Annotated in this window: 52 protein-coding genes and 5 tRNA genes (1 of these 57 only partly in view); 12 read left to right on the top strand and 45 right to left on the bottom strand. The window is 38.6% G+C overall.

Annotated elements, in window-relative coordinates; translation table 11 throughout:
- Positions 1 to 102 precede the first annotated feature (102 nt).
- From csn2 to BUB93_RS09470, 9 genes are all read right to left on the bottom strand, one after another.
- On the bottom strand, positions 103 to 768 hold the full coding sequence (gene csn2, locus BUB93_RS09430) for a type II-A CRISPR-associated protein Csn2 (protein ID WP_073271410.1): 666 nt from the start codon (positions 766 to 768) through the stop codon (positions 103 to 105).
- 2 nt (positions 769 to 770) lie between these two features.
- On the bottom strand, positions 771 to 1,076 hold the full coding sequence (cas2, locus tag BUB93_RS09435; RefSeq protein WP_073271411.1) for a CRISPR-associated endonuclease Cas2: 306 nt from the start codon (positions 1,074 to 1,076) through the stop codon (positions 771 to 773).
- A 4-nt stretch (positions 1,077 to 1,080) separates the two neighbouring features.
- A complete protein-coding gene (gene cas1 / locus BUB93_RS09440; protein ID WP_073271413.1) occupies positions 1,081 to 1,953 on the bottom strand; it encodes a type II CRISPR-associated endonuclease Cas1 in 873 nt (290 codons plus the stop codon).
- Positions 1,950 to 6,017: a type II CRISPR RNA-guided endonuclease Cas9 gene (gene cas9, locus BUB93_RS09445; protein ID WP_073271415.1), complete on the bottom strand. Its 4,068-nt coding sequence runs from the start codon at positions 6,015 to 6,017 to the stop codon at positions 1,950 to 1,952. Before cas9 ends, cas1 begins: the two co-directional genes overlap by 4 nt.
- Before the next feature lie 747 nt (positions 6,018 to 6,764).
- Entirely contained in the window at positions 6,765 to 8,204 is a 1,440-nt protein-coding gene (locus tag BUB93_RS09450; protein WP_073271417.1) for a PTS mannitol transporter subunit IIBC, read from the bottom strand.
- Between the two features lie 18 nt (positions 8,205 to 8,222).
- The gene (locus tag BUB93_RS09455; protein ID WP_073271419.1) at positions 8,223 to 8,663 is read right to left on the bottom strand and encodes a PTS sugar transporter subunit IIA; all 441 of its coding nucleotides are present in this window, start codon (positions 8,661 to 8,663) and stop codon (positions 8,223 to 8,225) included.
- A gap of 25 nt (positions 8,664 to 8,688) precedes the next feature.
- Complete coding sequence (locus BUB93_RS09460) at positions 8,689 to 9,867, bottom strand: mannitol dehydrogenase family protein (RefSeq protein WP_159432077.1); 1,179 nt, start codon at positions 9,865 to 9,867, stop codon at positions 8,689 to 8,691.
- Between the two features lie 15 nt (positions 9,868 to 9,882).
- The gene (gene hxlB, locus BUB93_RS09465) at positions 9,883 to 10,440 is read right to left on the bottom strand and encodes a 6-phospho-3-hexuloisomerase (protein WP_073271421.1); all 558 of its coding nucleotides are present in this window, start codon (positions 10,438 to 10,440) and stop codon (positions 9,883 to 9,885) included.
- Positions 10,441 to 10,454: 14 nt separating this feature from the next.
- Entirely contained in the window at positions 10,455 to 11,150 is a 696-nt protein-coding gene (locus BUB93_RS09470) for a ribulose-phosphate 3-epimerase (protein ID WP_073271422.1), read from the bottom strand.
- A 289-nt stretch (positions 11,151 to 11,439) separates the two neighbouring features.
- Between BUB93_RS09470 and BUB93_RS09475 the strand changes: the two genes are divergently transcribed.
- Positions 11,440 to 12,198, top strand: coding sequence for a DeoR/GlpR family DNA-binding transcription regulator (locus BUB93_RS09475; protein ID WP_073271424.1), 759 nt, complete (start codon positions 11,440 to 11,442; stop codon positions 12,196 to 12,198).
- 68 nt (positions 12,199 to 12,266) lie between these two features.
- Here the strand turns inward: BUB93_RS09475 and BUB93_RS09480 are convergent, their stop codons facing one another.
- Both BUB93_RS09480 and BUB93_RS09485 read right to left on the bottom strand, forming a co-directional pair.
- Complete coding sequence (locus tag BUB93_RS09480; protein WP_073271426.1) at positions 12,267 to 14,939, bottom strand: HD domain-containing phosphohydrolase; 2,673 nt, start codon at positions 14,937 to 14,939, stop codon at positions 12,267 to 12,269.
- Between the two features lie 740 nt (positions 14,940 to 15,679).
- Complete coding sequence (locus BUB93_RS09485) at positions 15,680 to 16,312, bottom strand: fasciclin domain-containing protein (RefSeq protein ID WP_073271429.1); 633 nt, start codon at positions 16,310 to 16,312, stop codon at positions 15,680 to 15,682.
- A 175-nt stretch (positions 16,313 to 16,487) separates the two neighbouring features.
- Here BUB93_RS09485 and srtB point away from each other — a divergent pair, with 175 nt between their 5' ends.
- Positions 16,488 to 17,240, top strand: coding sequence for a class B sortase (srtB, locus tag BUB93_RS09490; RefSeq protein ID WP_084117207.1), 753 nt, complete (start codon positions 16,488 to 16,490; stop codon positions 17,238 to 17,240).
- Between the two features lie 38 nt (positions 17,241 to 17,278).
- On the opposite strand, the gene BUB93_RS09495 is transcribed toward srtB, so the two are convergent.
- A complete protein-coding gene (locus BUB93_RS09495) occupies positions 17,279 to 19,846 on the bottom strand; it encodes a PAS domain S-box protein (protein ID WP_073271430.1) in 2,568 nt (855 codons plus the stop codon).
- 240 nt (positions 19,847 to 20,086) lie between these two features.
- On the opposite strand from BUB93_RS09495, the gene BUB93_RS09500 reads away from it, so the two are divergent.
- The gene (locus tag BUB93_RS09500) at positions 20,087 to 20,374 is read left to right on the top strand and encodes a DUF427 domain-containing protein (RefSeq protein ID WP_073271432.1); all 288 of its coding nucleotides are present in this window, start codon (positions 20,087 to 20,089) and stop codon (positions 20,372 to 20,374) included.
- A 251-nt stretch (positions 20,375 to 20,625) separates the two neighbouring features.
- Here BUB93_RS09500 and BUB93_RS09505 read toward each other — a convergent pair whose 3' ends face one another.
- From BUB93_RS09505 to BUB93_RS09560, 12 genes are all read right to left on the bottom strand, one after another.
- Complete coding sequence (locus BUB93_RS09505; protein WP_073271434.1) at positions 20,626 to 21,249, bottom strand: NUDIX hydrolase; 624 nt, start codon at positions 21,247 to 21,249, stop codon at positions 20,626 to 20,628.
- A complete protein-coding gene (locus tag BUB93_RS09510; RefSeq protein ID WP_073271437.1) occupies positions 21,218 to 21,658 on the bottom strand; it encodes a DUF6508 domain-containing protein in 441 nt (146 codons plus the stop codon). The genes BUB93_RS09505 and BUB93_RS09510 overlap by 32 nt, the downstream gene beginning before the upstream one ends.
- 128 nt (positions 21,659 to 21,786) lie before the next feature.
- Positions 21,787 to 22,527 (bottom strand): zinc ribbon domain-containing protein, encoded by a 741-nt coding sequence (locus BUB93_RS09515; RefSeq protein ID WP_073271439.1) that lies wholly within the window; start codon positions 22,525 to 22,527, stop codon positions 21,787 to 21,789.
- Between the two features lie 50 nt (positions 22,528 to 22,577).
- Complete coding sequence (locus BUB93_RS09520) at positions 22,578 to 23,693, bottom strand: Nif3-like dinuclear metal center hexameric protein (RefSeq protein ID WP_073271441.1); 1,116 nt, start codon at positions 23,691 to 23,693, stop codon at positions 22,578 to 22,580.
- Positions 23,684 to 24,379 carry a tRNA (adenine(22)-N(1))-methyltransferase gene (locus tag BUB93_RS09525; RefSeq protein WP_073271444.1) on the bottom strand — a complete coding sequence of 232 codons (696 nt, stop codon included), beginning with the start codon at positions 24,377 to 24,379 and terminating at the stop codon, positions 23,684 to 23,686. The genes BUB93_RS09520 and BUB93_RS09525 overlap by 10 nt, the downstream gene beginning before the upstream one ends.
- 226 nt (positions 24,380 to 24,605) lie before the next feature.
- Positions 24,606 to 24,680 (bottom strand) — tRNA-Asn (locus BUB93_RS09530).
- A gap of 113 nt (positions 24,681 to 24,793) precedes the next feature.
- Positions 24,794 to 25,870 carry an RNA polymerase sigma factor RpoD gene (gene rpoD / locus BUB93_RS09535; RefSeq protein ID WP_073271446.1) on the bottom strand — a complete coding sequence of 359 codons (1,077 nt, stop codon included), beginning with the start codon at positions 25,868 to 25,870 and terminating at the stop codon, positions 24,794 to 24,796.
- A complete protein-coding gene (gene dnaG / locus BUB93_RS09540) occupies positions 25,870 to 27,666 on the bottom strand; it encodes a DNA primase (protein WP_084117209.1) in 1,797 nt (598 codons plus the stop codon). Before dnaG ends, rpoD begins: the two co-directional genes overlap by 1 nt.
- A 62-nt stretch (positions 27,667 to 27,728) precedes the next feature.
- The gene (locus BUB93_RS09545) at positions 27,729 to 28,730 is read right to left on the bottom strand and encodes a deoxyguanosinetriphosphate triphosphohydrolase (protein ID WP_073271449.1); all 1,002 of its coding nucleotides are present in this window, start codon (positions 28,728 to 28,730) and stop codon (positions 27,729 to 27,731) included.
- 94 nt (positions 28,731 to 28,824) lie between these two features.
- On the bottom strand, positions 28,825 to 29,136 hold the full coding sequence (locus BUB93_RS09550) for an AzlD domain-containing protein (RefSeq protein WP_073271451.1): 312 nt from the start codon (positions 29,134 to 29,136) through the stop codon (positions 28,825 to 28,827).
- Entirely contained in the window at positions 29,123 to 29,827 is a 705-nt protein-coding gene (locus BUB93_RS09555; protein WP_073271453.1) for an AzlC family ABC transporter permease, read from the bottom strand. The genes BUB93_RS09550 and BUB93_RS09555 overlap by 14 nt, the downstream gene beginning before the upstream one ends.
- Positions 29,828 to 29,839: 12 nt before the next feature.
- Entirely contained in the window at positions 29,840 to 30,505 is a 666-nt protein-coding gene (locus BUB93_RS09560; RefSeq protein WP_084117211.1) for a rhomboid family intramembrane serine protease, read from the bottom strand.
- A 203-nt stretch (positions 30,506 to 30,708) separates the two neighbouring features.
- Between BUB93_RS09560 and BUB93_RS09565 the strand changes: the two genes are divergently transcribed.
- Positions 30,709 to 31,020, top strand: coding sequence for an SHOCT domain-containing protein (locus BUB93_RS09565; RefSeq protein WP_143159090.1), 312 nt, complete (start codon positions 30,709 to 30,711; stop codon positions 31,018 to 31,020).
- A gap of 48 nt (positions 31,021 to 31,068) precedes the next feature.
- Here the strand turns inward: BUB93_RS09565 and BUB93_RS09570 are convergent, their stop codons facing one another.
- The 4 genes from BUB93_RS09570 to BUB93_RS09585 all read right to left on the bottom strand — a co-directional run bounded on the left by BUB93_RS09570 (position 31,069) and on the right by BUB93_RS09585 (position 35,035).
- A complete protein-coding gene (locus BUB93_RS09570) occupies positions 31,069 to 32,238 on the bottom strand; it encodes an NAD(P)-dependent malic enzyme (protein ID WP_073271457.1) in 1,170 nt (389 codons plus the stop codon).
- Positions 32,239 to 32,259: 21 nt separating this feature from the next.
- Positions 32,260 to 33,084 (bottom strand): Cof-type HAD-IIB family hydrolase, encoded by an 825-nt coding sequence (locus BUB93_RS09575; protein ID WP_073271459.1) that lies wholly within the window; start codon positions 33,082 to 33,084, stop codon positions 32,260 to 32,262.
- Positions 33,085 to 33,366: a cysteine-rich small domain-containing protein gene (locus tag BUB93_RS09580; RefSeq protein ID WP_073271460.1), complete on the bottom strand. Its 282-nt coding sequence runs from the start codon at positions 33,364 to 33,366 to the stop codon at positions 33,085 to 33,087.
- 94 nt (positions 33,367 to 33,460) lie between these two features.
- The gene (locus BUB93_RS09585) at positions 33,461 to 35,035 is read right to left on the bottom strand and encodes a M23 family metallopeptidase (RefSeq protein WP_073271461.1); all 1,575 of its coding nucleotides are present in this window, start codon (positions 35,033 to 35,035) and stop codon (positions 33,461 to 33,463) included.
- Between the two features lie 502 nt (positions 35,036 to 35,537).
- Here BUB93_RS09585 and BUB93_RS09590 point away from each other — a divergent pair.
- Positions 35,538 to 36,065: an HdeD family acid-resistance protein gene (locus BUB93_RS09590; protein WP_073271463.1), complete on the top strand. Its 528-nt coding sequence runs from the start codon at positions 35,538 to 35,540 to the stop codon at positions 36,063 to 36,065.
- Positions 36,066 to 36,299: 234 nt separating this feature from the next.
- Here the strand turns inward: BUB93_RS09590 and BUB93_RS09595 are convergent, their stop codons facing one another.
- From BUB93_RS09595 to epsC, 4 genes are all read right to left on the bottom strand, one after another.
- Positions 36,300 to 36,800, bottom strand: a complete 501-nt coding sequence (locus BUB93_RS09595; RefSeq protein ID WP_143159091.1) for a hypothetical protein — start codon at positions 36,798 to 36,800, stop codon at positions 36,300 to 36,302.
- Positions 36,801 to 37,020: 220 nt separating this feature from the next.
- Complete coding sequence (locus tag BUB93_RS09600; protein ID WP_073271467.1) at positions 37,021 to 37,341, bottom strand: rhodanese-like domain-containing protein; 321 nt, start codon at positions 37,339 to 37,341, stop codon at positions 37,021 to 37,023.
- An 85-nt stretch (positions 37,342 to 37,426) separates the two neighbouring features.
- The gene (locus tag BUB93_RS09605) at positions 37,427 to 37,708 is read right to left on the bottom strand and encodes an ArsR/SmtB family transcription factor (protein WP_073271469.1); all 282 of its coding nucleotides are present in this window, start codon (positions 37,706 to 37,708) and stop codon (positions 37,427 to 37,429) included.
- Between the two features lie 48 nt (positions 37,709 to 37,756).
- Entirely contained in the window at positions 37,757 to 38,716 is a 960-nt protein-coding gene (gene epsC, locus BUB93_RS09610) for a serine O-acetyltransferase EpsC (RefSeq protein WP_073271471.1), read from the bottom strand.
- A 149-nt stretch (positions 38,717 to 38,865) separates the two neighbouring features.
- Here epsC and selD point away from each other — a divergent pair, with 149 nt between their 5' ends.
- Positions 38,866 to 39,897, top strand: coding sequence for a selenide, water dikinase SelD (gene selD / locus BUB93_RS09615; RefSeq protein ID WP_073271473.1), 1,032 nt, complete (start codon positions 38,866 to 38,868; stop codon positions 39,895 to 39,897).
- Positions 39,898 to 39,900: 3 nt separating this feature from the next.
- Positions 39,901 to 41,007 carry a tRNA 2-selenouridine(34) synthase MnmH gene (gene mnmH / locus BUB93_RS09620; protein WP_073271475.1) on the top strand — a complete coding sequence of 369 codons (1,107 nt, stop codon included), beginning with the start codon at positions 39,901 to 39,903 and terminating at the stop codon, positions 41,005 to 41,007.
- 42 nt (positions 41,008 to 41,049) lie between these two features.
- Here the strand turns inward: mnmH and BUB93_RS09625 are convergent, their stop codons facing one another.
- On the bottom strand, positions 41,050 to 41,499 hold the full coding sequence (locus tag BUB93_RS09625; RefSeq protein ID WP_073271477.1) for a universal stress protein: 450 nt from the start codon (positions 41,497 to 41,499) through the stop codon (positions 41,050 to 41,052).
- An 87-nt stretch (positions 41,500 to 41,586) separates the two neighbouring features.
- Positions 41,587 to 41,892 (bottom strand): LysM peptidoglycan-binding domain-containing protein, encoded by a 306-nt coding sequence (locus tag BUB93_RS09630; RefSeq protein WP_073271479.1) that lies wholly within the window; start codon positions 41,890 to 41,892, stop codon positions 41,587 to 41,589.
- 134 nt (positions 41,893 to 42,026) lie between these two features.
- Between BUB93_RS09630 and lexA the strand changes: the two genes are divergently transcribed.
- Positions 42,027 to 42,650, top strand: coding sequence for a transcriptional repressor LexA (gene lexA, locus BUB93_RS09635; protein ID WP_073271481.1), 624 nt, complete (start codon positions 42,027 to 42,029; stop codon positions 42,648 to 42,650).
- Positions 42,651 to 42,704: 54 nt separating this feature from the next.
- Here lexA and BUB93_RS09640 read toward each other — a convergent pair whose 3' ends face one another.
- The 6 genes from BUB93_RS09640 to BUB93_RS09665 form a co-directional block, all read right to left on the bottom strand.
- Positions 42,705 to 43,988 (bottom strand): methionine gamma-lyase family protein, encoded by a 1,284-nt coding sequence (locus BUB93_RS09640; protein ID WP_073271483.1) that lies wholly within the window; start codon positions 43,986 to 43,988, stop codon positions 42,705 to 42,707.
- Positions 43,989 to 44,930, bottom strand: coding sequence for a tRNA (adenosine(37)-N6)-dimethylallyltransferase MiaA (miaA, locus tag BUB93_RS09645; RefSeq protein ID WP_073271485.1), 942 nt, complete (start codon positions 44,928 to 44,930; stop codon positions 43,989 to 43,991).
- An 8-nt stretch (positions 44,931 to 44,938) separates the two neighbouring features.
- On the bottom strand, positions 44,939 to 46,762 hold the full coding sequence (gene mutL, locus BUB93_RS09650; protein WP_073271486.1) for a DNA mismatch repair endonuclease MutL: 1,824 nt from the start codon (positions 46,760 to 46,762) through the stop codon (positions 44,939 to 44,941).
- 4 nt (positions 46,763 to 46,766) lie between these two features.
- The gene (mutS, locus tag BUB93_RS09655) at positions 46,767 to 49,385 is read right to left on the bottom strand and encodes a DNA mismatch repair protein MutS (protein WP_073271488.1); all 2,619 of its coding nucleotides are present in this window, start codon (positions 49,383 to 49,385) and stop codon (positions 46,767 to 46,769) included.
- Between the two features lie 12 nt (positions 49,386 to 49,397).
- Complete coding sequence (gene miaB, locus BUB93_RS09660; protein WP_073271490.1) at positions 49,398 to 50,714, bottom strand: tRNA (N6-isopentenyl adenosine(37)-C2)-methylthiotransferase MiaB; 1,317 nt, start codon at positions 50,712 to 50,714, stop codon at positions 49,398 to 49,400.
- Between the two features lie 103 nt (positions 50,715 to 50,817).
- The gene (locus BUB93_RS09665) at positions 50,818 to 52,395 is read right to left on the bottom strand and encodes an MBL fold metallo-hydrolase RNA specificity domain-containing protein (protein ID WP_073271492.1); all 1,578 of its coding nucleotides are present in this window, start codon (positions 52,393 to 52,395) and stop codon (positions 50,818 to 50,820) included.
- Between the two features lie 75 nt (positions 52,396 to 52,470).
- On the opposite strand from BUB93_RS09665, the gene BUB93_RS09670 reads away from it, so the two are divergent.
- The 4 genes from BUB93_RS09670 (at position 52,471) to BUB93_RS09685 (ending at position 52,833) form a co-directional block, all read left to right on the top strand.
- Positions 52,471 to 52,547: transfer RNA gene (locus BUB93_RS09670), tRNA-Pro, on the top strand.
- Positions 52,548 to 52,562: 15 nt separating this feature from the next.
- A tRNA-Ile gene (locus BUB93_RS09675) sits at positions 52,563 to 52,639 on the top strand.
- A gap of 11 nt (positions 52,640 to 52,650) precedes the next feature.
- Positions 52,651 to 52,726: transfer RNA gene (locus BUB93_RS09680), tRNA-Phe, on the top strand.
- 32 nt (positions 52,727 to 52,758) lie between these two features.
- A tRNA-Thr gene (locus tag BUB93_RS09685) sits at positions 52,759 to 52,833 on the top strand.
- 95 nt (positions 52,834 to 52,928) lie between these two features.
- Here the strand turns inward: BUB93_RS09685 and BUB93_RS09690 are convergent.
- The 5 genes from BUB93_RS09690 to mnmM all read right to left on the bottom strand — a co-directional run.
- Complete coding sequence (locus BUB93_RS09690; protein WP_073271495.1) at positions 52,929 to 54,950, bottom strand: bifunctional 4-hydroxy-3-methylbut-2-enyl diphosphate reductase/30S ribosomal protein S1; 2,022 nt, start codon at positions 54,948 to 54,950, stop codon at positions 52,929 to 52,931.
- Between the two features lie 10 nt (positions 54,951 to 54,960).
- Entirely contained in the window at positions 54,961 to 55,551 is a 591-nt protein-coding gene (locus BUB93_RS09695; protein ID WP_084117213.1) for a lysophospholipid acyltransferase family protein, read from the bottom strand.
- Complete coding sequence (gene cmk / locus BUB93_RS09700; protein ID WP_073271498.1) at positions 55,548 to 56,192, bottom strand: (d)CMP kinase; 645 nt, start codon at positions 56,190 to 56,192, stop codon at positions 55,548 to 55,550. Before cmk ends, BUB93_RS09695 begins: the two co-directional genes overlap by 4 nt.
- A complete protein-coding gene (locus BUB93_RS09705; RefSeq protein ID WP_073271500.1) occupies positions 56,189 to 57,424 on the bottom strand; it encodes a BaiN/RdsA family NAD(P)/FAD-dependent oxidoreductase in 1,236 nt (411 codons plus the stop codon). Before BUB93_RS09705 ends, cmk begins: the two co-directional genes overlap by 4 nt.
- A 79-nt stretch (positions 57,425 to 57,503) precedes the next feature.
- A protein-coding gene (gene mnmM / locus BUB93_RS09710; RefSeq protein WP_084117215.1) for a tRNA 5-(aminomethyl)-2-thiouridylate-methyltransferase MnmM crosses the window boundary here: on the bottom strand, positions 57,504 to 57,671 show its final stretch. It continues 396 nt past the right edge of the window; only the last 168 of its 564 coding nucleotides appear in the window; its start codon lies off the right edge, out of view; it ends in the stop codon at positions 57,504 to 57,506.

A 57,671-nucleotide genomic window follows, 5' to 3' on the forward strand; every position in this document is an offset into this window, starting at 1 on the left:
GCTTTATACCTTTACAAACTTACAAGGTTCTCAAACCTCAAATTCTGAAATTAAGATTATCTCCGAACCATCGCCTGGTTAGCGCTGTAAGCTTGCATACATTTAGATTTCTATTACACAGCGATCTGAATCAATAATCACAACAGATTCACCATGAATTTTATTTCTAAATAAATTTTCTAAAAGTATTAAATTTATTTTACTATAAAAAGCAAACTCATATAACTGATTTAATTCATTTTCTGACAAAAACGATTTTAAATTTAAAAAAACAATTGCCTTAGCACCTAATAAGTTAGACTGTATCCGTATGAATTCAATTAGCAGTTCAACAAAACCTTTCTCATCCTCCTTAAACCCAACATGATACAACTTAAGTAAATTTTGAAAGTCCAGTTCAAAATCATATCCCAACGAATAGGATTGATTTAGAAGAGACATTTCCAAAAACTCCAATATTTTTTTATTTAATTCATTCGTTTCAACAATCAATTTCTCTTCTGCATATAATTTTATTTCTTGGAATAATTTATTTTGAATCTTTTTAGAATTTAAATCTAACGCAAAAGGATTCAGTACTAATTCTATGTGCTTAGATATTGGTAAAACTCTGTTCTTATCTGAGAGAACAAAATCTCCATCTTCACCCTCGATTTGTTTTAAAATATCTTCAACGACAGATCGAAGCGTAAACGGATGCTCAATAACCAAAACATTAACTCTATTCTCAATAATTTCTATGTTTATTCCCAGTTCAATATTAATCAATCTCAAAAAATCACCAATCTTTCATCTGAATCCAGTACATCACTATTATTTTTGCCCACTACATATTCCATTTTTGCAAACTGCTTTTCTGTAATCCTAATTAATTGTACAATCCCTTCAGAAGGCTTGTTTTTTTTAACCTTATTTACAATACTATCAGCTGCGTTTGCATTCTGAACCAGTTTGCAATAAATTGATTCCTGAATCATCACAAATCCGCTTTGTATTAAGTGTTTTCTAAACTGTCTGTATTCTTTTCTTTGTGCAGATGTTAAAACTGGAAGATCAAACATCACCATTACTCTCATATATCTATAACTCATTTCTATAAAAACGGATCATGGAAGGATTTTTTTCATTTAATGCATCAAATACACTTTTGCAATATATCCGAATGGCATTTGGCAAATACTCACGTCTTCCTTCAATCCCAACCTCTCTCTCAAGAATTTTGAGAACAGCCATTTTTTCATCATGTTCAAATTCCTTTAGATTTAAATTATAAATCCAGTCATCAACAATTATTCTAAAAGGTTCCATTAAGTCCGATGCAAGATTAAACGGATTGAATATGTTATCATGAAACAATCCAAGTTGAGTAATATATCCATTAGCAGCAACTTCTCTGTTAAAGATAGACAACAAAATCCCATATCCGTAATTCAACCCTGCATTGATGCTGTTATCTGCTGTTCTAGTAAAATCTATACCGAATAGTGCATTGAAATAAACTTTTGCTGCATGCCCTTCCCGATTGCTTTTATCTCTGTACTCGATCTCTGCAACGTATTGATCCAATATGTTGTATTCATGTTTCTTCAACTTTGCTAAAAGAGACCTTTGTTTTCGTATTTTCTCTGTAACAATTTCAGTCCACACTTCATCTTTGATTAACTTTGACCAACCAATCTGATTTCGAATTTTCGCACTGGTATCATGACTGCCGTGATATGGAATTAATTCTGACGTTGGGTTTCTTTTTTCGTCACAGAAAATAACTTTTACTTTCTTTTTGTTCAATTCGCTTAGTAAATAAGCCGTCAATGATATTGCAGTGGATTCCAAAATCAATATAGACAACTCTGATAAATGAATTTTAATTGTTGTGTCCATCCGAATAACAAGATAGCCTAGCTGGTAGTCTAGCTTTGCGTTTTTTGACACAACAACGGTCCTCCAACTCATATCGTCAGCAAATCAATCTCTGACCGGTACAATCCCGTAATGGATTGATTTACTAAAATGAATTCATCTACACTTGAAACATTCTTTGAAATCAACGACATCCCTGATTTTTTACTGCCATTAATCAATTCTAGATTCGCACCCATGTTGCTTAATTGTGAAATCTGTAATATTTGATTTAAAACTGTGCATTGTTCCAACAGATTCAATTTATCAAAAAATATTTGACCATTCTTTAGAGTCTCTCCAATTGGATTAGGTCTTTTTGAATAAATAGAGTTTTTATGTTTATCTAATAACTCATTGTACAACTCAATATTTTTTTCTGAACTTATCTCTTTGTCTGTATAGCCAATATCAACTGCTTTCTCAACTTTTTTTATATAATTCAACCAGTTTCTTTTGATGATTAAAGAAACTGCGTTTGAAGCTATAAATTGATTATTAGTTTTACCGGTAATGTTCATGTAGAAGCCATCTCTTTTTACTAGAGATTGGAGCTTAATTTTTGATAGTCTCACATCCGGTTCCTTGAGTTTCAATATATCCTCGCAATAGGCATTTAGCTTTGACAGATTCATACCAAATGAATCTCTTAACATCAAAGGGAGAGCTTCTAAAGTTCTAATTCTTTTGCCCTTAATTTCATGCTCCACCAAAAATAAATGAGCAGTAGATATACTGGAATAACCGCCATATTTTTGTACATTCTGAATCTTTAAGTCTGTCTGCTTCAATGGCACATATGAATCCTGTTTAGATTTTTTTGCACTGTATAGAGTTGCCTTGAAGAGTTCTCCATGTCCTTCAAACGTCATTTTGGTAATTAGCGGTGTGTTTTTATACATCATTTCCTTAACAGTACTAATCGAATTTTCTTTTGAATTTTCACCTGCAGTCCAGGCTATCTCATCTCCACGTTTAATTGTGTAATAAAAAAGCTTATTCATGTGATATTTGCCGTTTTGATCGTTTCGTCTAAACTGCTGAATGAAATTAAGTGGATCTTTTGTAAATTTAACATAGTAACTATTTCCCACAACACAACTCAAATATGCATCCTGCGCATGATGAAAATCATTGACGCTTCTAACTTTTATCAAATCAAAATCATGTCTGAAATCAGAAATGTTTGCTGCTTTTACAAACACCATTTCTGAATCAAAAAATGCTTGATTTAGAATTTGAGTGATGGCTTTTGTGCCTTGTCTAGTCTCTACAATCTGCCTGCTAATAAAACCAGCAAGTTGCTCATCACTTAATGGGTTTCTATTGATGAGCCTGTTATACTTTTCCCTAGTGATAAAGGCGTTTTTCATGTCTTTAGTTAATAATGACTTCCAAAATGTATGTTGTGACTTGTATATGGACTCTTCAATTGGGTATTGATCACTTTTATGCGCATTGATTTGCTTCTTTACCAAAACCAAGTTATTTTCCAAACTATCATCCTTGACATATCTTCTAGGATAGATATGATCAATATCATATAAATTATCGTTCATGAGCTTTTCTAAATCGATTGGTTCACCTGTGTACATACAGCGTCCATTTTGCGTGTAATAAAGATATAGTTTTTTGCTTCTGAGATTCGAATCCTCTAAATTGTTAAGCTCTCCTACCCAATCTCTTGCATCCTTTTTACAATTTTTATATAGTTCAATTAATCTTTGCTTCCTAGATGTGGTGCGTTTTCCTTTTTCCCCATTTTCTCTAGCCATCTCTACAAAAATTCGCTTAGGAGCATTTCCTAATACAGCTTCAAGTTCTTTTACGATTAAAAGTGTTTGCCATACCATGCGTCTAACTGGAGCTGAGAGATATAGTTCTTCTAAATCTTCATATTTAATCTCACTTAATGCTTTTGTGATTGTACTGTATTCATTTATTAATTTTTCTGTAAATGTATAACGATCACTCAGAATTTCCATCAGGTTCTCATTGTAATGCCATAGCATCTGAATCAATGGTAACATTTCACCGGTAGCTTTATTGAAACCTGTCATCTCAAGAAATTCTCTGGACAACCTTCCCCAATCTCTGAACTTAAACCCTGATATCCTTTTAATTTGTTCTGTATTTAGTTTGTCACTCAATTCGCGTTTTAATTTTTCCTTATAGAATTTTTTGTCATCTCCATATACAGTACCCCAAAAGACTATCTGCTCAACTATTGAAATTGTCTCATCTTCAAAAATAGAATCACCAAAAATTCCATGAAACTTACCAAATGTACCGAGAGTATTCATAAAATCTCCATCGACACCTGTAACTGCAGTAATTTCGCTTTTACTTATCTGACCTTTTGATATAAGAAACTCATTTAACTTTTTTCGGCTTACTTTTTTACCTGTTAAAAAAAGTTCTTTAAATATTTCTTGCTTCAATTCTACGCTTGGCTTTTCACCTCTAATTTTTAAGTTATTCAACTCGTTTAAAACCATATATTTTTCATAGAGCAAAGATGACTTCGGCAAAACAGCTTCATCTTTCATGTACGTACACTTGCGAATCAACCTTTCGATAAAAGCTTCTGAAGTCTTCTCTTCATCGATCATCTCATCAATGTTCCAAGGAAGAATTTTACCCTGGCATTTTCTTACGACCCATGCATTTCCACCTTTATCTGCATGATAATTATTTAACGGGCCAACATAATATGGTATTTGAAAACTGAACAATGCAATGATTTTATCTGAGGCAGTTAAACCGCTTGCATCTTCCTCATTTAAAAAATCTAAATGCATAGAAGCATTACGCAGGATTGCTTTTAATTCAGCAAGGTGAACTTGATTTGGGATAACACCGTTGGCTGCAGTCAACTGTTTTGGCAAAAAATTCTCATTTGTGATTTCATTAAGTATAAATTTCACGTCAGGATCTTCTTCTGGACACTTTTTCAAGACTTTTTTTATGGTTGCGTAAAGATTTTCAGCGTTTCTTTTTTTCATGTTTCTTCTCTGCTTGGATCTAGAATTCACACTGCCAACGTATGCACTGTAACTGCCATCGCCATCTGAACGAAAGATTGAGTCATACTCCTGTATAGCGTATTTTTTTATGATTTTTTTAAGGATTACAAGGTCTTCATGATGCTTTTTATGTGACTCTACTCGTGCTTCAGATAAATATTTATGGCCCTGCATCACATTTGCAAGAAGAGCTTGATCGTGAATAGCTTTTAAAAGATTTACAACCTCCATGTAGGCCTCACCTATTGTTTCTGATACTTTAGCAATTTCTTCGTCATAATTGCTGTCTCTAAATGAAAATGAAATTTTCTTATTATCATCATCGACATATTCTTCTCCAAAAATAACATCAATGCTTATTGTCAATCCACTGATACCTTTAATGAGTTCATAAATTACTTTATCTTTGGATTTTTTTACACCGAAATCAATTGCAATTTTCTCAGCCTTACGCGTTCTTGATAGTCCTTTTTCAACCAAAATTTCTTCAATATTCTTTGGTTCTATGGATGAATCCAAAACAATATCGAGTTTGTCTTCTAACTGCTTGCATAAATCCTCGAATAAGCAATTAAAATTCATGCTTTGTTCGGCATCCAGGCTGGCATTTAAAAAATGTCCTCTATGTTTGAATAAATTCAAAATTGCCAAAAATACAAGCCTAATATCATGAGCATCTTTGCATTCAATAAGTTCTTTTCTTAGGTGAAAAACAGTCGGATATTCAATATAATAATCTTGGTCAGTAAAATTTTTATCTGTAAAAAGTACATATTTAAAATCGGTTGACTTATCATTAGCGTGATATTTACTTTCGTCAAGCCTCTGATAAAAAGATGAATCCACCTTTTGAATTTCTTCAGCGAAGATTTCTTTGAGCAATCCTATTCTTCCGACTTCTCTTTGTCTTCTCCGCCTAGAAATCCTAAAAGTTCTTCTGTTCATTGCTGTTTCAGCTTCTTTAAAAAGTCTGACTCCCCATAGATCTTTCCCTTTAGCACGCAAAAGTTTGTACTTTACATCAGTTGCAGCCCAACCTATCGATGAGGTTCCTATGTCCAATCCCAAAAAATAATCATTTTGTTTTTTCATGGTATCCCTCCAATTCCATTTAATTATCTACTTGACAGTTTTTTTTACTTGTGATAAATTTTAATTACAAACTTACAAGTGTGAGTGCAAATAAGGATTTTCCGAAATCGCCGAAAGGCCTGCATGGTGCAGATTAAAGACTTGATTTTCAAGTCTTTTTTCTTTCGCCATTTTTTTATGTCTAAAAAATCGTTTCCCATTTCATAATAACATATTTTTTATAGATAAACTGTACAAAATGTATAATTTTTCTGATTATTTTTATATGAATTAAAATTCTGCAGTGTAAGCCTATTATAAACTGGTTCATTGCTTATAATGCTAGTATAAATGTGTGGACACAGAAAGTGAGATATAATAACAATATCTGAAAAGATGTTTCCGAATGAAAAGCAATGGAACTCGGTACAACCAAGAGTCCATAAAACGATTGTCAAATTGCACCACTTAATTGATCATGCTTTCAAAAGTCTGGAAAGCGAACATGATCTAACATCAGCTACCATGATCATTAGACTATTCAAATCGTATAAGATCAAGACCAGTAACAAGGCCTTGCCAATTTGCTCAACCGCAATTCAGTGCTGTAATCCGCTGGGATCACTTACATCTGCACTTTGAATATGGATGGTGTTACTTATCTCAAGCAGTCATCACAAAAGGCATACCATTATGACTCTTACAGTCCATAACGGTATGCCTTTATGTTTTTAAATTCTTACAATTCTATTATCAATCAAGTTGCGCTTACAAGCTGTCTTTAATTTCATCGATAAGAGATTCAAGCTCTTTATCTTTTAAGTAGCTTTCAATGGAAACGATTCTGCTGGTGTCATTCATCAGCTTGAATCTTTCTGCCAAATCTTTATGTACAACTACCACATCGCTGTCTTTTGGAACATCTTCTATTCTGTAGTTTTTTACTTCTATGTCGTCTATGCCTATGTTTTTTAGCTGCTTTTTGAATGCTGAAGCTCCTAAGGCGCTGCTTCCCATTCCTGCGTCGCAGGCAAAAGATATCTTTTTGAATTGTCCGCTGAATCCTTTGCTTGAATAATTTGCGCCAATTTTTTTGCCTTCTTCTTTCATCATTTTAGACTTTTTAATTGAGTCAGTAAGTGATTCATCATCATCTTCATCTGCGCTTTTATCAGCCTTTAATATCAATGATGTCACGAAGAAGGAAACTGCAGTAGCAACTAGTACGCCTGCTATTACACCGATGAAATTTCCTCTTGGTGTCAATGCCAGATACGCAAATATGGATCCTGGGCTTGGGCCTGCTACTAATCCAACTCCAAATAATTGGAATGTTAGAATACCTGATGCTCCTCCTAAAATCATTGACAAGATTGTTATTGGCTTCATAAGTACGTAAGGGAAATAAAGCTCGTGAATTCCACCAAAGAAATGTATGATGATTGCACCTGGAGCAGTCCTTTTAGCTACTTTTTTACCGTAAAAACTATAAGCTAGCAATAATCCCAGACCTGGTCCTGGATTTGAAGCCACCATAAAGTATATAGATTTACCAACTTCAAGTGTTTGTTGCATTCCAAGAGGATAATATATACCTTGGTCTATAACATTGTTCAAAAACAATACTTTTGCAGGTTCATTTACCAAAGATAAGATTGGCAAAAATCCAGTTGCCACCAAAGCCTCTATAGCTACTGTAACCAAACGATTGGCCGCTTCAATAGCAGGGCCTATCAATAAATAGGATACTATCATCAACGCAAAACCCAAGATTCCTATCGTGAAATTGTTTACAACCATTTCAAAACCGACTGGAATTTTATCCTCCAATAGTTCATCTGTTTTCTTCATTACGTATCCGCCCAGAGGTCCAATTATCATGGCACCAAGGAACATCGGAATATCAGCCCCTATAATCAAGCCTATAGCGCCAAGAGCACCTAGAACTGCACCTCTTTGCCCCCCGACCATTCTTCCTCCTGAATAAGCAAGCAATAATGGCAATAGGTAAATTATAGTCGGTCCAACTAATTGACTCAACGACTCGTTAGGCATCCATCCCGTCGGGATAAATAAAGCGGTTAACAAACCCCATGCAATAAATGCACCTATGTTCGGTAAAACCATGTTTGTTAGAAATCCACCAAAAGCTTGAACTTTAGCTCTGCTAACTAGTTTAGTTTTTTTGCTTAACGCCTGTTCTTTCATTTTCAATCTCCTTTACTATTAAAATTTATTATTTGAAAAAATGCTGCTGACCTCTTGAACTGTAGTAGCATTTTTCAATTTTTCAACCAACTCGTCTTCCATCAAAACCGATCCTATCTCGCTTAACATTTCTAAATGTCCATCGTCCCCGTCAGAAGAAATTGCTATTAATACTTTGACTGGCTTATCATTCGGGAACATAACCCGTTTGTTTAAAACAGTGCACGAAACTCCTTTTTTTATTGCGCCATGTTCATGTCTTGCATGGGGCAGTGCAATTTCAGGCAGTATCACGAAATAAGATCCATTTGTTTTAACGTTTTCAATAATAGCATCTACATATGACAAGCTGATGCACCCATTATCCAGCAATGGCTCGCAAGATTTTTTTATCGCTTCTTCCCAAGAGTCAACCTCATCGACGAACATGATGTTTTCTTTTAACATTTCTAAAACCATTTTAAAACCCCCAATCTGAGACCGTTTAAATCCCTTCAAAAATAGAATCTCTGTTCTTTCTTATGTCATCAACAGCTTGTTCTATAGCTTTAATTATTTTTTTATCTTTAATGCCACAATGGGTCTTCAAGAAAAGCTCCGTTCCTAAGCGGCTTAATAAGCCTTCCATCTCTACCGCTTCTGAATCATCTTTATCTCTATAACTCAATACAGCAGCGACCGTAATAATAGATTCCTTTGGAAATTGTCCAAGTTTTCTTAATTTTAATATCGGTCCCACTATCCTCTCGTCAGCTCCCAATTTGCGCATTGGAGACCTTGCTACTCTTGATACTTCATCTTCAACATACGGACTTTTATGCCTTTGAAGGGTGCTTTCAATAAATGACTCTAAATCTTTGTCATTCATTGAGTATTCAGATTTTAAATACCTGGAATTAATCAACATTACTTTTCTTACAAATTCAAATATTTTCTCATCTGCCAATGATTCTTGTACGGTTTTCTTCTCAAATATATACCCAATATATGCCGCTATGGCATGTCCGGCATTTACTATATATAGTTTTCTCTCAATGTATGGTTTTAAGTCGTCTACGCAAACAAGATTTTTCAGCTGCTTCAATACATATGCATTTTTAAATTTTGATTTTTCTACGACCCATTCTCGATAAGGCTCTACCACAGGTATGTTTAAGCCATTAACCTCTTTTGACAACGCTTGCCTATCTATAGCAGAGTTGACAAACCCGGTATTGCTCAATATCATTTTCCATACATCCTCTGAAACTTGATTTTGTATCTCGTTTTTCAATCGATCGGTTGCATTTATCGCATTTTCATTTGCAATTAAGTCGATTTTTTTATTGGTCAATCCTCTTGCAACAAGGCATTTTGCCATTAACTTTGATATCTTTTCTATGTTCTCCATCCCGATAGAAGTTGTTATCAAATCAGCTTCTAAAATTCTGTCTATTATATCTTTTTCATCTGCTAATATGTTTAAAGCTGACACGCTATCGATTTCAACCTGGGTGCCTTTCCCATCCGCATATTCTATCACATATTTACCATTTGCATTCAAGTAATCGATCAGCTCTTGATTTATGTCAATAAACGTTATCTCAAAACCGTCTTTATTCAGTAATTCCCCAATAAGACCTCTTCCAATATTGCCTGCGCCAAAATGAACTGCTTTCAGCATTTTATTCACCATCCCCTATTCTAGATTTGCGTGATATTCCCAGAGGCTATGGATATCTATCGATTTATTTCTAACCATCATCAAAGCAACTATGTCTCCTAAGATCAATAAGCTTTGCTCAAACAAGCTTGTCATAGGTTGGATTGATTTGATTGCATCCTGTGTATCCAACTTTGTGGTTACCGGTATGCGTACAAACAGATCAGTAAATTTTTTCATGCTGCTATCTGGATTAGAACCTATATGAACTACTCTAGCATTATATTTTTTTGCTTTTTCTGCAATTATCAAAGGTATCGCGCTTTCTCCGCTACCTGAACCAACAATAAGCAAATCCTTATCTGTAATTGCCGGTTCCGTTATTTCTCCTACAATGACAGTTTTTATTCCTAAATGCGCCAACCTTTTAGCCACAGACTTTAATGACAACAAAACTCTGCCTACGCCAATGAAAAATACTTTATCCGCTTTTTCAATCTCATCTATCAATCCTTCAACTTCATTGCCTGAAATCAAACTGATAGCTTCACCTATTTCTCCAACCACTTCTTGTCTTATCGCTTCAAATTTCATAATCTTAGCTCCCTTCACTTTGAACTTTTAAGGCTATTATTTATTAAGCCCTCTATTGTTTTTTTATTTTCCACCAAGCTGTTTTCTTTTGAGAAAAGACTAGTGCTGCCTAATACCAAATTGTCTGCACCTGATTTTACCAACTCAGATATAGAGCTCATGGAAACGCGTCCGTCCACTTGGATAGTGGCATCAAGTTTTTTGTCCGTTATGATTTTTTTCAGATCTCTTATTTTTTGATTTGCATATTTGACTTGTTTTTCATTCTTATCAGTAGCAAATCCTGGGTTAATGAGCATTAGCAAGACGCTGTCTAGTTCAGGCAATATATAATCCAAAACGCTCAAGCTTGTTGCCGGGTTCAGTGCCACCCCTACATCCACTCCTGCCTTCTTTATAAGGTTTATATTCCTATCAACATGCAAGCTGCTTTCGTAGTGAAATGATATCTGCTGTACACCTATTGCAAGAAGCTCCTTAATGTACATCTCATTATTCAAAGACATTATGTGGACATCAAAGTCCATATCTGTTATATCCCGCAATTTTTTTATAGTATCGATTCCAAGAGGCATGCTTGGACTAAATGCACCATCGATAATATCGATGTGTAGATAATCAACATCCAACGACTCTAATTCCTTGACACTTCCATTTAAATCCGTCAAATTTGCACACATAACCGACGGAGATAATTTAACACCTTTCATACCTGCACCTTCTTTGCTTTGTTTTTCTTAATTATAAACCCGTTTCACGCACATGTCAATACATACATGCATTTTTATTTGCTTTTAACTGCGTTTATGTGCATGTTTTTACTTTTATTTAAGTTTTATGGTATAATATTCGCGATAGATAAGCGGATCAACCCACAGAAAATATGTTCTTCCATGATCTCATGATAAAAAATCGTATTTTCTATGGGCGAGCGCACGCGACCGACGATGCGGCGAGCATCCGCGCTTTAAATAATGAATTTGCAAAGGGGATGATACAATGTTAAAAGAAGAACGTCAACAGAACATATTGAATTTATTAGAAAAAGAAAACAAGGTAATTGCAAGTAATTTAAGCCAGCTATTTAACGTGTCAGAGGATACGATACGCAGGGATCTAAAAGAGCTTGATCAAAAGGGATTGGTGCGCAGAGTTCATAGTGGAGCTTTAAAGGCCGGACCGCCGGTAACATCTTTTAACTATCGACAAAACATTGCCAGCGAAATCAAAGACAAGCTGGCTAAAAGCGCTCTTAGCTTCTTAAAAGAAAATTCTGTCATAATAATCGACGGAGGCACCACAAATATACATCTAGCAAAAAACTTGCCTCTCGATTTCAATGCCACTATTATTACAAACAGCCCTCCATTAGCAGTAGCGCTGGAGCAGCATAACAATATTGAATTAATAATGATAGGCGGCATTTTGTACAAAGAGTCCATGGTAAGCCTTGGCATAGACACCTATCAGTTTTTGCAAACTATACGAGCGGATATGTATGTAATGGGCATATATAATATCGATCCTCAAATAGGAATCAGCGTGCCCACTCTTACAGAGGCTCAAATCAAACGGGCCATGATTGAATCATCAGCTGATACTATGGGATTGGCGACTAGCGATAAATTAGGAACCGTGAGCAAGAATATCATTTCTTCATCAGACAGCCTTTCTTACCTAATAACTGAAAACGCAGACAATAAGATAGTCAAAGAATTCTCAAAAAAGAACATCACCGTTATAAATAACGATATGTAAATGTATCCAGCTTTAAAGAAGCCCTCGCCGTTTTAATTCGGCAAGGGCTTTTTAAAAGCTATGTGATGCTAAGCTTTTCTCATGATGTTCACAAATATATCTACTATTTTAAGATCGAATTGAGTCCCCGAGCATCTTACAAGCTCTTCAAGAGCCTCATCCTTGGACTTTGGATTTTGATAAGGTCTTTTAGCAGTCATTGCTTCATAGGCATCTGCTACGGCAATGATTCTTGAGTTAATGGGTATCTCATCACCAATCAAGCCTTCAGGATAACCTTTCCCGTCAGGTCTTTCATGATGATAAAGCACATCCTCGGCGAAAACCGAATATTCATCTACCGACTTTAATATCTGGTAGCTTGTTTCAGGATGTCTTTTTATAATCTCAAATTCTTCATCTGTAAGCTTTGAAGGTTTATTTAAAATTTCCGACGGCACCATGATTTTGCCTATGTCATGCAATATACCTGCAGTTTTTATTTCTTGAATCTTATTTTCTTCAAACCCCATGGCTCTGGCAATCTCTTCGCAGTACTGAGACACTCTTTCCGTATGAATTTGTTCCTGGTCATATTTGTGGTTTATGTTTTTTAAGACTGTTTCAATTGTTCTATTTCTCATTGCCTTGCCATACTTCAGTTTGTCTTTGTACATATTGTTATCCGCTATGGTCATGACATCTTTGATATCTTGGCCTTTATTTTCTTTAACTGCAAACCCTACTGCCAATGACACTACTATTGAATCAATCTTTGTATTTGATGCTCTGTTCAAGATCCTCTTTTTAACTTGTTCCGCTTCTTCTAGTGAAGTTTTGGGGAGCAATACACAAAACTCATCTCCTCCCATGCGCCCTACTATATCTACCGACCTACATTTTTCCTTTAAAATGTTCGATACCCGAACCAATAGCTCATCACCCATTTTATGACCAAATGCATCATTGGTAAGCTTAAGGCCATTAACGTCTATCACCATTATCGCTAAAGGCAAGTTTCTATCCTGGTCCAATCTTGCAATCGTATCTTCCATATATCTTCTGTTGTAGAGCCCTGTTAAATGATCGTGAAAACTCAAGTATTCTATTTCTTTGAGCTTTTCTTTTTTATCACTAAAATCCCTGAATACAATTACTACTCCTGTGATTTTTCCTGACTGAGCCTTTATTGGTCCAACGCTGTCCTCTATAGGTGTTTCTCGCCCATTTTTAGCAATTAAGACAGTATGATTTGCCAATTCGACAATTCCTCCTGTATCCAATACTTTTTGAACCGGATCTTCGCATATTTCTCTGGTTTGTTCATTTATTATTTTAAAAACATCAATAAAATGCTTGCCTTTGGCTTCACTTAAGCTCCATCCGGTCAAATTTTCAGCAATGGGATTCATCACCGTAACAAGGCCTTTTTTGTCGGTTGCTATTACTCCATCTCCTACTGATAGCAATGTAGTCCTAAATCTTTCTTTTTCATTAAACAGCTCATAGGTTCGCATCTCGACTTCAGACTCTAGGTTATATATCAAATGATATAACTCATCTGCTGTTTCATTAAAAGAATCTGCCAGCCTTCCAACTTCAATGTATTTTGAAGGGCCTGCTCTTGCAGTCAAGTCTCCTTTTATTAATTTTTCATTTACCCTTACTAGCTCATCAATAGGGCTTAAAAGCCTTTTAACACCAAATACAAATATTAAAAACAATGCTGTGGAAATTGACAGGGAATATGCCAAAGCCTTTTGCATCCCTAAAAACAAATCATTTGTGATGAGGCTTAAAGGAACTGTGCTAATGACTAACCAGTCTATGCCGTTAGCCTGATAAGGGCTTATTCTCGACTGATAGGCATCCCCCTCAACGTCCAACTTTTCATATTCGTCCATATTTATGTAGTTATTGTAAATTCCCGACAAAGCCTTATCATCTAAATCTTCGACTGTTATTCTCTCAAATATTCCATCAGAATTTTCCATGAAATTATCTGTTCCGATAGAATTGGCAATGACATAACCTGTATCTCTTTCTACGATTGCAATTAATGCCTTGTTACCTCTAGAGATTTCTTCTAAATTTTCATTGATGCGATTTAATGTCATATGGGAAGACAAAACACCGTAAAGTTCACCGGAATCATCATAAATAGGCACCGCCGCAGATACAGTTAAATCATGCATTACGAAATGTTTGTAAACCGGCGAAAATACCACTTCTTCAGAATCTATCGCCGCTTTGAACCAATCTCTAGTCCTTGGATCAAAACTACCGGCGTTGACTACTTTTTTAACCAGTCGATGCTGTTCATCTATGGAATAGTACCATGATTCTCCGTTTGTCTCAGAGTTGTTTATCATTACCTCGATTTCATTTAATTGATTCTTTCTTGCCCCATAGTATTCCCCCGCATTCGTTCCAAAACTGAAGCTGTATACTTCCTCATCGATGTGAGTCTTCATTGAATTTATGAAAAAAACATCCCGCTCCGCGGAATTATCAATCTCTACAATTTTTCTTTCTATCAAGCCTCTATTGACTTCTACGATATGTCGCGGCACGTGCATATACTCATTGACTTCAGTGATGATTTCTCTATGAAGTTCATCCGCTAATGTAGCGGTAGTATCCTCAGCAGATTTCATCCAATTGTCAAAAACAATATATAGGCTTCCGCCTGTCAATATCAATAAAGCAATCAAGAACACCAGTATTATAACGGTTTTTATAGATATACTCTTTGCTTTCATAATCAATCCCCCGCAGACATCAGAATTATATTTGCCATTTCATTCTTTAAGATTTTTAGCAATATTTTCTACCATAACGCTACTTAATTCTACCTTTAGCCGGTTAAAAACACAATCTATTTAATTTATTTTTTTCATAAAATCCACTCGCTATATTTGTCATCATTTTTTATAAGAATATTTCATATTTCATCCACAAGACCTATTCATTCATCATTCCAGGAAGGATTGCCTGGTGAACATCAAAGCATTGCATATTGACTGTTTACCAAACCTTACCCTTATTTCGTCTATCGCCTCTTCCAAGGCTTCCCTCTTCCGCCTTTTACACAAGTCGTCCAAAACATCCGTCTGTAGTGGCGCATCTTGTGGAATAAGTGATATGCCTGAGGATATCCAGCGCATAACACTCGTTCACGAAATAAGTCACGCAGTCTTGCATAGAAAATCTCGAAGTTTTAAATAGAAAAAGTATTGGACATTCGCCAGGCCCCCTCTCTAAAGTCTGGAGGACAGGGCGACATGTATACGATTGAAGTTAAAAAACAAAAGCGTTTTTTATTCTTTGAAAGAAATGCCGCCCTTTACGGGAATAATATCGGGCGATGGTTTATAGAAAAACTTTAGGTGGGATTTAAATTGTCTGGTTTTTTGAACGGGGGAAAAAGTACGACAGTAAGAAGCCTGTCTCTTAGAGGCAGGCTTTCATCATTTATCAACTCTTAAATTTTTGTTTAAATTTATTTTTTAGACTTTTTCCTAAATGCTACTATGCCAGTAGCTCCCAAAGCCGCTGTCAATAGATACGGCAATGCTCCAATATCTCCGGTTTGTGGCACTGTTGTTTCTTCTTCAGCATCTTCTTCAGCATCTTCTTCAACTTCCAATACGAAGCTATCTGGGACTAACACAGTATCTATAATGTGTATTACGCCGTTAGTAGCCTCTACATCTGCTGTAGTTACTGTTGAGTCATTGATTTTCACTCCGTCGGTCAAAGAAACTTCAATTGTTTCGCCCAACAGCGTCTCAGGAGTCATTCCTTCTTCCAAATCAGTTGACATTACAGAGCCACTGACAACATGGTATAGAAGTACATCAGAAAGCTGTGGATGATTTAATAAATCTTCAGCTTCTATACCCAACTCATTTAAAAGCTTGGCAAAAGCATCATTAGTAGGCGCAAAAACTGTAAAAGGTCCTTCACCTGATAATGTATCTACCAATTCTGCTTTTTGCAGAGCTGCCACTAAAGTGCTAAAATCTTCATTCCCTGCAGCAATCTCGACAATTGTCTCATCTGCCGCAAATGCAGTTGATGAAAAAGCTACCAATAGCAAAATCATCAGTACAGCAATTACTTTTCTTTTCATTTTGAATCCTCCCCTTATTTTTTTCTATGCCAAGCGTTGTAGTCGTTTACACACTTAATCTATACCCCTTAAACGTATATTTAAAATCATTTAATATACATTTAACAATTTTTTTTTGATATAATTATAATATAGTATATGATTTTACAAACAAATATGAAACTAGGTGTTTTAAGTGAAACTATTAAGATTAATATCCATTGCAGTTTTTATATTGTCACTTTCTATGATATTTGTAGGACTTAGAGATAGCAGCTTAAACCAAAAACAAAACGAACAGATAAGAGATATGGCACGAAGCCACAATGATCAAACAATCGAAGATATCCGAGATGAAAAAATTTTGGAGATGAAATCAATTAAAGTTCCCAAAGTAGAGATAGGATCAAAATTCATATCTCTGCTGGAAATCAACAAAGACGTCATTGGATGGATATCCATTGAAAATACCCGTGTAGATTATCCCGTTGTGCTCGGATTCGACAACGAACATTATCTAGACCATGATTTTTATGGAAAAAAATCAAGAGCTGGCACTATATTTATGGATTTCAGAAACAGATCCGAAAAAAAACACTTGATCCTTTACGGACATAACATGCGTGATGGGAGCATGTTCAAGGATCTGATAAAATATAAAAAAGAGAGTTTTTTTTATGACAACCCAATTATTCAATTCGATTTTTTAAGCCGAAATGAGAGATGGGAGATATTCTCTGCTTATGTAACTGACACAAATTTTTATTACATAGAGACCAGCTTTAAAAACAACGCTGAATTCACTTCTTTTATTGATGAAATCAAAGGTAAATCCAAATACAAAACAGATATATATCCCGAAGCTAACGACCAGATATTAACACTTTCCACCTGCACCTATGACTTTTCAGATGCCAGATTTGTTATTCATGCCAGAAAAATAAATTGATGATCTTAAATAGCATATCAATTGCGCGTGAATCATATTCACGCGCTCATTAATTTTACAAACAAATCAACTATTGCCGAATCAAACTGAGTCCCCGAGCACCTAACCAATTCACTTAGTGCCTCCTCAACTGTTCTAGTCGACTGATACGCCCTTTTTGCAGTCATAGCTTCAAAAGCATCTGCTACAGCTACAATTCTTGAAACGACGGGAATATCCTCTCCCTTCAAACCCTCCGGATATCCCTTTCCGTCCCACCTTTCATGATGATAAAGTACCGCTTCTGCGAGCATAGCGTATTCATCAACAGACTTAAGTATCTGATATCCTATTTCAGGATGGCGTTTTATCACTTCGAATTCATCATTAGTAAGCCTTCCAACCTTGTTTAAAAGTTCAGGAGGAATCATTATCTTTCCAATATCATGTAAAACACCTGCTGTTTTTATCTCAGCTACCTTATCGGTAGCGTAATTCATTTCTTTTGCAATTGCTTCGCAATATTGGGACACCCTCTCTGTGTGGATCTGCTCTTGATCGTATTTGAAATTTATATTTCTTAGAACTGTTTCAATAGTTCTGCTTCTCATAGTCTTGCCAAACTTTATTTTATCTTTATACATGTCATTGTCTGCCATGACCATTATGTTTTCAAGTTTTTCTTCTAACTTGTTCTTTGTTGCATATCCGACCGATACAGAAACTATCAGGGAATCAAGCTTTGAACGTGAAGCCATTGAAATTATTTCATTCTTTAATCTATCTGCTTTTTTTGCATCTGTATTGGGCATTAAAATACAGAACTCGTCTCCTCCCATGCGTCCTACTATTCCTTCATTATTAGATATTTTTTTCAATACATTGCTTACAAGCTTAAGCAGCTTATCCCCCATGGCATGACCGAAAGCATCATTGGTAAGCTTCAATCCATTTACATCTATGACTAAAAAAGACAAGGGTAAATAAGCTGTGTCATTAAATTTTTTGATGACCTCCTCCATATATCTTCTGTTGTAAAGTCCCGTAAGGTGGTCATGATAGCTTAAGTACTCTATCTTATCAATTTTTTCTCTTTTTTCGGTAAAATCCCTAAAGACTATTACCACACCGTTTATATTCCCCCTAAAATCTTTAATAGGAGCAGCACTGTCTTCTATGGGAATCTCACTGCCATCTTTTGAAATCAAAATCGTATGATTTGCCAGCTCTATTACCTTGCCGGTTTTAAGAACCTCTTCCACCGGATTTAGACAGGACTCTCTGCTAAATTCATTGATGATATCTAAAACTTGGCATAGTGGTTTTCCAGATGCTTCAGCTTGGCTCCAGCCTGTAAGATTTTCAGCAACAGGATTCATAACCTGAATATTCCCTTTTTCATCCGTTGAAATTACCCCGTCTCCCACCGACAACAATGTAGTTTTAAAGAGTTCCTTTTCCTTGATTAGAGCTTGCTCCATCTCTCTTCTTTCATTTATTATTTCAGTATAAACGACTATTCCGCCTATTTCCCCTTCGTTGTCATACCAGGGCCTGCACTCCCATCTAGTCCAGTCCACGGTCCCATCTGCTCTGAAATATGGGTCTTCCTCCGCACAGAGAACTTCTCCTTTTAATGCTCTTTGATGAACGTCTCTCCATTTCTGTGGCAAGTCGGGAAAGACTTCATAGTGATGTTTTCCAATTACGTTCTTGTCTTTTACACGATAACGCTCAAGATAGGTTTGGCTTACATACAGATAATTCAAATCCTTGTCGTGCACAGCCACATCGCTGCGATTATGTTCGATTATGTACTTCATCAAATTGTTTGAATAAAGCATCTCTCTTTCTCTTTCTTTTTTATCTGTTATATCCAAATGCGCGCCCGTCATCCACATTGGCTTTCCTTCATCAGTCCATGAAACTACCTTTCCTCTATCATCAATCCATACCCAAAAGCCTTCCTTGTGCCTCATCCTGTATTCAATCTGGTAGAAAGGCACTTCCATCTGAAACGCCTTCTCCAATGCTTTTTCGGCAAGTGGCAGGTCTTCCGGATGAACGAAGCTTCTCCATGTCTCGATGTTAGTAGGCTTCAAATCAGACAGGTTATGACCGATGATTTCTGCCCACCTTTCATTGAAAACTGTTTCGTTAGTTTGTACATTCCATTCCCACGTACCTGCGTTTGTTCCTTTAATTATATTTTCAAGCTTATGTCGCTCAATCTCCATCTGCCTTTTAGAATCCACCAATTCTGTTACGTCAACATGGGTTCCTACAACTATCGTCTCACCCTCTTCGTTCAAAAGTTTCCCTCTTGATCTTATCCACGCCCAGCGCCCAGATTTTGTTTTCATCCTAAAGTGTGTGTCGTACAAAAACTTCTCATAAGATTCTATATAATTTCTAAAAAATTCAGATGTGGACTCCCGATCTTCCTCGTGCAGGAGATCAATCCACGTGCTTTTTAAATTACCTGATTTAATCTCAAATTCATCCGGACTGTAACCCAGCATCTCAAAATATTCATTGCTGCACCACAAAAGATTCCGCTCGACATGATATTCCCATACGCCAATATTTGATATTGATGCAATTGATCTATATCTGCTCTCCTTCATAATAAATACATCCCCCGTTTATAAAGCTGTTTTCATTTAAAATTATATACCCATATTTTTTCATATAACAACTCTTATTATATATTATCGGCTAAGAAGCAGAAAAATTTAGCATTGAGCTTATAGAAATGCTCATTCCGGCAACTCGTCTCTAATGGCGCTATTATCACATGTTTGAGGCTGACTTTATAATGGTACTAATATAATAGCTACAAAAGCTAAAGGAAAGGAGTATTGAAAATGGTCAAAGCCTTATTAAACGGAGTAATCATAGCTGAAAGTTCAGACACGATAATCGTAGAGAACAACTACTATTTCCCAACAAAAGACGTCAAGCTGGATTATATGTCCCAAAACGACTACCACACGACATGCCATTGGAAAGGGCAGGCAAGTTATTATGACATCCAAATAAATGGGAAAAAATACAAGAACACCGCATGGTATTATCCAGAACCTAAAAAAGGAGCTGAAATGGTTAAAGGCAGAATTGCTTTCTGGAAGGAAGTTAAGTTCGAAGAGAGTTGACAATTTAAAAAACAATCGGCCTGATCTCATCCAAACCTAAGACAGCACTGATTGTTTTTATTTTGGTCTAATTTACTTTTACATCAACAGCCTTATTGCAGTTATTGCCGTCATAGCTACGATGATTTTTCTAAAAGGCTTCTCACTCAGTCTCTTGATTAAAATAAGACCGATAAACGCTCCAAAAGCGATTCATGGAAAGAAGATATGATTACTCGATGTTTCAGTTTGTCCAAACAATTTCACCAATTTTACTTGCATGATTTCACGAGTTCCTTCACAAGATTCCTGGTTATTTTTGCAGTGAGGCCCCAAATGATAAATTTATCGTATTCATAAAAATACACGGGATAGGTCATTGTCCTTTGCTGATAGCTCTCTCCGTTTTTAATCTTATGGAATGGAAATTCTTCGCTGATATCCGCCCTATAGCTCATATCATAGACCTCGGGCTTGTTATTTAAGAAATAATCCAAGGGTACTGTGAAGACTCTATCGACCTCGCATTTATTTATCTTTAGCTCTTCAATATTAAAATCTTCGATAGTCCCCAGAACCGGATAAATCATGTCATTGAAGGTGTTTATCAAATAGTCTAGTTCACCGAAAACTTTGACTTTTTTACTATCGACTCCTAACTCCTCGCAAGTCTCTCTAATGGCAGCTTCCTTAATGCTTTCACACTTTTCGATCTTTCCACCGGGAAATGATATTTCACCCGGCTGCCTTTTCATTGTATTGGATCTTACCTGGTATAAAAGATGCGGTTTGTCATCCACATCAACTAAAGGGACAAAAACCGCATAATGTCTTTTTATATCGAACATCTCGCTCTTTCTATTTTTAAATATTTCGTGTATCTGATTTGTTTTCATCGTTCACCTGAAAGATTTTATCTTCTAATTTTTCCAACCTAACCAATATTCTGTAGAATGCCCTGTTTTGACTTGCCAAAATCCATAATCCCTCGCAAAACTGCTCCTGACAAATATAGAAAGACAGAATCGCTCTAAGCACGGCAATATCAGCAGACTCTATGAAATCTATCATCTCATCTGTACAAGGGATAGACTTATTCTTCAACGTAGTTATATAATCTAAATCCAGTATTCCGCTGCTGTACACTTCATCAATAAATTCCGAAAAATCTCTGTTGTATATCGGGTATGGAGATAATGCCGTACTTTCTCTGCTTATGGCATCGTTGCTCCAGCTGCATATTCCACTGCCGTCCTCATTAATAAAATAATTGATATATTCGAGTAAGTTCTGATATGAAGTCATTACATCAGTCCTTTTCAGTAAATATTGATTGCTTCTTTTACCAAGAATCAACCTCAGTACATTTTATCAAAATCTCACTCAAAAATCCAGTAATTTGAATAACTCAACCCTTTAATTCATGTATTTTCTTACATTTTATTGCATAGCGGCTCCGAAGATATGTAAATCATTCTCCCACAGTTTTCACATACAAAGCCTTGAGATTCTTCACCATGGGTCACAGTATGGTTGAATATAATTGAAAGCTGCATGTTGCATCCTCCACAAATACCATCATGGCACTCTACGATTACAGGATAAATTTTCTGTCTTTTAAAGTAATATTCATTTAAAGCATCTTTGGGAATATCCTTTTTGGCTGACTGAATTTTCAAGTTGATGCCGGCTAACTCGTCTTTTGTCATATCCTCCTTAACCAGCAGTTCCTTATTTAATTTTTGAATGTCATCTTTGATTTCCGTAGATTTATCTTTAAGATTTTTTAAGTTGAGCTTATCGATTTTAATTTGATTTTGAAGGCGTGATATCTCTTTTGCACACTCTTCTCTCTTTATCTTTTGCACTTCCAAGTCGTGCTGCAAAGAATTTAATGTTTTCATCTTTTTAAAACTTCCCTCATAAAGATGATCTTCGCACTCTTTTATCTGTTTTTCAATGCTGCTAAATGCCTCTTTTTCTTTGACAAGCTGAATCTGCGTTTTCTTATACTGGTCAAATATTTCCTGCATCTTTTCAGTAATTTTGTTATAATTTCGCTTAAGTGAGTCGATTTGATTTTTTATATCTCTGATTCCTGAATCTTTTTCCAAGACAGAAATCTCATCTTCCAACAATTGAAGCTCCAACAGCTTTTTAATATTATTTTTCATAAAATCTCCTCAATCAATTTAGTTTTCCCAGTATTTCCAACCTGCAGGAATTAAATTTCCCGCAAGAAGCCCGTATCTCTATCAGATTTAATTACATTGATACTTGTACCACCTCCCATATATTTTAACAACTTATTAAAAAGCAAGTCCTTGACTATGATCTCAGTAGCAAAATGTCCTGCATCTAACAGGCATATGTCTAGTTCATGAGCTTTTTGACCATCATGATACTTAACATCCCCTGTTATCAACAGGTCCGCTCCAGAGCTTTTTGCTCTCGAGAGCAAATCTGCACCTGAACCGGAACAAACAGCGATTTTTTTCACCATCGCTTTTTCTTCTCCAGACAATCTCACTATATCCAAGTTCAATGTCTTCTTTATCATTTTTATAAATTTCTCCAAATCCATTGGGTTTTTAAGGCTACCCAATATTCCCAGTCCAAAAGCCTTTCCCTTGTTTTCCAAAGGATAAATATCATAGGCTGGCTCTTCATAGGGATGAGCCTTAAATATGGCAGATACTGCATCGTCAAGGAATTTGTATTCAACCAATACTTCCAATTTCATCTCATCAACATGCTCCAGCTTATCTATATCTCCAAGAAAAGGCTCCGCACCTGTCATCGGCATAAACTGACCTGTCCCTTGTGTTTCAAAGCTACAGTTTTCATAATTCCCAATATGCCCCGCCCCGGCTGAGAACAAGCTTTTTTTTACCTCTTCCAAATGAGATGCAGGAACAAATACAGCCAACTTAAACAGCTTCTCTCTACCCATTGCCATCAAGGGCTTCACGTTTAAAAGACCCAGCAATTCCCCCAAGTAAACATTGATACCCTCAGGGGATATGTCAAGGTTTGTATGTGCACAAATAACAGAGATATCGTTTTTAATCAATTTTTGAATAGTCCTTCCCTGGTACTTGTCCCACCTGATTTCTTTCACTCCCGAAAAAATCAGGGGATGATGGCTTATTATTAAATCAGCTTGTTTTTCTACCGCTTCGTCTACTACATCCTCCGTTACATCAAGGGATAGCAATATGTTATTTACCTCTTGGTTCTTGTCTCCAATCAACAAGCCTACATTATCCCATTTTTCAGCCAAGTCAAAAGGGGCGAACCCGTCTATTATATTTAAAATATCCGAGCATTTTAAAGACATTTTTTCACCTCTTCGATTTCTGCTATCATTTGTTTCGCTTCACGGATTTTTCCCACCGCTGATTGCGAATCGTTGTTGCTGCACTCAACCAAGATTTTTTTCCACTTTTTTTCGAGCTTTGAAAGTAAAAAAATTAGAAGGGGATGTTTCTTTTCTATCAGTTTTTTTCCGATATGGTACTCGATTGGTTTCCACGAATTGTTCTTTAATCCTGTATGCCTAGCCAGGATGATTTGATAGATCCTATTTTGCTCTTTAGCTAAATTTTCATCTAAAATCTCGAATCCGTTTTCCAGCAAATACTTCCTCAGCTCTTCCTGACCGGTCATGGGCTGTAAGACAAGGCTTTGGGCTTTCACTACGATATCGAAGTTATTCTTTATGATTTCTCCTATCAAAACTCCGCCCATCCCGGCTATTGCTATCTGGTCTATGGATTTTCCCTGCAAGCCTTCCAGTCCATTAGACAATATCGGGGTGATGCTGTCTTCCATTCTATTGATTCGTATCTGATTCACAGCAGCATCTAATGGTCCTTTATTTATATCGCTTGCATAGACATGCTTTGCAATATTGTTTTTTATTAGATAAACCGGAAGATACCCGTGGTCTGTTCCTATGTCCGCTACAATCGACCCTTTCTCGATAAAGTCAGCTGTAGCCTGAAGCCTATTTGTTAATTTCATCCAACTCTCCTTTTCCCTATGCTATCATTATATCACAAAACAACGGAGATTATGTCTCCGATGTTTGTCACATCATCGGTCATTAGGGCTTAGCTTTAGAAAAATATTTTTTCTGTGAGCTGAGCCCATTTTCGCGAACGTTAAATCATATAAAAAAACGCTGTCAGTAAACTAGTTACCAGACAGCGTTATATCTATTTTTACACCTTTAAGTGCTTAAGTCAAATGGCTCCCCAGGTTGGACTCGAACCAACAACCTACCGGTTAACAGCCGGTTGCTCCACCATTGAGCTACTGAGGAATGACTATATTTTTAATCACATTTACTAATTATAATGATTTTTTTTGCTTTGTCAATAATATTTAATAAAAAAACGGTGATTTATAAAACCACCGCTGATTGCCGATTCTGCCTTAATCCAAGTAATCCTTAAGCTTTTTGCTTCTGCTTGGATGCCTTAACTTTCTCAGAGCTTTCGCTTCTATCTGCCTGATTCTTTCCCTAGTGACATTGAACTCTTTTCCGACTTCCTCTAAAGTCCTCGCCCTGCCGTCATCAAGTCCGAACCTCAGCCTTAGGACTTTTTCTTCTCTGTCAGTTAGAGTACAAAGCACCTCCATAAGCTGCTCTTTTAAGAGGGCATATGAAGCCGCCTCTGCCGGAGCAGGTGCATCGTCATCAGGAATGAAGTCCCCTAAATGGCTGTCCTCTTCCTCTCCAATTGGAGTTTCCAATGAAACCGGATCTTGTGCTATTTTTAATATCTCCCTTACTTTCTCTTCGGAAAAACCCATTTCAGCCCCTATTTCAGCTGGTGATGGCTCTCTGCCAAGTTCTTGCAAGAGTTGTCTAGATACCCTTATCAGCTTATTTATTGTTTCCACCATGTGAACAGGTATTCTGATGGTTCTGGCTTGATCTGCAATCGCTCTTGTAATGGCTTGTCTAATCCACCAAGTAGCATATGTACTGAATTTATAACCCTTGCTGTAATCAAACTTTTCCACAGCTTTTATCAATCCTAGATTTCCTTCTTGGATAAGATCTAAAAAAGACATTCCCCTGCCAACGTACCTTTTCGCGATGCTTACTACGAGCCTTAAGTTTGCTTCGGCAAGTTTTTGCTTGGCAAGCTCATCTCCCGCTTCCATCTGTTGAGCCAGCAAAACCTCTTCATCTCCGCTTAACAGCGGAACTTTGCCTATTTCCTTCAAGTACATCCTTACAGGATCATTGATGCTTATGCCATCAGGAAGACTTACTTCGATGTCTTCTTTGACAAGTGACTCTACTTCCTCTTCAGCTCCAGACATGTCCTGAGCAAATATCTCGATACCGTCCTCTTCGAACATAGCGTAAATGTCCTCTATTTGATCCGGCAATAAATCTATTTCGGAAAGAGAGCTTTCAATTTCTTCGCCTGTCAAAGTTCCGTTTTTCTTCCCTTTGACCCTTAGCTCGTTAACCTTTGAATTTTCTCTAATATCCATTAAAATTCCTCCCTTCCCTTGTGTTGTAAGTTTTCAATCTCTCTTTTTTTATCCACGATTTTGCAATATATTTCATTCAACTCTTCCTCATTTAGACTAAAATCATTCATCTGTTCCTGCAGCCTGCTAATTTCTTCTTTAATATTGAACACTTTAACCGTACTGATACAGTTTATAATCGTATCATCCAAATTCTCCCCAGCATCTCCTGCCGTCATCAGCAATGAGGATAGATATTTTATCTGTCTATCGTCTTCAAGCTTTGAAATCAACCTAGCCGCATCGGGCACTTTTCCATTTCGGACTGATTCATAAGCAAACTCCGCCGTTTTTTTCAGCAGATCAGGTCTAAAGGAACCGGAATCTATGTTGCTGATGATTTTTTGAGCTTTTTTAAAGTCGCTGTATAAAATGCTCAAAAGTTTTTCCTGGGCTTTTATTCCTGAATTTTTCTTTATTTTCTTAATATCCTTAGGCTTTTCTTTATAATCTGAGTGTCTTTTTGGCTCAGGCTTGTTTTTCATTTCCCTTACGATGGCTCCCGGCTCCACACCCATTTTGACAGCAAATTTTTTCAGGTGCAGCTCCCTTTCGATTTCGTCTGTCATATTTTTAAATATATTAGATGCTTCCTTTATAAATCTGATTTTTTGATCTGTCTTATTTAAATCATAGTTTTCAGCAAGCTTATCCAACCTGTATTCAACTGTTGTCACAGCCTTGTCCAAAGCTTCTTTAAAAGCCTCCAGGCCTTCCTTTTTGATGAAATCATCCGGGTCTTCTCCCAAGGGCAATCTCAGTACCTTAATCGTCAGATCTAGTCCTTCCAGCACCTGTATGCCCCTTACCATAGCTCTTTGTCCGGCTTCATCTCCGTCATAGCACAATACGACCTCGTCCACATACCTTTTTATCAGTCTTCCCTGTCCTTTTGTCAATGCCGTACCTAATGAAGCTACTACATTTTTCACCCCTGCCTGATGCAGGCTGATAACGTCCATGTATCCCTCAACTGCTATTATTTTTCCGCCTTCGATATTGTTCTTGGCGATATTAAGTCCGTAAAGATGGCTCCCTTTTGTAAATATTGTGTTTTCTGGAGAGTTTAAATATTTGGGATACTTGTCGCTTTTTTCAGTCAATCTGCCGCCAAAGCCTATCACCCGTCCGGTTACGGTAACTATCGGGAACATGATTCTGCTTCTAAACCTGTCATAATATCCGTTGTTTCTGTTGCTTTTTAATACAAGTCCCGATTCTATCATTTCCTGTGGGGCATATCCCTTGTCAACCAGAAACTTGTACAAACCGTCAAATTCTGCTGTGGAGTAACCAAGGGCAAAGCCCTTGATGGTTTCCTCTTGTATCCCCCTAGAAAAGAGATACCTTTGAGCGGGCAAATTTTTTATAAGCATTTTATGAAAATACAAGGCGGCATCTTTGTGCAGCTTGTATTGTCTCTCCCTTTTTATGCTTTCAGCATCGTTTTCAGCTGACGGATCCGGCAAATAAACATTTGCTCTTTGGGCTAAGTGTTTTATGGTATCGATAAAGCTTAAGTTCTCCATATCCATAACAAAAGTTATTAAATTCCCACCGGCACCGCATCCGAAGCAGTGATAGAGCTGTTTTTCAGCAGAAACGCTGAATGAAGGGGTTTTTTCGTTGTGAAACGGGCACCTGCCCATATGTTGGCTTCCAGATTTTTTTAAAGTGACATATTGGGAAATCACATCTATGATGTTATTGGCCTCAACCACCTGCTGAATTTGTTCTTCAGTATAACCTCTGCCCATTTGACCACCTGATTTTATCTGTTTTATTGCTGAATCTTGCTACTTGCCTTGTTTTCATAAGTTTAATATACCCTCCATGGTGAAGGTATAAACAAAGCACTGTAGCGGTTTACCGCATACCTGTCAGTCATCCCCGCTATGTAGTCAGTTACTACTCTTTCAATTTTTTCATTTTTAAGATTTTCTCTGCATTCATTTGACATGTCCTCTGGGTGATTAGTGAAGTAATTAAACAAAGAAAGTATTATATTCCCTGTTTTATCTTCTTCAGTCTTGGCTTTTGAGCCTATATAGACTGTATCAAAAAGGAAATTACGCAATTGATGCGTAGCATTTTTAACCTCTTCGCTCATAATTACGTAATCTTTCCCCCAGCTATTTTGAATAATATCGTGAATCATCCTATCAATTCGTTGTCGTTTGCCTTTGCCCAATACTCTAACGCATTCTGCAGGCAATTGACTTTCTGTCATTATTCCGGCTCTTTGAGCATCTTCTATATCGTGGTTTATATATGCAATACGATCTGAAAAATGTACGATTTGCCCTTCCAAAGTTTCAGGCGATTTACTTCCCGAATGATTTAGTATACCATCTCTAACTTCCCATGTCAAATTAAGCCCCTTGCCGCTTTCCAGCTCATCTACAACTCTCAGGCTCTGCTGTCTGTGCTTGAATCCGAATGAACATATCTGATCCAAAACCTTTTCGCCGGTATGCCCGAAAGGAGTGTGCCCCAAGTCGTGACCTAGCGCGATTGCCTCTGTTAAATCTTCATTAAGCTTAAGAGCCCTAGCCAAAGTTCTGGCTATCTGCGCTACCTCAAGGGTATGGGTCAATCTCGTTCTGTAATGATCTCCCTCAGGGGATATGAACACCTGTGTTTTATGCTTAAGCCTCCTGAATGCTTTTGAATGTACAATCCTATCCCTGTCTCTTTGAAAATCAGTCCTTATGTCGCAAGGTTCTTCGTAAATCTTTCTTCCCTTTGATTTTCTGCTCAAGACTGCGTAAGGTGAAAGTATATTATTTTCTACTCTTTCCCAATTCTCTCGTATAATCATGGCATTCCTCTCCAATACGGCTAATAGTTTTATTCACTATAAGATACCCAATTCCTTTTAATTTCAACAAAAAAAATCAGGGCCGTTTTCAGCCTTAAATTCCCTGTATCCCTCTAATGATAAAAACCGTCCCAATTCCTATCAATACCACATATGTAGGGTTCAACTTTCTGTACGCTGCCAATCCACATGCAAACACGGCCCCTATAGAAGCATATATGCTGTCTGTAGAACCGAATACTCCCGGAAATATCAAAGCGCCCAGCATGGTATATGGTATAAGGGAAAGAAACTTGTCCAATTTTTCAGGCAGGTCAAGTTCCTTCATAAATACCATGGGCAACATCCTCGGTATGTAGGTAACCAGGGCCATTCCAGCAACTGTAATCAATTCACTTTTCAACATCTTTTTTCTCCTCAATCAAAAAAGTGCCTGCAAATGCACAAACAAGAGACGAAGCAACAAGGCTCCATCCGCTGGGCTTTCCACTTGGCGTCATTATGGATACAATTACGCTATGCACGACTGCCGTTGAAAAAACCAGTACGCTAAGACCCTTAGAGTCTGAAATCCCCGGCACTAAAAGGGCTATGAACATGGCATAAAGCGCAACTCCCATTGATGCTTCGATAGCTTCTGGAAGAAAGCTTGAAAAAACTATCCCTAAGATTGATCCTGCTATCCAAAAGATATAGGGGGTAAGACCTACTGCAGCAAGATATCCTGCCGGAAGCTTAACGTAATTATCATCTAGCGAGCTGACTGAAAATGATTCATCTGTTATCCCAAAGGAGATTACCATCCGCTTTAACGTGTCTATTCCATGTTCCAGTCTTCTTGAAAGAGATGCGCTCATAATTAAATGTCGACTGTTTATTATAAAGGTGGTAAGTATTATCTCAAGGGGCATCACTCCTGTTGCAAACATATTGATGCTTAAAAACTGCGCTGCCCCTGCATAAACCAAAATCGACATCATCACGATCAAAGCCCCTGACAGCCCCGCAGCCCTGCCTAGAACTCCGTAGGCTATTGCCAGAGGCAGATAACCGATACATACAGGAAATGCGCTTTTGATTCCTTGCCTTATTCCCATTTTTTCACCTGTTTACTTTCTTCTTTTAAACTCTCTGACCTGTCTGTGAAAGTCGGTTCTGGTATCGTTTGTTGAAGTTCTCCTTTTGATGCCTCTAGTGAAATCCCCATAGAAAAATATAAAGAAGTTCGCAAGAGCCACAATTGCCGCAACCCTTTCAGACATGGATCCCGTCAGTATTGTCATTCCGAAGAAGAACCAGTTCAGATAGGCTAAATACTTCATCTTTACTGGTATTATCAAAAACAACAAAACCTGAAAATCCGGAAAAAGATGGGCAAAGGCTAAAAACAAAGACAAATTCAAGTAAGTGGGCATGCCTACAGTCCCTGCAATCAGTGATGCCACCACTGTACCTGCTACTCCAAATAAGTAGTAGAGATTAAATCTCGCAGTCCCCCACTGCTGCTCCAAGGTCTTTCCTATCATATAATAAAAATAAAGTGCAAATATTATCCAAATGGGAGAAAATGATGGCGGGATGAACACAAAGGTTATTACCCTCCAGATTTCACCCCGCATAATTGCAGCTGGGAAGAAATAGAGCCTGCTTATAAATTCAGACCCGAAGAACATCGAGAGTATGAATACCAGCCCAGTTAGAGCAACGATATAGTACATGAGATTGTGTATCGCAAACCTGCTTATTTTACGTTCTAATTTTTGCAGCCAATTCAAGTTGAACACCTTCTTTTCATATCAGTAGCCTTCATTTTATAAGAATTTTTTATTTTTTTCAACCTTTTGCAGGGATTTTAATATATTGTTAAGATTTTGCTTGCAAATCATTTTTTATTATTTGATAGTGTTTCTTGTTTTATTTCATTCAATGACACACAAACGACACATTTAGATGTTATAATCATAATACAAGAAGGAGGATGAAAATCATGATGAGCAGATATTTTTCCGGCAGAGGCTTTGACGGATTCAGTTCCTGGTGTTCAGGAGCCTTCGGCGGAAGGTTTCCATTTGGAGGGATTTTAATGATGATATTTTTTGTCGTCTTGGCGGCAGCAGCTGTTTACCTATTGCTTAAAAACAGCAAATCAATCGGTGTTTCAAACAAAAATGCTTCTGTGAAAAAAGACACTGATTATTTTGTTAACCTTTTGAAGGAAAGCTACATCAAGGGTGAACTCACAGATGAGGAGTTTGAACAGAAAGTAAAAAAACTGCGGGACAATGAATAAAAGAGTTGATGCCTCTTATCAACAACTACAAAGAGGCATCAATTCTTTTTATTTTGCGACTCCAGATTCCACAGCAGCATTTTTAACAGCTTCACTTACTGCATCAACTACCTTTTTCTCAAATACCTTGGGAATGATGTAGTCCGTTCTAAGCTCAGAAGTTGGAATTGCATCTGCTATAGCTCTTGCAGCAGCCATCTTCATTTCCAAATTTATATACCTTGCCCTGACTTCCAAGGCTCCCTTGAATATCCCAGGAAAAGCCAGTACGTTGTTAATCTGGTTGTCAAAATCGCTTCGCCCTGTTCCTACAATCAGGGCCCCTGCTTCATAAGCTTCATCCGGCATAATTTCAGGAACTGGATTGGCCATAGCAAATATCACCGGATCCGGGTTCATGTTCCTGACATCCTTCTCTTTCAATGCTCCTGCGGCAGAGACTCCTATGAAGATATCTGCTCCCTTCAAAGCAACTGACAAGCTTCCCTCTACATTATCTTTGTTGGTAATGCTTAAGATATCTTTTTTATACTGGTCCAGATTCTCCCTGGCAGAGGATATGATTCCCTTGCTGTCACACAAAACAATTTTCTCAAAGCCGTATGCGTATATAAGCTTGGCGATTGCTACTCCTGCCGACCCGGCTCCGTTTATGACTACTTTAGTCTCTTTTTCGGTTTTTCCACAGATTCTCAGCGCGTTTATCATGGCCGCAAGAGTAACTATCGCTGTCCCGTGTTGATCATCGTGAAAAACAGGTATATCAAGTTCCTGTATCAACCTTTCCTCAACTTCAAAACATCTGGGTGCCGAAATGTCTTCAAGATTGATTCCTCCAAAAGTGGGAGCTATATTCGATACAGTTTGTACGATTTCGTCAACATCCTGAGTATCAAGACATATAGGAAAAGCATCCACTCCAGCAAATTCCTTAAAGAGTATCGCTTTACCTTCCATTACAGGCATTGATGCAAGACCTCCGATGTTTCCAAGTCCCAAAACTGCAGACCCGTCGCTTACCACGGCAACAAGGTTTCCCTTAGATGTGTAGTTATAAGCCTTTTCCTTGTCATCGTATATTTCCAAACATGGCGCAGCGACTCCAGGGGTATATGCTACCGATAAATCTTCTTGATTCTTTACAGGAACCTTGCTGACCACACTTATTTTCCCCTTGTGTTCTTCGTGAATTTCCAATGCCTTCTTATTATAATCCATTAATTTCACTCCCGTCGTTAATTATAGAACAAAACGCTCTATTGCCGCAGCCACTCCATTGTGGATATTTGACAGAGTGGTATAGTTTGCCGCTTTTTTGACATCCTCGGCAGCATTGCCCATGGCAACTCCTATTCCTGCAATTTTTATCATTTCTAGGTCATTTTCATGATCCCCTATAGCCATCACTTCATCTAGCTGTATTCCATAATGCTCACATACTCTTATAAGTCCCTCGCCTTTGTTTACCTTGTCATTTATTATATCAATTGAATCCGGCATAGATCTGACTGTATATATGTCATCTATTGAATCGATTTTAGATCTAATAACCTCAAAAAGGCTATCATCGATGTTTTTGTGGTTGAGAAGAATCTTGTAAACCTCAACGTCATTTTCCAAAAGTTCATATGGGTCATCGATTATCCTAATATCAATTTTATCCTCTTCCTTTTGAATCTTGTTCCAATCCAGGTATTTCCTGCTGGTTTCATTGTACTCCAAAGCATAATATGTGTTATTCCCAAACATTTGGTAGCTTACTTTAAAACCGTTTAAAGAATCCAGCACTTCTTTAAAAGAATCTTTATCTATTGGCTTTCTGTCTATTACCACCCCAGAATGATACTCTTTAGTATATGCGCCGTTGCAGCTTATTATTGCGCTTTTCGTATTCAGCATTTTTGCATAATACTTCGCAGAAGGAAATACCCTCCCTGTAGCCAAAACCACTCGAACTCCCTTTTCTATGGATTCTCTGATCCGTCTCTCAACCAGCGGGTCAATTTCGTGCTTGCTTTTTAGAAGCGTGCCGTCCATATCCACAGCTAAAAGCTTAATATCCATTCAATCACTTCCCTGTCCGGCCTTCTCATTTTTGACCATTTCTATTATTTCCTCCAGCTTGTTTATGATTTGATCGTAATTGTCCTGATCATGAGGTGTTGAGCAATCAGTGCAATTTTTTATTCCCTTGTCGGTATATGTGAAGAATCCTCCACATTTGTCTCCAAGAGCATACAAGGGACAATAGCAAAACAGGCAATTGAAAATCTTGTCTTTTTCGAGTACATGGCAAGGATAATATTCACATCTTATATTTTGAAAATGCTGATAATAATTACTCATCGCCTTCACTCCCTCCTTAAACACCTACAAGAAGAACCCACCACGGTTTCAGTAATCTGAACCAGTGGCGGGTGCTGTTAAAATCGGTCTCGTATTATGGTGATACTCTCGAACCAACTCTTAGGTTTGGAAAGTATCTTGTGATAACCTGACGCTGTCCATTATATCTGATTTCGAAATGCAAATGGTTCCCGGTGCTTCTACCAGTGCTTCCCATAGCACCTATATACTGCCCTCTGCTGACAGACTGTCCGACCCTAACTCCATATGAACTCAAATGAGCATATAAGGTCGTGAAGCCATTTCCGTGATCAATTATTATCGTATTTCCATATGCGCTGTACCAAGATGCCCTGGTGACTCTCCCTGAATCTGATGCGTATATAGAAGTTCCTCTGCTGTTTGCAATATCGACTGCTCGTCCTCCAGCGTGGCTTCCTGCTTTGTTTATGACAGATACCCTGCCTGATGTAGGCATCCTGAACCTGCCTGTACCTTGTGATGGGGGAAGGGGTTTAGTACCTTTTGCCACAACTCTTTCTATTGGTTCTTTTATTACGCTTTCATTGACGATTTCCCTTGAAACCTCAACTCCGTTTTGATATAGAACCGTAGCGGTTATTTCTTTAACTCCGTTGACTCCTGCCGTCATTTCCTTTGTCTTGCCTACGTAGATTGAAGAGTCATTTTTATATGTTGTGTCAAATGCTATCCTTTGAGTATACACTTCCTGCTTTGAAAAAGATATGTCCATATACGGTTTTTCTTCTGTTAGCTTTAAAACATCACCCTCGCGAAGAGACGTTATATCCTTGTCTGGATTTGCATTCTCCAGTTCCGCTATGTTTATACCCCTGTTTACTGCTATATCCCAGGAAGTATCCCCTGATTTGACTTTGTATTCGTATATTTCGTCAGTTCCCTGGGTTATATACTTGACTGCATCTTCAATACTGGTTATTTCATTGTAAGCTACCAGCTTTTCAATGATTTCGTAATCCTGCTGAATCTCAGGTTCATCAATCAGCTCTTCGCCTTCACCTAAGTTTACGTAGCTTGATACAACTTTTTCAATAGTCTCTTTGGCTTCCTCCATAGATGAAAGAGTAACTACTTCTTCTCCCTCAATCACTATGACAGCTCCCTCTGAGGAAAGGCTTATATCTGTAGCATATACCGCTGCAGCAGATTCTTGGGGAGTGCTTAAAAGCGCTTCCTTGTCGATAGTCGCTCTTTCAAAGCTTACATCGCTTTTAAAAACTATATCTGTTTGATAAAGGCTTGAGAGTTCTTGTTTGACTATCTCTACACCTTCAGTGAAATCTTCCATGTTTTTTACCATGCCAATTTCTTCACCGTTGAATATTACCGTATAACCCTGTACTGCGTTATAATATCCCGTTCCGGTAACAAATAGCGTAAGAACGGATACACCAATGGCCAGTTTTTTTCCGTTTTGTTTTGCTGAAAAAATACAAGCTGCCGCTCTTTCTCTTAATGAGTTTCTAATAGCTTTGATGCTTCCAGCCTCAAAAATCGGACCTAAGCTCGTTGATGTTCTATATAATTTTTCGGTCATTTTTTTAGTTTTCTTTTTTATTTTGCTCCAAGCAGCTTTAATTAATGCTGTTGCTTTTTCTATCTGATTGTTTTCATCTTGCCCGGTCAAGTTTACACCTCCAAGTTTTCGACACCTGTTACAAGTGTCATACAGTTGTTACAATTTCGTTACACGTGCTAGTTTAACACAACAAAAAAGAAATTTAAACACTAAAATCAAACTTTTATCAAAAAACTTTGATTTTTTTAATTTTTTCTTAAGTAATGAAATTATTGATTAAGTTGTTGTTTCATTTTCCCCGATGTTTTCTTACTCGATCTTGGAAAGAACACGCCCAAATGGTGGCCAAAGAACAGGAGGCATCATGATATTTGGTCGTGACTTTGGCAACTACTCTCAGGATATTCTTGTTGGACTTTACAAGATTACTTAATTTAATCAGATTTCTCTTAATTATCATGTTTAGCGACTGATCAATCTTAAGTTGCCATATTAAAACTTCATATATTGATATTAAGCGTTACGCTTTTTTAACCGGCTTTAATTTTTTTACTTTGGGTATATTATAGGTAGAAGCGTATTAGACGTATGATATGAGGGAAGTGATAAAATGAACGGATTCGAGAAAATCAAATCTTTTGGAATCTTTTTTGGAATTTCACTGATAATAGCCGGCGCGGTCTTCTTGATGTTTCCCAGCAGCGTGATTAAATTTTTGGCTGTGCTAACCGGTCTTTTGCTAGCAGCTTTCGGGCTTTTCAAGGCTGTAAGTTCTCTACTGAGGTGGAATGAGCTTAATTACCGAGTATTGCATATGGCTGTTGGAATACTTCTTGTTCTTTCAGGAATATTCATAATAATCAATACTGAGTTTACTATAAGCGCATTGGGCGTCGTGATAGGTATCTTTGCCATATTGCAGGCATTCGACAGGTTTTCTGTTGCGAGTTCCAGAAGGCAGGCAGGTTTAAATTACAAACCCACCGTCATTTTTGGTGTTGTCCACTTGGGATTTGGCATCGGGATGTTTTATTCCGCCTTCGGAATGATATCCATCATAGTTTCGCTAATAGGTGTGTACCTCCTGGTTTCAGGGGTAATGGTGGCACTGAGCACAGCATACTTCTTTGATTTCTAAATAAAGCCGGGCATCCGCCCGGCTTTATTATTGTATGAGAAAACCATACGCTGTGCGTATGGTTTTCTCATACAATAATAAAGCAACTGGATTTGCACCAATCGCCTGGCTCACTGTCTCCAGCCTGCTTTTGCCTATTTGTGTAAAGCACGCCTCAATCTTATTTTCTGAAAAAATGCTATCATAAACATAAAGAAAAAGTCAATTCAATCCCAAATAACGGGATAAATCGACCTAGGTTATGAGATTATCAACGCACTGAATTATGCTATCAGGTATACTGCTCGAGTGAAACGTCATAATCTTATATTTTTTTGATTTGTTCTTATATCCAATAACCAAGTATTGTGCTGATTTTTTCTGCCTTGACCATAACAACGACTTTGTTCTTCTGGTGAGGTATCCTAAGAAATTTCTGCTTATGGGTTCGATTTCCTCATCCCTTCTGGTAACGGCACTGAGAATGCAATCTCCAGGTATTTCGTAATAATCCTTATCTGTAGAAATAATCACCATGTCGTCGGTTACAAAAAAATTCACAAGCTCAATCTTGTTAAACTTTCTGCAATAGACCAGCTTGGCTGCCGCTTTGGCATTTAGCATGATTTTTAAACTTTCAAATTCCCTCTGTTTTTCGTCTTCTTCAAAATCATCTGCGAATCCAATGTTTACTGACAGGAGGTATACTGCTAGAAAATAAACCATCATAGATAATACAAGCAATAACATGGCCACTCAATCCTCTCTTCTGAATTAAAAATCCTTTGAGATGCTTCGAATAAGCTCTATTGTCGTTGTATCATAAAAGTTTTATTCATGCGCCAACACTTCTCTCAATACCATTATATCAAATACCCTGTCAAATGTACTGATTCAATGCTAATCTAATGAGAAATAATGTATACACTATCGCTAAAAAACAAACCGGCTATAAGACCGGCTTATTTTCTTAAAGTTATCTTTTCAGAGCTCCCACATAAGATCCTGTTCCACCACCTACGTTTATTACTTTGTATCCGGCTACTTCAAGATCATTGCAGGCACTTAAGCTCCTGGCACCAGACTGGCATATGATGTGGTACGTATCGTCTTGCGAGATGTACTTTGAAGGATTCGATACCAAAAGACCCATGGGTATGTTCTTTGCCCCAGGCAGATGACCTCTGTGGTATTCGTAAGGTTCCCTTATATCTATTAAGTTCAGATTTTCCTTTATATCCACCAAATCATTTACATTTACGGTTTTAAAATTATTTTTCTTTAAGAATGCAAACATTTAAAAGCCCCCTTGTTTATATTAGTATATAAGTATTTTCTTATATACTAATACTACAGGGATTTCTGCTGATTGTCAACACCCTTTAAAAAGAACAATAATTTTTTTTCAATACTTCAATCACAGTTTTAATTCGCTCGTCATATATATCATATGTAATGCTTAGTCCATTCTTTTCAGATTGCAAAATCTTATGAGCCTTTAATATGGAAAGATGCTGAGACAGAGCGGATTGAGTCATATTTCTCAGTTTTTCATGCAATTGACTGACCGTCATGGGACTTTGAATCAAATAACAAACGATCATTAGCCTGTTCTCGTTTGACAAGACTTTTAAAATTTGTGCAACTTCTTTCATCTCTTCCATAGCTTTCAGCTCCTTGAGTTTTTAGCGACTTGTTTCGATTCAATTCCACTATTTGCCATCTATTCCGTAGTCTACTTTTAGCTCTTTGGCTGTGCCGTCTTTAAATACTAGCTCTGGGTTTTTTATGCTAACCTTGGTTCCGGGTGGAACTGATTTTGTTATAAATGCGTTACTTCCTATAACCGCGTCAGCACCTATTACCGTCTCCCCTCCCAGTATGGACGATCCTGAATAGACCGTAACATTGTCCTGTAAAGTAGGATGCCTCTTAACGCCTCTTAAACTCTGACCGCCTCTAGTGGAAAGTGCTCCCAAAGTCACTCCCTGATATATCTTTACATTATCGCCTATATGGGTGGTTTCTCCTATAACGACGCCTGTTCCGTGATCTATGAAAAAATACCTGCCAATGGTCGCTCCTGGGTGTATGTCTATCCCCGTTAAATTGTGAGCGTACTCGCTTAATATCCTTGGTACCAGCGGAGCCTCCAACAAGTATAGCTCATGAGCCAGCCTGTGTATGCTAACAGCAAATATTCCCGGGTATGAAAATATGATTTCTTCCTTGCCTGTAGCTGCAGGATCACCCTGAAACGCCGCCTCAACGTCAGTGGCCAAAAATTCTCTGATTTTTGGTAACTTCTCCAGAAAAACATAGCTAATTTCTGAAGCTTTTTTTTGTATGACATCTCTCTTGCAGATATTTTCCCCCTTGCTTTTGGAAAATTCCTGCAAGCTCAAGGCAAACACGAGTTGTTCCGTGAGTATCTCGTGAACATTTACAACCAGCTCGCCTGTATGGTACTTCATTATCTCGCCTCTGCAAGCATGTCTGTTAAAATACCCAGGAAAAATCATTTGCCTTAATTGGCCAGCCAAATTTATTATGACATCCCTGTCTGGCATTGGGCACTGCACATGAGGAAGTATCGATGTCTCTTCCTTGTAGCTTACTATTGCTTCCATCACTATTTTATCGATTCTTTTCTTATCCAATAGTCTCGGCATTTTTAATAACCTCATTTCTTTTTTAAAGTCCTTTTGCCTGAATTGTTTGTTACTCCATTTTATTATTATTCTTTTGATTCGTCAATTGACTAGATTCTATTTCGTTATGTTATAATGGTTACTATATAAATTCAAATCAGAGGTGCAAAATGGACGATATAAAATTAACCGAATACAGCCACGGAGCTGGATGTGGGTGCAAGATATCACCCGAAATATTGGAATCGATATTGGAAGGATCAAAATCATCCTTGGAATTCCCCAAACTGCTTGTAGGAAACAGTTCAAAGGACGACGCTGCCGCATTCGACTTAGGCAACGGTACATCCGTGTTGAGCACAACGGATTTTTTCATGCCAATCGTTGACGATCCATATACTTTTGGAAAAATAGCCGCCACAAATGCCATAAGCGACATATACGCAATGGGCGGAAAACCGTTAATGGCCATTTCTATATTTGGATGGCCTATTAAGAAACTACCTGTGGATGTGGCCAGGCAAGTCATAGCGGGGGGTAAAAGCGTCTGTGAAAATGCAGGCATACCTTTGGCAGGAGGTCACAGCATCGATTCTCCTGAACCAATATTCGGTCTTGCCGTGACAGGGCTTGTAGAGAACATAAACCTTAAGAAAAACAACTCAGCAACTGAAGGCTGCGAGCTGTTTCTAACAAAGCCCCTTGGCATTGGAATACTCACAACCGCCCAAAAGAGAAAAAAAATAGCGGCCAAAGATTTAAGTCAAGCTATAGACGCCATGTGCACACTTAACTCGATTGGTGAAGATATCGCTAAAATCAAAGGCGTAAAAGCTTTGACTGATGTCACCGGTTTCGGACTGTTAGGACATCTGACTGAAATCTGCGAGGGCAGCGATATATCAGCTGTTGTCGACTTCGAAAAGGTTTCATTGCTTGATAACACTTTGAAATACCTCTCAATGGGATGTACCCCCGGAGGTACACGTAATAATTTCGCTAGTTATGGACATAAGATCTCACCCTTGACTGAAGATCAAATGAATATACTGTGTGACCCACAGACTTCCGGCGGACTACTGGTGGCAGTAGAAAAAGATTCCGTGGAGGAGTTTTTGAATGTTACTAAAAACGCAGGTCTGCATCTAGACTCAATAGGTATAACCGTGCCTAAATCCAATCATTTCGTAAAGGTAGTGTAGCTTATGTTCGATGCAACTGCAGACTTCAAAAAAATAGTGTTGACCGAACTACCGCTAATCGACGTGAGAGCCCCAATTGAATACGAAAAAGGGGCATTTTTAAACAGTGTAAATCTCCCAATTATGAATGATGAGGAAAGACGTTTAGTCGGCATATGTTACAAGGAGAAGGGTAACGAAGAAGCAGTCAATCTAGGAAATAAGCTGATTTCAGGTTCATTAAAAGACCAAAGGATTAAGGATTGGACTGATTTTTTAGCAAAGCATCCACAAGCTCTAATCTACTGCTTCAGGGGCGGGCAAAGGTCGCGAATCAGCCAAAAGTGGATTTATGAGGCCACGGGCCAGCCAACATTGCGACTGGATGGAGGCTACAAAGCCTTTAGAAACTTTCTGATAGATGCCTTAGCACCAGACAACATATCATCTTCACCCTTGGTATTAACCGGATATACAGGTTCGGGAAAGACAGACCTTCTTTTGGAGTTTGACGCCACTGTGGACTTGGAAGGTCTGGCAAACCACCGAGGCTCATCCTTTGGCAACCAAGTCAACACCCAGCCCACTCAAATTAATTTTGAAAACAATCTTGCCTACAGAGTGATCCAGCACAGCTCAAAAGCCTATAAATACATGCTTCTGGAAGATGAAGGACGCAATATAGGCAGAAGCTATATACCTAAAGAGCTTCATGCATACTTTAAATTGGGAGAACTGGTTCTTGTCCATGTTGACTTTGATATAAGGCTTGAAAATATTTTCGATGAATACGTGATTAAATCTCAATTAGAATACGAAAAAGCCTCTATGGAAGGTTGCGGTCTTGATAAATGGGCATCTGTCATTTCCAACAGTTTGGCTAAAATAAAGAAACGCCTTGGAGGCGAATGCTACGCTAGGGCATCCAAAGCATTCGAAGATGCTTTACTGTCGCAGAAAAACACTGGAGATCTTACCCTGCACATGGTATGGGCTGGTATACTATTGAAAGAGTATTACGATCCAATGTATAAATATCAAATCGACAACAAGCGAGAAAACATAGTTTTTGAGGGAAATACGGCAGAAGTCAGAGAGTACCTAAATGAAAAATCATCCCTGTATCTATAAAAAGGCCGACGCTCAGCGTCGACCTTTTTTAAATGCATTAAATTACCTGACCACTAAAACCGGTTTTTTTATGTGGTGCAGAACTTTATTTGTCACGCTTCCTAAAATAAAGCTCTGGATCCCTCCGCTTATGCCCACCGAACCCATAATTATAAGATCGATATCATCATTTTCGTTTACAAATTTAATAAGTCTATTGGCGGGGTCTCCCTCCAGCTCTATGGTTTCAACCTTGTCAGTCATATCAGCAAAAAACGCTTTTGACTTATCTAGTATATTTTGGGAGTGTGTTCCTGCAGCATCAACCAGCTGTTGAAGAGTCGAGCCCATATCAACTACATTTCCCGGCTCATATGGATACAGTGGAAACCTCACGTCTTTAACATGGACTAGAACCACAACGCTGCCAAAAGCCTCGGCCAGTTCTTTTCCACTTTTCATCGCCTTTTCAGAATACTCCGATCCATCCACAGGTATTAATATTTTCTTCATGTATTATACCTCCCTAAATTTAATCTACTATATATTTACCCTGATGGAATAAGTTCACGCATAAATTTAATAGGGAGATGTTTTTTATCATCTTAAAGGTATTTCCAGCCGCTGGTTGGGATATATATGATCATTTCCTAAAATTCCGTTGTGTATGGATATTTCGTACACGATATCTCGAATATCTATTTTATCGGAACCGTAGTCCTTTGCAATAGCCCAAAGAGTGTCTCCTTCTTTGACTATGTAGGTTCCATATACGGGCATTTCATCTCCTTTTACGATCTGAGCCAGCCCTGTTGATAGAAGCAACATAAAGAAAATGATAACGGAAACCGCCAACGCCAGCCTTTTTTCATCTACTACCTTTATCCTTTTACCTGCAATGCTCATTTTATTCGCCTCCTAGAACGTTTGTTCTATTTTTAATATAACAGAACGCTTGTTCTCTGTCAACTTTTTTCGAACATTTGTTTGTACTAGGTCTTTTCCTGTGCTATAATAAATATGGAAACGGAGGAGATATCATGTATGAAGATTTAAGTCAAAAGCAAAATGAAATACTGGAATACATCGTAGCTGAAGTCAACAAGAAGGGATACCCGCCTTCCGTTAGGGAAATATGCCTGGCAGTGGGCTTAAAAAGCACTTCAACCGTACATGGCCACTTATCCAAACTAGAAAAAAAAGGGTATATCCGACGAGACCCGACCCTGCCAAGAGCTATAGAAATAATGGGAAGGCTGTCCGATAATTTGCCTCCAAACGCCAAAGAAATGGTAAACATCCCCGTTGTGGGGAGAGTAACTGCCGGAGAACCGATTTTGGCATTTGAAAACATAGAGGATTCTTTTCCGCTACCCGTCGATTTTGTTGGAAAAAATGAATGCTTCATTCTATCCATTAAAGGAGACAGCATGATAGAAGCTGGAATTTTGGATGGAGATTATGTAATAGTAGAAAAAAAGAACACTGCTTCAAACGGGGACATCGTAGTTGCCCTGGTAGACGAAGAGGAAGCTACGGTCAAAAGGTTCTTCAAAGAAAAAAACCACATTAGGCTTCAACCTGAAAATTCCGCAATGGATCCTATAATCCTAGATGATGTTCGCATACTTGGCAAGGTTTCAGGTGTAATCAGAAAAATGTAAGTTCATACACTGTATTAACAAATCAACACGACTTTTTGAAGTCGTGTTGATTTGTTAAAAACTCAAAAAGCCTTTGTCCCCAAGCTCTTTCAACGCCATATATATTCCCAGCCTTCCATGTTCGTGGGTAAGGCCTCCCTGCAGATATGCGATATAAGGTTCTCTCATAGGGGCATCAGCACTTAACTCGATGGAAGATCCCTGAATAAATGCACCTGCAGCCATTATGACCTGATCGCTGTACCCTGGCATGTCCCATGCCTCCGGGGTTACAAAAGAGTCTACGGGAGCAGCGCTTTGAACTGCTCTGCAAAACACCTCAACCATTTCCTTTGAACCAAACTTAATGGATTGGATTATATCGCTTCTCTCATCTTGAGGGAGAGGGCAAACTTCGTATCCTAGCCTTTTAAATACCCCGGCAGCTAGAATCGCAGTTTTAATAGATTCCCCTACTATATGGGGCGCCAGAAAAAGACCTTGCAAATATGTTCTGTTTATGCCAAGGGTAGCTCCTGTTTCTTTCGCTATCCCCGGAGCGGACAGCCTGCATGCCGCAAGGTAAACAAGAGCTTTTTTTCCTGCTACATATCCTCCCATAGGGCTTATGCCTCCTCCGGGATTCTTTATGAGGGATCCAGCCACTAAATCTGCTCCTACGTCTGTAGGCTCCAGGATATCCAGAAACTCCCCGTAACAATTGTCCACCATCACTGCTACGTTGGGCTTAGCTTTTTTCATTGCCAAGATAGCTTCCTTGATTTCCTCTATCGTCAAAGCCTTCCTCCAGCCATATCCGGTAGATCTTTGAATATATACAAGCTTGGTTTCATCCCTCAATGCTTCCAGCACTTTTTTTAGATCTATGCCCTTCCGACAAAGATCTATTTGGGCATACTTTACTCCATAATCCTTAAGTGTTCCGTAGTTTTTTCCCTTCCCATCGATAATAGTCCTCACCGTATCGTATGGGGAGCCCGTAATAGAAAGAAGCTCATCTCCTGGGCGGAGTACTCCGTAAAGACATAGGGATATAGCATGGGTTCCCGATATTATCTGCGGCCTGACCAAGGCATCTTCCGCATTGAATACCTCGGCATAGATTTTCTCCAAGACATCCCTGCCTTCATCGTCATAGCCGTAGCCTGTAGACACATTAAAGTGCCTGTCACTTAGATTATGTTTCTGCATGGCTCGTATTACCTTTAGCTGATTATATTCGCAAATTTCCTTTACCTTCTCAAATATGTCCTTAAGGCTTTTTTCTTCTCTCCTGCATAATTCCAGTATTTTTTCATCAATGCCGAACTTTTCGTACATAGCCTCTTTAATCTGCATCTATATAATGTTCCTTTCATTCAGATAATCAAATACGTCAGCATACAAAGCCTCTTTGTCTTCATAGGCGTCTATGTAAAACCACTTTATTTCATCATATCTCCTGAACCAGGTAAGCTGTCTTTTAGCGAACCTTCTTGTATCCCTCTTCAAGATGTACACTGAATGTTCATAAGACCACTCTCCCGACAGGTACTTGACAATTTCCTTGTAGCCAAGCCCCTGCATGCTGACCAAATCCTTTGAATAACCCATTTCTATAAGCCCTCTTACCTCTGCAACCAATCCTTGTTCAAGCATAATATCTACTCTCTTGTCGATCCTATCATATAGGAGTTCCCTATCCATATTGAGACCGATCATTACAGGTTCGTAAGGGGTTTCATTTTTTTGCGACTCCTCGTCCTGGATGCTCTTTTTGACTCCTGAAACCATATACACCTCCAGAGCTCTCATGACTCTTTTAACGTTATTAGGATGTATTGACTTAGCCGATTCAGGATCTACAGATTCAAGCATAGAATACAGATACTCGCCACCCTTTTCTTCGAATGTCTTTTGCAGCTCACTCCTTCGCTCATCAGATGGGGGCGTATTTGAAAAAGTCCAAGGCTTTACCAAACTGTTTATATAAAGTCCGGTTCCTCCAGCTATTATGGGGAGTTTGCCTTTATCTTGAATCTTTTGGATGATTTCTTCGCTTTTGTTTCTGAAATCCGCAACACTGAAAGGTTGGTCTGGATCAATTACATCAATGAGATGATGCTCTATTTTCTTCATTTCAGACCTAGAAGGCTTTGCAGTTCCTACATTCATATGCCGGTATATCTGCATCGAATCTGCAGATATTATTTCACCATTATTTTTTTCTGCTATCCGTATTGCCAAATCTGTTTTTCCGGAAGCAGTAGGTCCTGTCACTATTAAAATTTTCGTTTTCATAAATTCTCCTATATTACTCTTTTAAAAAGCTTTTCCATTTCGTATTTCGTCATCGATATGGCAACAGGACGCCCATGTGGGCAGGTAAAGGGCATGTCGCATTTTTTCAAAAGCTCTATCAGCTCTTTTATCTCTATGATATCGAGTCGTTGATTTCCTTTAATTGCTTTTTTGCAGGCTGAAAGGATTATCTTTGTCTCCAATTCATGGTTCTTTCCTTCGGTAAAGTCGTCAAGTATCATGGTAAGAAGTTCTGCTTCCGCCGGTTTGTCCAATAGATATGGAACACCTCTCAATACAATGGAGCTGTCTCCAAACTCGTCGTAGTCAAAGCCAAGCCTTTCAAAAGCATTCTTGTTGTTTTTTAAGAATTCATACTTATCCGGTGCCATCTTCATCTTTACTGGCATGATAGACTGGGTGCTGTTTTTGCTGTTTTTTATCTCTTTGCTTATCTTTTCGAACAAAATCCTTTCATGGGCGGCATGCTGGTCAATCAAGACGATCTGCTCCCCCTGCTTTTCCAATAGGATATATGTATTAAAAAGCTGTCCTATAACAGTAGTGTTTTGAAACAAACCTTCAATTCCTTTGGTTTTTTTTATATCCTCTAGATATTCGGGCAAATCTTCCTTTAGTATTTCTGGTTTGGCTTCAGAAGTTAATTCAAATCCATCAGTAATTGTTTCTGTCTTTTGTTCAATTAACAAAGGCACTTCTTCCACTTCTTCAAACACAGGAGCTTTTTCTTCTTTAAGATCAATCCCGTTGTTAGTATCTTCAATATATTTAAAATAAGATTTTTCTTTATTCCGCTCCTCTGAGAATTGATGTGGTTTCTTTTCCACAAGATTTTGTCTTATAATTTTTCTGATTCCGCTTTTTAAAAGCAGCATTACCAGGCTTTCATTCAATATCTTGATCTTTGTCTTGGCCGGGTGAATGTTTACGTCCAGCATGTCAGGGGGCAGCTTTATATTCAGTATGAATACAGGATGCTGATTGATCATAACCGTATTGTCGTATGCATCCTCTATGGCTTTATTAATTTTAATTTCTCTTACATACCTGTTGTTTATGAAGACGAACTGGTAGTCTCTTGTTTTTTTCGTATAATACGGACTGCCCAAGAATCCTTCTATTTCCATGGGAGAATTTTGATAATCCGCCTTGAACAGCTCACTGTCAAACCTCTCACCGAACAGACTCTTAAGGGTATTTTCGAGACCGCCTTTCCCCGGTGTCCTTAAAACTTCAGAATTATCCATCAATAGGCTAAAGGAAACTTCGGGGTGGGACATGGATAAGACCTGTACGATCTGAATGATCTTTTTATTTTCATCTCCCGGCTTTTTCATATGCTTGAGCCTTGCAGGAGTGTTGAAAAAAATCTCTTCTATTGATATCGACGTTCCTCTTTTGCAGGAAATTGCCTGTTTTTCCCCTTTTCCCTCTATCAGCCTTAACCCGGTTCCAAGTCCGTCATCAGAATCCGATGTCCTAAGGGTTACCTTGGATACCGCAGCCATACTCGCAAGGGCCTCCCCCCTAAACCCCAAGGTATGGAGGTTGTCCAAGTCGTCTATTTTTTTAATCTTGCTCGTCCCATGTCTTTTAAAGGCGTTGAAGACATCAGCTTCGTTTATCCCTTCACCGTCGTCTACGACCCTAATCAAGGCTTTGCCTCCGTTTTCTATCTCTATCCTGATATTTTCCGAACTAGCATCTATTGAGTTTTCAACAAGCTCTTTAACAACTGCTGCCGGATCGGTTATCACCTCTCCGGCTGCTATTTTCGCCGCTGTTTGGCTATCTAAAAAGGCAATCTTCATATTATCACTCGCTTGTCAGTCTTTTTTTGAGGGCATTTAAATAGTTCATAGCCTCTATCGGCGTCATTTCTTCAATGGGCAGGGTCTCAAGCTCTTCAATTACAAGCTTGTCCTTGTAGTTAAAAAGGTTGAGCCGGTCTTTATCTTCTGAAACTGCTTCCTGAATTTTTTTGCTTCTTTTAATTCTAACTTCCTTTTCCTCCATTACCAATAGAAGTTCATTTGCCCGTTGGATGACACCCTGGGGAAGCCCAGCCAGCTTCGCGACTTCTATTCCATAGCTTTTATCCGCACTTCCCGGAACGATCTTTCTAAGGAAAATCACCCCTTCTTCCCTTTCCTGTACCTTTATACAGTAATTGCGAACTCCATCCATCATTTCTTCAAGTTCTGTAAGCTCATGGTAATGAGTTGCAAACAAGGTCTTGCACCCTACCTTTGTGCTCTCTGCTAAATGTTCGGCAACAGCCCAGGCGATGCTAAGCCCGTCAAAAGTACTTGTGCCTCTTCCGATTTCATCAAGTATGACAAGACTGTTCTTTGTTGCGTTTTTTAAGATGTTTGAAACTTCGCTCATCTCAACCATAAAGGTGGAGTGCCCGGAAGCTAGATCGTCAGAAGCTCCCACCCTTGTAAATATCCTGTCAACGACGCCTATTTTCGCCTGTTTGGCTGGCACAAAGGATCCAACTTGGGCCATGAGAGTTATAAGCGCAACCTGCCTGATATAGGTTGACTTGCCTGCCATATTCGGACCGGTAATCAAAATCATCCTGTTATTTCTGCAGTCAATTTCACAAGAATTTGGTACAAAGTCGTTAGAATCCATCATTGACTCTACAACCGGGTGCCTTCCATCAAAAATTATTATCTCATCAGACTCCGCCACCGATGGCTTCACATATCCATTCTCATAGGCCGCCTGAGAAAAAGAATATAACACATCTATTACGCTGATAAAATCCGCAGTTTTTTTAATGCGATTTATATTTCTTATTATTTCTTGTCTGACATCCTGAAAAATTTCGTATTCAAGCTCTACGAGTTTTTCGTCTGCTTCCAATATCTTCGTCTCTAGATCCTTCAGCTCCTCTGTAAAATATCGCTCACAATTTGCCAGAGTCTGTTTTCTTACAAAACGTTCAGGCACGAGATGAAGATTGGTCCTGGTTACCTCAATGTAGTATCCAAATACCTTGTTATATTTTATCTTCAGAGATTTTATGCCTGTTTTTTCCTTCTCTTCAGCCTCGATTCTCAAAATCATGTCTTTGCTGTTTCCGGAAATATTCCTGTAGTAGTCTACATTTTTATCGTAACCGTATTTAATAAGGTTTCCTTCTTTTAATGTAGCCGGTCCATCGGGATTGATGGATTTTTCAATTAGCTCTCCTAAATCCTGCAGATCATCTATTTCCATTCTTAATTCAGATAGATAACCACTTTTTGCACTTTCCAATATATTCTTGATATCCGGAATCAAGAATATGGAATCCTTTAGGGCGGTCATGTCTCTGGAATTGCAGTTTCCAAATGACAGCTTGCCTACTATTCTTTTAAGGTCGTAAATGCTCCCTAAAGCTATTTTAAGCCTATCTTTTATAGAAACATCCTCATATATTGATTCTACGGCCTCAAGCCTTTTATTTATCATATTTGGGTCTGTAAGTGGCTCGCTCAGCCATTTTTTTAGCTTTCGCCCTCCCATGGAAGTCTGGGTCTTATCTAGTATTCCAAGGAGGCTTCCCTTTTTGTCCCCACCTCTTATGGTCTTTACCAGCTCCAGATTGGATCTTGTGGCATAATCCAGTGACATGTAGCTATCCACTTCATACCAATTTATCCTGTCTATATGGGACAGAGTTCTCATCTGCGTCTGGTCAATATATTCAAGCAGAGCGCCTGCAGCTCTCAGGCCATGCTGTCTGTCGGTAAGTCCCAAGGAATTTACAGAATATACTCCAACTGACCGAGATATAATCTCCTTTGAGTTTTCCAAGTCAAAATACTTGTTGGGCAACACGTTAGTGAACATTGAAAACTTGTTTGCCATTGTTTCGTGGAGGACCTTGTCTTTGAACAAAACCGTATTTATTAGAATTTCGGATGGGGATATTTTTGCAATTTCATCAAGAATCCTGTATTTATTCTCATGGCCATTTAACTCAGTAACATAGAATTCTCCTGTTGAAATATCCATATATGCCAGTCCGAAGTCTACCATGTTGTAATAAATACTCATCAGATAATTGTTGGAACGGTCCTTAAGGTAATTGCCGTCGTTGACAGTCCCGGGAGATATTACTCTTACTACATCCCTTTTTACTATTCCTTTCGCTTCCTTTGGATCTTCTACCTGCTCGCAGATCGCGACCTTGTATCCCTTTTCGATCAACTTTGCTATATAGCCTTCTGCTGAATGATATGGCACTCCGCACATGGGAGCTTTTTCTTCTAAACCGCATTCCCTGCCTGTTAGGGTTATTTCAAGCTCTCTAGACGCTGTTATTGCATCGTCAAAAAACATCTCGTAGAAATCCCCAAGGCGAAAAAATAATATGGCATCCTTTACCTTCTCATGTACATTTAAGTACTGTCTCATCATTGGTGTTAGCTGATCCATGAAACCATCCCTTTACTGTTCTATTTCTCCGTTTAGGCTGAAGGTCTTTGCCTGGGTTATTTTAACTTTGACGATTTTCCCCGTCAACGACATATCTCCCGGAAAATTGACCAGCTTGGCCGTTTCGGTTCTGCCGGAAAGGTTTTTCGGATTATTCTTGCTGGGTCCTTCCACAAGAACATCCAAGGATTTACCCACGTAACCTTCGTTTATCTCCCTGCCTATTTTATTGTGAACTTCAAGGAGCCTGTTAAGTCTTTCATGCTTCAAATCTTCCGGCACCTGATCATCTCGCCCCCATGCCGGAGTGCCTTCCCTTGGAGAATAGAGGAAGGTAAATGCCAAGTCGAATCTACACTTTTCCATAACATCCAAGGTATCTTGGAAGTCTTCTTCAGTTTCTCCGGGAAAGCCAACGATTATATCCGTAGTAAGAGCAACTTCAGGAATTCGTTCTTTTATCTTTTCAACCAGGGCTATGTAGCTATCCTTGTCGTATTTTCTGTTCATATCCTTTAATATCCTGCTGCTTCCAGATTGTACAGGCAAGTGTATATGATTGCATATCTTCGGTTCTTCGGCAATCGCTTCGATAACCTCATCAGAAAGATCCTTTGGATGAGATGTCATGAACCTTATCCTATCGAGTCCTTCAGTTTTAGCAAGCTCTCTCATCAAGGTTCCAAATCCAACAGAATCTTCAAATGTATTGCCGTAGGAATTTACATTTTGCCCCAGTAGGGTTATCTCCCTGCACCCATTTTGAGCCAGTGCCTCAACCTCCATCTTAATGCTGTCGATGCTCCTGCTTCTTTCCCTGCCTCTTGTGTATGGGACAATGCAATAGCTGCAAAAGTTATTGCATCCATTCATAATCGATACATATGCCTTGAAATCGTATTTTCTGTCCACTGGAAGGTTTTCTACGATTTCTCCACCTTCCTGCCATACGCCGACCACCATCTCGTGCTTCTCCATGTGATTGGAAAGCATATCTGGAAACTCATGGATATTGTGAGTTCCAAATACGATATCAACGTGCCTATGCTTGCTTTTGACCTCGGCTACCACAGACTCTTGTTGCATCATGCACCCGCAAATAGCAAGGATAAGTTCCGGTCTATCTCTTTTAACCCTTTTGTATCGTCCAAGGTGTCCGAAGAACTTATCGTTTGCATTTTCTCTCACGCTGCAGGTATTAAGTATCACGATATCTGCCATATTTTCGTCCTCGACAGATACATGCCCTAACTCCATCAGCATCCCTGATATTTTTTCGGAGTCATTTTCATTCATCTGACAACCGTAAGTAGTAATTTTATAGTTCATTTTCTCTCACCTTTCAAACTTATGGGTGCTCGACTTTTGCCTCTGCACAAGTAATAATTATAACATATTTCATATATAAAATTGAGAGAAAATATCCCTTAGTTTAAGAAATAAGCTCCTTAAGTTTTTCTATGTCATTAATTACTTTGTCCATATCCACGTGCTTTCCGTAGCCTTTTTCCACTAGATCAATTAGCTCGTACAGCTCTGAAGTGATTTTTTCCTTTGCCGCCGCCTCCACTTCAATGATATCCTTGTGATCTATGATTTCCTCCGAGTAAGTAATTTCTATGGTATCGCCCATGTTTGGAATCAGCACTTCTCTGTGGAATTTGTCCTCGAGAGTGTTTTTGAGGTTTTCCATTCCTTCTTTTTCCCCATGAATCAGTATCATCTTTTCCGGAAGCTTCTTGTTTGAGCCTATCCAATCCACGATTCCATCCAAATCAGCGTGGCTTGAAAATCCTTCTACAGAATATATCCCTGATTTAACTGCAATTTCTTCACCAAATATCCTTACCTTGCCTACTCCCGTTTTCAAAGAAAACCCCAGTGTCCCCGGGGCCTGATATCCCACGAACACTACAGAAGATTCCTTTCTCCAAAGGTTGTGCTTTAAATGATGTTTTATCCTCCCCGCTTCGCACATGCCGCTGGCGGAAATAATGACCTTGCTTTTTTTATCGGAGTTTATCTGTTTCGATTCGTCGCTTGTCAATGTGAAGTGCAGGTTTTCAAAGAGTAGAGGATCGTCTCCCTCGGCTATCATCTTTTTGGTTTCCTTGTCAAAATGCTTACAGTTTCTTCTGAAAATTTCAGTAGCCTTTATCGCCAGCGGGCTGTCCACATAGACTGGAATTTTATCGAATTCTCCCAAAAGACCCTTTTCCTTATATTTGTTTATATCATACAATACCTCCTGGGTTCTGCCAACAGCAAAGGATGGTATCACAATATTTCCTCCCTTCGCAGCTGTTTTTTTGATAATGGAAAGCAGCTCCTTGCTTTGTCCCCTTCCATTGGAATGAGTTCTGTCTCCATAGGTGGATTCTATAACCAGGTAATCCACTTCTTCAACCGTCGCAGGGTCCTTTAATAATGGTATATTCGTATTTCCTATATCTCCAGTGAACAGATAGACATTCCATCGTCCGTTTTCATACACCTTTATCTCCACAAAGGCAGAGCCTAGCATATGTCCTGAATTAATGAATCTGACTTTAAGCGCGGAATCTATCTCTATTTCTTTCCTGTAATCTACCCCTGCGAACTGCTTCATGGAATTCACTGCATCGGCTACATTGTACATGGGCGGCCTCTCATCCAGACCCTTTCGCAGCCTTTTTCTGTTTTTCCATTCACTTTCCATCTCCTGTATATGGCCGCTATCCTGAAGCATAATGTCGCAAAGCTCAACTGTTGCATGATTTGTATATATTTTCCCGGTAAAGCCTTCTTTGCATAGTTTAGGAATTCTCCCTGAGTGATCAATGTGGGCATGGGTCAGCAGCATAAAGTCCAAGTCTGCAGGATCAAAGGGGAACTCCTTGTAGTTCAGCTCTTCAAATTCCTTTCCACCCTGGAACATTCCGCAATCGACTAAAAATTTTTTACCATGGGTTTCTGCCAGAAAACAAGATCCTGTAACCATTTGAGCAGCGCCGTAAAAAGAAAGTTTCATAAAATCACGTCCTTTTTTATTTTATTGATTGACAAAGTTTTTTATTTGTTGTATATTATTATTTGTCACTACGAACGAGGTGTAGCGCAGTTTGGTAGCGCACATGGTTTGGGACCATGGGGCCGGGGGTTCGAATCCCTCCACCTCGACCATTTTAACACACGTGGGGGCCTTTAGCTCAGTTGGTTAGAGCAACCGGCTCATAACCGGTAGGTCCTGGGTTCGAGTCCCTGAAGGCCCACCATCTTTTTTTTCGCCCAAGTAGCTCAGTCGGTAGAGCAGAGGACTGAAAATCCTCGTGTCGGTGGTTCGATTCCGCCCTTGGGCACCATCTTAAAATGGAATTTTTAAAAAAATTTATAAGCTGGTGTGGCTCAACGGTAGAGCAGCTGACTTGTAATCAGCAGGTTGTAGGTTCGATTCCTATCACCAGCTCCATAGAAACTTTTAGAATCGCTTTGCGGTTCTTTTTTTATTTTATCTAAAAATCAAGTGTGCAAAAAGGGCGGTTGAATTCAACCGCCCTAGCTCACTTATTTATCTTGCTGATCAAAAATATCTCCTAGGATATTCCCTATGGAATTGTCTGACTCATCCTCATAAACCGTCTCATTTACTTCGATTTCTTTTGCCGGCTCTGCAACAAGCTCTTTGATGCTCAAGGAAATCTTCTTTTGTTCGTCATTTATGCCTATTATCTTGGCCGTAACCTGATCGCCGGCATTCAATACATCCTCTACCTTTGCAACCTTATCATGGGACAGTTCGCTTATGTGAATCAAACCTTCAACCTCTTCCATAATCTCAGCAAAAGCTCCGAAAGGGGCAATTCTAGTGATCTTAACATCCACTTCATCACCTGTGTTGTACTTCTTGGAAAATACAGTCCAAGGCTCTTCACTCAGTTCCTTTATGCTCATCTTGATCTTGTATTCTTCTTTGTTGACTTCAGTTACAACGGCTTTTACTTCGTCCCCAATCTTGTACATGTCAGAGGGATGTTTTACCCTTGCCCAAGACAAGTCGCTTATGTGCACGAACCCATCAATGGGGCCTACTTTTACAAAAATACCGAAATTAGTAATTGATTTTATAGGACCTTCCAAGATATTCTCAATTTCTACTGAATTAATGAATTCGTCCTTTGCTTTGGTCTCTTGTTCCTTCTTTTCCTTGTATTCCTGTTCCAATACGACCTTTTGAGAAAAAATGACTCTATTTTTCCTTTTGTCAAATTCGATTATAAGACCTTTTACGCTCTTGCCAACCAAGGTTTCCAAGTCCTTTACGAATCTCATGTGGTACTGTGATGCAGGCATGAATGCCTGACCCAGGCCCAAATCAACTATAAGTCCACCCTTGACAGCTTTAATCACAGAACCTTCAAGAAGCCTCTTTTCGTTGAATGCGTTGTAGAGCTCCTCTGAAGCCTTCTTTTGTATGATCTTCTTTTTGGATACTTCTACGTTTCCGTTCCCGTCGTTTAAATTTGTAACCATTACTTCTATTTCGTCTTCGACTTTTACCTCTTCAGTAAGGTCGATATCCTCGTCAGTATATTCATCCTTGGATAGAATCGCATCAGCCTTGTAGTTGATATTTAAGTAAATTTCATTCTTATTTACTCCTATCACCTTTCCAGTCACGATGCTTCCTTTTCCAAGTCTTCTAAAAGTCTCCTCGTAGGATGCTTCCATTTCTGAATCTTTCAACATTTCTTCAAATGATTTTGTCATCTTATTGATAACCTCCTTAATAATCCAATGGGGTGTTGATGCTCCTGCTGTAATGCCTACTGTATCGCAGCCTTTCAAAATATCAAGATCCAATTCATCAGCTGTTTCGATGTGAACTGTTTTTTCGCAATGCTTCCTTCCGATGTCGGCAAGCTTTTTTGTATTAGAGCTATGTCGGCCTCCAACGATTATCATACAGTCGGACTCCTTAGCAATCTGCGCCGTCTCCTCCTGCCTGGTTTTTGTGGCATTGCAAATAGTATTAAGAATAATTGCTTCAGGGTATAATTTCTTTATCTCTTCAGATATTTCTTCGAAAATCCCGCGATTCATGGTAGTTTGCGCTACAACGCATATTTTATCATATTTTTGGTCAATTGGCACACTATTTTTATCATTGATTACTTCTCCCTTGTAATCACACCACCCGTTTATTCCAATGACTTCCGGATGTGCCCTATCTCCTACTATGAATATTTTGTAATCCTTTTGATAGTATTCCTTGACTTTATTATGTATTTTCTTTACGTATGGACAAGTTGCATCTATCAACTCGATTCCGCTTTCGGCAATTTCTTCAATTATGTCAGCACCCACGCCATGGGACCTTACTGTGATGACGCCGCCCCTAGCAGATCCAACATCGCTAATAATCTTTACTCCCTGTTGCTCCAGCTTGTCAGTAACTTGCCTATTATGTATCAAAGGCCCCAAAGTAAATATATTATCATCGCCCTTTTCAAGAGCGTCTTCCACCTTTTTCATCGCCTGGTTTACTCCAAAGCAGTAACCAGCGCTTTTAGCCAAGATTATTTTCATGTCTCCACCTTCAACCCTTAGCCAGCTCTTTGATTCTTTCCATTATCATCAAACTTATCTCCTTGAGCTTTTCCTTGTCATTTTTCACACCGTAATACTCCTTCAAACTGATGGGCTCACCTACGTTAATGTGAATAGTGCTTCTAAATTTATAGTTACCCCTCAAACCTACAGGTATAACATCGCATTTTGATTTTAGAGCCAGAACTACGAGACCGGATTGAGGATCTCTCTCCACGCCTTCCTTGACTCTCGTTCCCTCTGGAAATATTCCCAGCACCTTGCCGTTTTTAAGTACCCTTAAGGCGCTTTTTATCGCATTCACATCCGCTTCTCCCCTTCTTACGGGTATGACGGTAAGCTTGTGCAAAACCCACGAAAAAATCTTGTTCTTGAAAAGCTCTCGCTTTCCTAGGAAGCTTATGTGCCTTTTTCCGGTCCTGCAGGCTACTATGACGGGATCCGCCCAATGAATATGATTTGAACTTATTATAAGCGGAACCCCTTTGGGTATATTTTCTTTTCCTCTTATGTCGAATTTATAGTATATGCTTAAAAAAATATTAACTAAAAATTTAGCCACATCGTAGAACATATTCATTCTCCCTTGATTTTCTTTGCCATCAATTCCACTACCTGATCTATTTCCAGTCCCGAGGTATCAATAACGACAGCATCCTCCGCCACTTTCAGTGGCCCTGTTTTCCTGTTTTTATCTTCCTCATCCCTTTTGGCGATTTCCTTTTTCAGGCTTTCAAAAGACATCATTGCCGATTTATCATCCATCTCCTCAAATCTCCTCTTTGCCCTGATTTCGATAGAGGCGTCTAAGTAGAACTTATAGTCTGCATCCGGCATAACGACTGTGCCGATGTCTCTTCCATCCATTATGACATCGGAAGATTCTGATATTTTCTTTTGCTTAGCAACCATGATCTTTCTTATTTCATCGATTTTGCTGATCACGGATACCAACCTGTTGACCTGTGGACTTCTGATTTGTATTTTTACATTCTCTCCATCCAGATATATCTCATTGTCCTTAAAATATATGTCGGAATTCTCAACCGCCTTCACAACTGCTTCCTCATTTTCCGGATCAATGCTTTCTTTTATTGTTTTATAAGTCGCAGCCCTGTACATGGCTCCTGTGTCTAGATAATTTATACCCAATTTTTTAGCCAATATCTTCGATATGGTACTTTTACCTGCACCAGCAGGTCCGTCTACCGCAATTTTCACTTTTTATCCTCCCTACTCTCCAACAATCCCGCAATATATCCTGTTGAAAATGCTATTTGAAGATTAAACCCTCCGGTCATTGCATCTACATCAATGACTTCTCCGGCGAAGTACAATCCCGATATTTTTTTCGACTCCATCGTGCTGGGATCTATATCTTTGGTTTCGATTCCTCCAGATGTCACGATGCCGAGTTTTATGTCTGCTTTTGATTTAACTGTTATTTTTAATCCTTTTAAAACACTTGCCAGTTCAAGTCTTTCTTCCTTGGAAATTTGATTTGCCCTTTTTTGCTCATCAATCCCTGACATTTTTATCACAACAGGTATCAATCGCTGGGGAAGCAGATCATCCAGGCTGTTTTTAAATTGTTTATTGCTATACTTTTCAAAATCCCTCTGGAGCCTTCTGTCCAAAGTCTTGATATCGAGTGCAGGTTTTAAGTCTATCTCGACAAAATACTTTTTCCCTTCCTTAACATAGGAACTAAGAGACAGGATAACGGGTCCTGATATGCCGAAATGGGTGAATATCATCTCTCCAAACAGATCTCTTTTTTTCTTTCCCGATTCAAAGAGCGTTGCCTTTATATTCCTTAGGGAAAGACCCTGGAGTTCCTTAATGAAAGGATCTTCAGAAACCAATGGTATTAGAGCTCCGTGAGCTTTTTTAATACTATGACCAGTTTTTTTGGCAAAATCCAGTCCATCTCCTGTTGATCCGGTCTGGGGATATGTAACTCCTCCCGTTGCCAATATCACCTTGTCTGCCAAAAGCTCCTCTCCATTATCAAGGATGACGCCTGCAGCCTTGCCGTCCTTTATCAGCAAATCTTTGACACCTGTGTTCAGCATTACTTTGACATTGTTATGAGCTAGATATCTTTCCATAGCTTTTATGACATCGCTTGATTTGTCGCTTGCAGGAAAGACCCTTCCTCCTCTTTCGACTTTTTCCTTTAAGCCCATTTGGTTAAAAAAGGCTATAGTATCCATATTCGTGAAAGAATAAAATGCGCTGTATAAAAACTTCTTGTTCGTTATCACGTTTTCAAAAAGTTCCTCCACATCACAGTCATTGGTAAAGTTGCACCTGCCTTTACCAGTTATAAAAAGCTTTTTGCCCAACTTTTCATTCTTGTCCAAAAGAACCACATCATTTCCCTGAGAGGCCGCCTTGCCTGCGGCCATCATTCCCGCCGGCCCACCGCCAATTACTACAACTTTATACATTCGCTTCTCCTTTATTGCTGCCTTTGATTTTATAAATCCATAACATCATGCCTTACTAATATTTTTAAAACTCTCTTGTCTATCTCAATTTTTTTATCATTATCAAATAAGGGCTGCCTTTGACATTTATGTTTGCAGTTTTAAGAACAAAATAATCCTTGTTTGAAGTCTCTCCAAGATAACTCTCGATTGCAACTGCCTCCGCCATGCCTGCTTCATGACCTGGGTAAAGGCATATTGTAACCAT

The sequence above is a fragment of the Alkalibacter saccharofermentans DSM 14828 genome, assembly GCF_900128885.1.
Classification (GTDB): domain Bacteria; phylum Bacillota; class Clostridia; order Eubacteriales; family Alkalibacteraceae; genus Alkalibacter; species Alkalibacter saccharofermentans.

What these genes read in the sequence shown, in the direction of transcription:
- cas2 (WP_073271411.1), bottom strand. Translation starts at nt 1,076, where the DNA reads ATGAGAGTAATGGTGATGTTTGATCTTCCAGTTTTAACATCTGCACAA.
- cas1 (WP_073271413.1), bottom strand. Translation starts at nt 1,953, where the DNA reads ATGAGTTGGAGGACCGTTGTTGTGTCAAAAAACGCAAAGCTAGACTAC.
- cas9 (WP_073271415.1), bottom strand. Translation starts at nt 6,017, where the DNA reads ATGAAAAAACAAAATGATTATTTTTTGGGATTGGACATAGGAACCTCA.
- BUB93_RS09450 (WP_073271417.1), bottom strand. Translation starts at nt 8,204, where the DNA reads ATGAAAGAACAGGCGTTAAGCAAAAAAACTAAACTAGTTAGCAGAGCT.
- BUB93_RS09455 (WP_073271419.1), bottom strand. Translation starts at nt 8,663, where the DNA reads ATGGTTTTAGAAATGTTAAAAGAAAACATCATGTTCGTCGATGAGGTT.
- BUB93_RS09460 (WP_159432077.1), bottom strand. Translation starts at nt 9,867, where the DNA reads ATGCTGAAAGCAGTTCATTTTGGCGCAGGCAATATTGGAAGAGGTCTT.
- hxlB (WP_073271421.1), bottom strand. Translation starts at nt 10,440, where the DNA reads ATGAAATTTGAAGCGATAAGACAAGAAGTGGTTGGAGAAATAGGTGAA.
- BUB93_RS09470 (WP_073271422.1), bottom strand. Translation starts at nt 11,150, where the DNA reads ATGAAAGGTGTTAAATTATCTCCGTCGGTTATGTGTGCAAATTTGACG.
- BUB93_RS09475 (WP_073271424.1), top strand. Translation starts at nt 11,440, where the DNA reads ATGTTAAAAGAAGAACGTCAACAGAACATATTGAATTTATTAGAAAAA.
- BUB93_RS09480 (WP_073271426.1), bottom strand. Translation starts at nt 14,939, where the DNA reads ATGAAAGCAAAGAGTATATCTATAAAAACCGTTATAATACTGGTGTTC.
- BUB93_RS09485 (WP_073271429.1), bottom strand. Translation starts at nt 16,312, where the DNA reads ATGAAAAGAAAAGTAATTGCTGTACTGATGATTTTGCTATTGGTAGCT.
- BUB93_RS09495 (WP_073271430.1), bottom strand. Translation starts at nt 19,846, where the DNA reads ATGAAGGAGAGCAGATATAGATCAATTGCATCAATATCAAATATTGGC.
- BUB93_RS09500 (WP_073271432.1), top strand. Translation starts at nt 20,087, where the DNA reads ATGGTCAAAGCCTTATTAAACGGAGTAATCATAGCTGAAAGTTCAGAC.
- BUB93_RS09505 (WP_073271434.1), bottom strand. Translation starts at nt 21,249, where the DNA reads ATGAAAACAAATCAGATACACGAAATATTTAAAAATAGAAAGAGCGAG.
- BUB93_RS09510 (WP_073271437.1), bottom strand. Translation starts at nt 21,658, where the DNA reads ATGACTTCATATCAGAACTTACTCGAATATATCAATTATTTTATTAAT.
- BUB93_RS09515 (WP_073271439.1), bottom strand. Translation starts at nt 22,527, where the DNA reads ATGAAAAATAATATTAAAAAGCTGTTGGAGCTTCAATTGTTGGAAGAT.
- BUB93_RS09520 (WP_073271441.1), bottom strand. Translation starts at nt 23,693, where the DNA reads ATGTCTTTAAAATGCTCGGATATTTTAAATATAATAGACGGGTTCGCC.
- BUB93_RS09525 (WP_073271444.1), bottom strand. Translation starts at nt 24,379, where the DNA reads ATGAAATTAACAAATAGGCTTCAGGCTACAGCTGACTTTATCGAGAAA.
- rpoD (WP_073271446.1), bottom strand. Translation starts at nt 25,870, where the DNA reads ATGGATATTAGAGAAAATTCAAAGGTTAACGAGCTAAGGGTCAAAGGG.
- dnaG (WP_084117209.1), bottom strand. Translation starts at nt 27,666, where the DNA reads ATGGGCAGAGGTTATACTGAAGAACAAATTCAGCAGGTGGTTGAGGCC.
- BUB93_RS09545 (WP_073271449.1), bottom strand. Translation starts at nt 28,730, where the DNA reads ATGATTATACGAGAGAATTGGGAAAGAGTAGAAAATAATATACTTTCA.
- BUB93_RS09550 (WP_073271451.1), bottom strand. Translation starts at nt 29,136, where the DNA reads ATGTTGAAAAGTGAATTGATTACAGTTGCTGGAATGGCCCTGGTTACC.
- BUB93_RS09555 (WP_073271453.1), bottom strand. Translation starts at nt 29,827, where the DNA reads ATGGGAATAAGGCAAGGAATCAAAAGCGCATTTCCTGTATGTATCGGT.
- BUB93_RS09565 (WP_143159090.1), top strand. Translation starts at nt 30,709, where the DNA reads ATGAAAATCATGATGAGCAGATATTTTTCCGGCAGAGGCTTTGACGGA.
- BUB93_RS09570 (WP_073271457.1), bottom strand. Translation starts at nt 32,238, where the DNA reads ATGGATTATAATAAGAAGGCATTGGAAATTCACGAAGAACACAAGGGG.
- BUB93_RS09575 (WP_073271459.1), bottom strand. Translation starts at nt 33,084, where the DNA reads ATGGATATTAAGCTTTTAGCTGTGGATATGGACGGCACGCTTCTAAAA.
- BUB93_RS09580 (WP_073271460.1), bottom strand. Translation starts at nt 33,366, where the DNA reads ATGAGTAATTATTATCAGCATTTTCAAAATATAAGATGTGAATATTAT.
- BUB93_RS09590 (WP_073271463.1), top strand. Translation starts at nt 35,538, where the DNA reads ATGAACGGATTCGAGAAAATCAAATCTTTTGGAATCTTTTTTGGAATT.
- BUB93_RS09600 (WP_073271467.1), bottom strand. Translation starts at nt 37,341, where the DNA reads ATGTTTGCATTCTTAAAGAAAAATAATTTTAAAACCGTAAATGTAAAT.
- BUB93_RS09605 (WP_073271469.1), bottom strand. Translation starts at nt 37,708, where the DNA reads ATGGAAGAGATGAAAGAAGTTGCACAAATTTTAAAAGTCTTGTCAAAC.
- epsC (WP_073271471.1), bottom strand. Translation starts at nt 38,716, where the DNA reads ATGCCGAGACTATTGGATAAGAAAAGAATCGATAAAATAGTGATGGAA.
- selD (WP_073271473.1), top strand. Translation starts at nt 38,866, where the DNA reads ATGGACGATATAAAATTAACCGAATACAGCCACGGAGCTGGATGTGGG.
- mnmH (WP_073271475.1), top strand. Translation starts at nt 39,901, where the DNA reads ATGTTCGATGCAACTGCAGACTTCAAAAAAATAGTGTTGACCGAACTA.
- BUB93_RS09625 (WP_073271477.1), bottom strand. Translation starts at nt 41,499, where the DNA reads ATGAAGAAAATATTAATACCTGTGGATGGATCGGAGTATTCTGAAAAG.
- BUB93_RS09630 (WP_073271479.1), bottom strand. Translation starts at nt 41,892, where the DNA reads ATGAGCATTGCAGGTAAAAGGATAAAGGTAGTAGATGAAAAAAGGCTG.
- lexA (WP_073271481.1), top strand. Translation starts at nt 42,027, where the DNA reads ATGTATGAAGATTTAAGTCAAAAGCAAAATGAAATACTGGAATACATC.
- BUB93_RS09640 (WP_073271483.1), bottom strand. Translation starts at nt 43,988, where the DNA reads ATGCAGATTAAAGAGGCTATGTACGAAAAGTTCGGCATTGATGAAAAA.
- miaA (WP_073271485.1), bottom strand. Translation starts at nt 44,930, where the DNA reads ATGAAAACGAAAATTTTAATAGTGACAGGACCTACTGCTTCCGGAAAA.
- mutL (WP_073271486.1), bottom strand. Translation starts at nt 46,762, where the DNA reads ATGAAGATTGCCTTTTTAGATAGCCAAACAGCGGCGAAAATAGCAGCC.
- mutS (WP_073271488.1), bottom strand. Translation starts at nt 49,385, where the DNA reads ATGGATCAGCTAACACCAATGATGAGACAGTACTTAAATGTACATGAG.
- miaB (WP_073271490.1), bottom strand. Translation starts at nt 50,714, where the DNA reads ATGAACTATAAAATTACTACTTACGGTTGTCAGATGAATGAAAATGAC.
- BUB93_RS09665 (WP_073271492.1), bottom strand. Translation starts at nt 52,395, where the DNA reads ATGAAACTTTCTTTTTACGGCGCTGCTCAAATGGTTACAGGATCTTGT.
- BUB93_RS09690 (WP_073271495.1), bottom strand. Translation starts at nt 54,950, where the DNA reads ATGAAAATAATCTTGGCTAAAAGCGCTGGTTACTGCTTTGGAGTAAAC.
- BUB93_RS09695 (WP_084117213.1), bottom strand. Translation starts at nt 55,551, where the DNA reads ATGAATATGTTCTACGATGTGGCTAAATTTTTAGTTAATATTTTTTTA.
- BUB93_RS09705 (WP_073271500.1), bottom strand. Translation starts at nt 57,424, where the DNA reads ATGTATAAAGTTGTAGTAATTGGCGGTGGGCCGGCGGGAATGATGGCC.